The sequence below is a fragment of the Streptococcus hyovaginalis DSM 12219 genome, assembly GCF_000420785.1.
GTDB classification, from domain to species: domain Bacteria; phylum Bacillota; class Bacilli; order Lactobacillales; family Streptococcaceae; genus Streptococcus; species Streptococcus hyovaginalis.
In genome coordinates this window covers 115,344-173,014 of sequence record NZ_ATVP01000003.1, presented here as the reverse complement: position 1 = coordinate 173,014, position 57,671 = coordinate 115,344, and the positions used below count along the sequence as shown (strand labels likewise).

Below are 57,671 nucleotides of genomic sequence, written 5' to 3'. Positions count from 1 at the left end.
AGCAGACCAAGAGATACATCAATCTCTGAAAAGCCACTCTTGAAATATTCTCCAATTTGTGACAGAGAACGAAAAGCTAGTTTTGGTGTTTGGTCGCTCTTGCCAAATGAAAGAAACTTGACAGCTGAAAAGTTGTTCTCACCCGCCTCTAAGTTGGCATCCATCATACGATTCAATTCATCACGATAAGCATCAAACCCATCTTCCTGTAAGGGATAGAGAATACTCTTACGGAATTTTTCCAAATTAACTTTTTGATTGAAGATGGTCAGTTGGAAATTAGTCTTATCATCCAGTGAATTGATTAAATCGGAATATTTCTCCACGATAGCTCCCTTATCATCTAAGCCAACTGTTTGATAATTAACATCTCCTAAAAGATAGGTTTGTGAGAAATAGGTTGGACTGACCTGCATAAGGCCATTCTGAAAAAGCCCTTGATAGGCTAACGTATTTACGGTAGAAGGTCTGATCTCCTGCTTCTGTGTTTTCGTCTTTTGATTTTTGTCATTAGAAGAGGTCTTTGGTTTCATTGAGTGTTTTAATTTTTTCACGTTGGTCTCCTTTTCTTCCAGTAAATGTACGATCTGGTACTGTTAGTTCATAATGAAAACGGTACTTGAGGTAGGTTTCAAATGGTAAATCGTTGGGGCGATAGACCCCAAATAACATGAGTGGAATGGTAAAGCTAAAAACAAAACCATAGACAAACCAATCCCCAAATTGCCAGTAAAATAGGTTCAAGCCCAATACCAAAATGGTTAGGGCGACGGCTGGAAATACAAAAATAACCTGTCTAGTTGTAAATCCTAGCCATGCCCTGTGTTGAACCTTTGAGATGTCCTTAAAGACACGAGTGTTCATAAATGTTCTCCAATCTAAGTAAGCTATAAAAAGAGGAGGCGAGATAATGACTCCCTTCCTCCTACATCCCCAAAATACTTCGGGCGGTTCGTTGACTGCCAACTAAGGCAATGATTAACAATATGGCCTGTACCAAGCCACCAAACATAATGGCAAGTGATTCCATGACTCCAGCTCCATTTGATACGGCAATCTTTCCAGCCGATTCAAACAAGGGAACAAGAGATACAATTAGAAAAATCAAAATACCTTGAACGGCATAGACCATTATATTCTTAAGGTAGCCAATCCCTACACTTCTCCAGTCATCACTAAGAAAGGTTGGAATGGTAACAGGAGCAAAAGGTATCATCAGATAGAGTTGGATAAAGCGAATGGTAATCAAGATATTGACAACCATGATGCTGGCCATTCGTACCAACCAAATGAGAATCGCAAAAAAGCCAATAATCATTTTTCCTACAATTCCAGATCCCTTAATGCCTGATATGGTATCGTAATTAGCACCACCATTCGTGACAAGACTTGCCACTTGTTCAATAACATAAGAAGCAAGGGCAATAATGGCTTCCACAATAACCGTCGTATTGGTAATCACGACCGCAACCATGATGTAGCTGACAATCATAGGTGCTATGGCTTCAAAGGTCATTGCACCACCTGAGTTTGCGATTTTCTTGGCCATTTTTGAAAATTCGAGTACGAGAACAACCGCAAGAATAGCTACTCCCAAGGGCTGCATAATCCCCTTTGTAATGGCTGTCATGTAAGACCAAACCGTCGGATTAAAGTCCGCTAGTGACTTAACCAAGTTGGCGGTTGATTCTAAATCCACTTGAAACCCTTCAAAAAGGCTATCGCTAGATACTTTTTCAGAGGCTAGATATACAAAAGGTGACGTAAAATTCATCATCATGTCATGTGCTGTCCTCCCCTAAATGGTAATCTGAGTCACAAAAGCACCAGCGGCTCCCACCATGACCCCACCAACAATTTCTAGAATAGCATTTCGGACACCTGGTCCACCATCTTTAATGTTGGTTGAAAGGTTGATAATGCCCATGACAACAAGAAAGGCTCCTACTGCAATTAAGCCTTTTTGTAATAGAGACATGGCTTGAGAGAACATGGAGCTGGCGTCCACTCCGTAAACAAAGCCTGTTAGTTTTTGATTCATATAATTCCTCATTTCTATTAATGTAGTGTCGTTTCTGTGCTTAAATCCCTTATTTTATGGCCTGACAAATCTACCTCTTCCTCAGCGGTTAGGGGATTGATATGATAGTGCCACCAGCGTACATCGGTTTCCTTATCCGCAAGCCATTTCCAATTCTTATGTTTGAGCGGAAAATATTTCTTGGTTCGAAAAACAGGAACCCCTGCAATGCGTACAAGACACTCATCTCGTTTCATATTCCCTACTTCATCAGCCGTCATCAAGTCACGAGCAATTTTCTGGTGAGAGGTCGAACTTGAACCCGTCTGCCCAAAAGAGCGACTGGTACTTCTGACATCAATGGTTTGTTTACCTAGAAGACCACTCATAAATTTGAAAGTTTCCTCGTCATTTCCACCCAAATAGAGGAGGCTGTCACAGTTCCCCAGTATAGTTTTCCAAGCCTCTTTTTCCTTATAAAGTCCTTGGAGTTGAGCAATATTTTGCAAGATTGGAACTAGACTCATGTTCCTAGAGCGAACTGTTGAGGTTTGTTCGGCAAAGTCTGGGATTTCTCCGACATTCGCAAACTCATCCAGATAGCTTCTAACATGAATAGGCAGTTGCCCTTTAAAGTCAACATCAGCCTGTCTGGTCAAAGTGGAGAAAACCGTAGAGAAAAATAATGCAGATAGAAAACGAAAGGTAGTGTCATTATCTGGAATAACAAGATAGACCATGGTCTTTTGAGTGCCCCACGTTTTCAAATCCATAGTGTCTCTTTGCGTCAAATCAGTCACCGATTGAATATTAAAAAGGGCAAATTTAGCTGTTGTGACCGCAATGACCGAATCCAAGGTCTTGTCCTTGTAGTTCTGAAAATCCGCCCAGTTTCGCATGGTAAAGTTTTCGTGACCATATTTTTTAGCATAATCTTCAAACAGGACTTCAAGAACACTTTTGTCCTGATTGTCTCCCTTTGATAGGAGTTTGATGAGTTTCCCAATCTCAGAAAAGGCTGGATAACGGCCACGCTTACGTCTTGCTTCCTGCTCTTGCTTAGAACTTCCTGGAGGATTGTAAAAATCCACCAAATAAGAGGCAATAGCTCTCACCAATGTCATGGAAGCCTCATCCCAAAATGGATCACTGCGTGAACCAGACCCACGGGTATTGTTAAAATAGACCGTTAACATGCGGTTCAAATCATTCTCTGTTTCTACATAACGAAAGGGATTAAAACCGTCTGAATTGGTCATATTAACCAAGTCTAAAACCTTGACCTGATAACCGTTTTCTAAAAAGAGTTTACCTGTCTTCTCAGCCAAATGGTCTTTCGGATCTACGACAATATTGGAACAATTAAGTTGGATAAGGTTGGGTTTCACAAAGCGAAAGGTCTTACCTGCCCCAGAACCCCCAATGACAATCAAATTTTTATTTCGGTCAAACTGGGGTTTCTTCTTTTCCAACAAGGTTAGACGAACATCACGAGCCAAAATCGTGTCATTAAAAGGATTCTTACTGTAAAAGTTCCGCTTTTCCTTACTGGTTCCAAATCGTGCAGAACCGTATTCTTCCCCTTCTCGATAGACTTTCTGTCCTGTCGATACATAAAGATAGACTAGTGTCATCGTTAGAACCCCAAGGATAAAGGCAAGAAGAGATTTTTGAGTAAAGGAAAATAGCCATAAAGGATTGAAAACCTGATTTAACCCCTCTCCTAAGAGGTAGGCAAATCGTTCCATAGGTGGGGCATTGGTTAAACTATCATAGAGTAGAGTTAGACGATGGCAGAAATAGCCAAAGGCGAGACCCAAGAGACCAAAGACAAATGCTTTTTGCCTGGAATACATTACAAGGTCACCTCCTTGGTTTTGACTGCCGAAGGTTCTGTCACTCTAATTTTCTCTTTGGCCAGTTCTATCTCTTGGTCCAAGGTTTTATCAAAGGTTAAACCTTCTAGCTTCTCTGGATTAGACATCAGTTTCTTCAACAATTCATCCAAGTGATGATCGAGCAAGGTCTTATCCTTGGCATAAAAGTAGAGATAGTCTTTTTGCCAACTAATTGCGATTGGCAGTTTTTCTGACTCCATCAACTCCTTAAATTTCTCCACATCGATTGGCTTATCCAGTATGTCTTTACTAACATCAATCGCTTCAATGGCGTAAGGACTTTGAAGGAGTTCTTCCATTTTTTGAACCCCAATCTTATAAGCTGAATCTTGAGCTAAGGCTTGCCTAGCCGACCATTCTAAGAGTTTTAAGAGGGTTCTGACTGTCAATAAACTACTTCTTTCTACGTATTGCATCGCTTGACGTTCTTGTTGTTCAGATGACATAGTGGCCTCCTCTTTTTTCGATTCCCTATCAAACATAAGGTGCTTCCATAATACGGAAGCACTCTTGATTTTGGTATCACAAGAAAGTTACGACATAAGCCAAACTATTCCAAAGTAAATGTAAGGCGATTGCCGTCATACAATCAGTTTTCAATCGAACAACAGCCAAGGTCAAGCCAAGACAGCTATAGATGAGCCAACTCCCTAACTGATTAGGTCCATGGGATAGAACAAAGAGAAAACTGGTCACGCCTATTTGTTCAAAAGGGAATGTCAATTTTTCCCACAGCAATTGCCTATAAACAATCTCTTCAAGGATACTTGCATTGACCAGAAACAATAAAAAGATAATAGGAGGAACCTGTTTTCCTACTTGTACCAATACCGCTTGATTCCTAGTCTGACCTGGAAATAGGAAGCTGATGAAGACTGCAAAAGCAACCATACACACAAAACCAAGAAGCAACCAACTTAGACGATTGCTTAAGGTTATTTTTTTTGCTTGAACAGTTTTATGACGGGTAATCTCTAAGCAAGTCACACTTAATAGGACCAATTGTAGCAAGACTATACCCTCTATTGTCAGATACTCTTTCAGGTATAAACTCACCAGAAGACCGTTAAGCTGTATGGCTAGATAAAACAACACTATCCTTATCATTGTCACCTCTTAAATAAATCTTCATAATCAATTTCTAAGACTAGAACGATTCGCTCAACCCATCTAGTTTGTGGCATCAGACGATTAGATTTGTAATGCCGTAATTTTTGATAGAGGCGATTAAACTCACTTGTATAAACATATTGACCGTTGAATACTTTGCGAGCTAGTTCTGCCCAAGTGAGGTCTTTTTCTGCCAGAATGATTTCTAAATTGTCCCAAAATCGTTCATTCATCTTCACACCTACCCTGTCACTTGTTTCATCAGACTGGCCTGAAACAACTCTTCTTTTACCTGTCTGGGAAGAAAAGTACGTACTTCGTCTAGCCCAATAGCTGGATAGACGTGATTCTGACAGACAATGAGAGGCAGCCGAAGATTCTGGTCTGGCTTTTGGAGAATAAGCTGAACCATCTCATTCAAACTTATCGTATATTGACGCTTAAAGCGAAGAAATCGTGGCGACAGCAACTCAAAACAATTCGTGGTTTTGGCAAAGAGTGACAGTATGATTTCACGGTTTACCTCACATGCTTTTGTACAACGATAAGCCACTCCATAGGTCGTCAAAATGGTTAGTAAATCTTGATTTGTATTGGTATTATTTCCTAGATATACCTCAAGCATAGGCACCTCCTTATAGGGTTAGGCTATTTTCAACTGTTGGTTCAGGAGTTGAGAAATAGCGACTCATATCAATGGGCATCCGTCCTTCACCAAAGCACTTGACCGTCACTAGAGTCGTTAAAATGCCCTCCTTTCCCCTAGCAGAATAATTTTCACCAAAGGCACGAAAGGCCAGGTGATTGTCTTTCGTCAATAGTGTATCTACACCATTTTTAATATCCCTAGTTTCCATAAAATCCGAAATCTGATGAAGATTGGATTCGTAGAATAGGGGATCATTCATCTCTTTGTGGTAATCATCTTCAAAAGTTACCTCAAAGTCACAATCAAAATTGGGGAGCGACAGTATCTTTTGTAATAGCTGATTGGTTTCAGCTTGGTGAATACGTTCTTCTAATTCAGTACAATCTAGGATACTTTTCTTATGTAGTAAGTTCATGTTTTTCTTCCTCTTCCGTTCTTCTAAATTCTCTGGCAATGGCTTCAATAACTGTGACAGTCACGCTATTGCCGGCCTGTTTGTATAGTTGGCTCTTACTGGAAACACTTTCTGCTCTTTCATAAGCCCAATCAGGAAAGCCTTGAAGTCTGAAACACTCTCTTGGTGTCAGTCGTCTTATTCTCAGGCGATAAAGTTTCCCCTCTAAGACAATGCTTGTGACTTCATACCATTTTTCCTGTCGATATTCCAAAGCAGCAACCACCACTCCCATATTGTCTGAAGTCGTCAGGGTATTGGAAATTCCCTTTCCCACACGTCCCCTACGTTTGGTTGAGTCTGGATAAGCCAGATTGACAGAGTCTCCAAGAGTTGCCTTTGCGTACCCTGTTTTTGTGGCTTCCTTGATTTTCAGAAATGGCAGCTCCTCCCTCAGCAAAATCTTTGGCACCTTGTCTCCACCTTGCATGGTGGTCAAGGTCGGTGACAAGCCAGAAATGTCAAATACTCTACCGGTCTGGTCAAAGCTAGTCGGCAGATTTCCTGCGACAACAACTCCGTGTTTGTCTTGACTGGTCAAAGTAAACATAGGGTCTTGATTGTCCTTAAATCGACGACCATGTTGGCGTTTTTCTAGTCTATCTGGTGTTAAGACTGGAATGGCGATTTTTGCACCCTCTCCTTTACCTCTTGTTAGTGTAGGAGCAAGTGCATTCGTCAGATAGACTTCACCATTCAAACCACGTTTAGAAGGATTGATATTTCCTAGCCTCTCAAGATGAGCTGGGCTGTTTTCTCTTCTGAGAGGAAATATGAATCTGGAACGGTATCTTCTAGAATGTCCGATAATAAAGACCCGCTCTCTGTTTTGCGGGACTTGGAAGTCCTTACTGTTAAGCACCTGCCATTCGACATCATACCCCAATTCATCCATCGTGGAGAGGATAGTGGCGAACGTCCGTCCCTCGTCGTGATTGAGTAGGCCTTTGACGTTTTCCAAAAATAGAAAACGTGGTTGGATTTGTTTGGCCGCTCGAGCAATCTCAAAAAAGAGAGTCCCTCGAGTATCTTCAAATCCCAATCGTCTGCCTGCGAGTGAAAATGCTTGGCAAGGAAATCCCCCGCAGATGATGTCCACTTGCCCTCTAAATTGTCTAAAGTCATGGTCTGTGACCTCTTTAATGTCATGGTATTCTATTTCCCCTTCTGTGTTAAACATGGCTTTATAGGATGTTCTGGCGAATTTATCAATTTCACAAAAGCCCAGGCATTTATGACCCTGTGATTCCATCCCTAGCCTAAAACCGCCTATCCCAGCAAATAAATCTAAAAATTTCATTTTTCCTCTCTTTCCAACTAAAAAAGAGCCTTACACTTGTAAAACTCTTGCTTATATATGATCATCCATTTCTGGTGCACGGATGATTTCAAAAATCAAAATGACGATAGAAATCAGATAGATTCCACCTAGTATCCACCAAATCAACTTAATCACCTCCCTTTACTTCTTGTCGTCTCAGTTGCTTGGTCCACTCTGACAGCACACCATTAAATACGTATTCAGCTATTACTTCCGCTGATCGAGCAAATCGCATATGTTCCAATGCATACTGATAACGGTCACTAAAATAAATCATGGCATAGTCACTAGCTGACTGAGATAGACCCGTCAGTCTTAACTGGTCATGAACCAAACCCCAAATATAGTCTCGATCGTACTTGGTCACGCCATCGACTTTTGAAGTAAAGTTCTCTTCTTGTTTCTCATCTACTAGCTGCCTCTCCTCCTCGTCCTCAATAAGGAAATCACTCCCTTCAGTTTCACTATATTCAGTTTCACTTCCTTCAGTCTCACTAGGGGCTGAATTTAAGACCGGCCCCGTCTTTCTTTGAGCCCCCCCTAGTGTTTTTTTAACACTAGCCCCGTCTGTATGTAAGACTGGGGTAGGCATATGTTCTAATTCCCCCAAGTAAATTTTATTTGCCATTCGACCTCTTTCACTAGAGGACTGTTGGACTTCATCGATTAAGCCATATTCACGTAAGGTTTTCTTGATAGAGAGTAATTTTGACTTTGAACAGCCTAAAAGTGCCATCAGATTGGAATTGGAATAAATCAAATAAATAGCCCCATCCTCATCAATCCAACCTTTACTCAAAGACAACTCCAACCGATCCTTTAAAACCGCGTAGGCTACCTTAACTTCCAGCTTCATATCCTTATACCGTTCACTCTCAAACAAGACTTTTGGGAGTTTATAATAACGCTCTGATGTCTGATACTGATTAGCGGTAATTCGTTTCATGATTGTCCCTCCAAGACTAATATTCCAACATTTCCAAATTCATCAAATCGGATTAAACCTAGTTGTTCCATTTCATCAATTAGCTGTGTTGCTTTCACAATATCAACTCCTAAAATAGCCACGAGATGACACATCACGATTTGGCGTGATGATTGTTCCTTCTTTTTCATGAATTCCTCCTGAAAATAAAAAAACGAGAACACTTATTAAAATGTCCTCGCTGAACTATTATATTTTATGACGTATCTATTTTTTGTCTACGCAATCGACATCCAAACAGACATTCACATCAATGTACTTTTTTTGAACCTTTTTTATGTCAAAATCACTCTTTTCAATAAAGACAAAATGCTTGAAAAAGTGCTTAAAATAAAGGATTTTTACCCGTTGCTTCGTTGTAGCAACACTACGCACTCCACGTGATGCGTTTGTGGAAATAAATCCACTGGTTGTACTTTTTGGAGTTTATAGCCCAATTCTTCATACAGTTTGATATCACGCGCCATGGTGGCTGGGTTACAGGATATATAGGTGATTTTTTCAGGTGCCATGGCAACACTAGCTCGGATAAAACTCTCTGTCAGACCTTTGCGTGGTGGGTCAACTAAGATAACACTTGGTTTAATGCCCTCTTTAGACCATTTAGCCATAGCATTTTCAGCGCTGTCAGCAACATAATGGGCATTAGTAACGCCATTACGCTCTGCATTTTTCTTGGCATCTGCCACAGCGGTTTCGATAACTTCGACACCATAAACTGCCTTGACTTGCTTAGCAAATGACAGACCAATGGTTCCAATACCTGAATAAGCATCAATCACTACATCATCAGCGCTTAAATCTGAAAAATCAATAGCTGTCTGATAGAGCTTTTCAGCCATTTCTGTATTTACCTGGTAGAAAGATTGGGCAGAAATCTCATAATCATTGCCTAGCATGCTATCTGTGATAGTTTCCTTACCGTAAAGCGTACGAAATTCTGAACCCAAAATCGCATTAGTGCTCTGGTCGTTGATATTTTGTAAAATTGACACCACATCAGGAAAAGCTTCTGTGATTTTGTCAATCATTTGCTCAATACGAAAAAGCTTGGGACGTGTCGTGACCAGAACCAACATGATTTCCCCGCTATAGTGCCCACGACGAACTAAAAGATTACGAATCAAGCCCGTCTGCTCTTGTTCATCGTATGGTTTTATATCGAAACGGCGCAAGAGATCACGCACAAAAACAATCAGTTCATCAATTACCTTATCTTGAATGTAAAAATCCTCAATCGGCATTAAATCATGAGAATGCTTACGGAAAAAGCCCGTTTCTAATTGTCCATTAACGCGACGAACAGGGACCGCAGCTTTGTTGCGATAAGCTAATGGATTTTTCATACCTAGCGTCTCAGCTACTTCAACATTAGAAATTCCAGCCGTTTTATAAAGATTATTGACAACTTGTTGGCGCTTGAACTTGAGTTGCTCCTCATAAACTATGTGCCCAAAATCAGCAATACCTGAACGCAAATAAGCAGCATCAATAGTCTGATTGCGCTTGTTAGATAAAGCCAGATACTCTTCGACTTTCCCAAAACCAATTTTCTTTTTCAGTTTGAGGACGCGCATTTTGATGATTTCCCCTGGAAGGGCATTATCAACAAAAAAGACCAAACCATCAACTTTTGCAACCCCCTGTCCTTCGTGGGTTAAATCGATAATCTCTACTTCAACAATATCATTTTTTTGCATTTATTTGACTCATTTCTAGTTTTACAGCTCTGCTATTTTTCAAACGAAAAAGAGAGACCTTAGTCTCTCTATTATATCACATTTACCTAAAGCCTAATTTGACCAACTCGGCTTGATATTTTTCGAAATCAATTGCTAAACCTTGACCTCCGTAGATATCATATTCATCAATCCAATCACCTTGCTCCGGAATGGTATTTTGGTCGATTTTAAAGTCACCACTCGTTAAGCTTGAAAGGCCTGTCTGTAAGAGGTAAGGATAAGATACATTGGTGGACGTTAAGGCATAAATTTTGCCTAAGGCCTCTGAACCCGTAAACAGCTTCGTTGGGTTTTTAACCTGTTTGAGGATCTCACTCATAACTTGTTGCTGACGCTTAGTGCGACCAAAATCACCGTCATCATCCTTACGGAAACGCGCATAATTCAACAGGGTTCGACCATCCATCCGTTGCTTACCAACTTTAATGGTCTGCAGAGGCACGTTCCCTTGATCATCCATACGAAGATCATCAGGCACCTCCACCGAATCGACGGATTCACCATCAATCGTTGCAAATGAGGCATCAATGGCAACACCGCTTGGAAAGAGTGAATCAATAGCCTCTGCAAAAGTCTCAAAGTCCACCATCATGTAATAACTGATATTGATATCAAAGTTGGCCTTAAGCGTCTCCCGCATCAGCTCTGCACCCTGATTGTTATTCTGCTCACCCACATTAAAAGCAGTATTCAATTTTTGATCGGCCAAATAATCTGTTTCACTAACACCTGGAATATTGACTAAGGTATCCCTCATGAAGCTGACCATTTTGATATCCTTATCCTTATTCCCTACATTAACTACCATGATGGTATCAGTTCTCGCATCAGCATCTCCCTGAGTAATCCGACGATCGCTCCCCAGTATCAAAATATTGGTACCATCTGGAGCCTTCTGCCCATCAAACGGTTCTTCAATAGCCGGTTGAAAATTGCGGTTGGGATCTGAAGCCGTTGTCATTCCCTTAAAGAACATAATGAGGATACCACCAGTCATCACCAACAGTAACACTGCTAGTAATTTAAAAAAGGTAGCCCACCGTGATTTTTTAGGTTCTCTGGCAGTTTTTGATTGGGCTGCTTGTCGCCGTCTTTTTTCTTGACGCTTTTCTTGTCGTGATTGATGTCTAGTACGCTCTGGTGCCTCTTGCCGTATCTCGCCAGGAAAAATGGGTAACCCTTGATCTGTGAATTGTGGCTGAGAAGGCTCATAAGAGCTCCCCCACTCCTCTTCTGCGAAAGTGGCATCATCGTGATGAGGATATCCTATCTGTTCAGAAGAAGCATCGGTCTCAACATGACCATAGTCGTAATCATCATAATAGGGAGTTGTCGTCTGCCGCACATTTGGTATGGAAGATTCTGCTGTTTTTTTCGCATGAAGATACTGAAATTCAGCTTTTTCACGCTCACTCAAATAGTGCACATTCTTTAAAAGGTAATCATACCTCAACTGTTCGTGATGCGATAAGTTTTGTGCGTTGTTTTTTGCCATAACATATACTCATACTATTCTATATACCTTTGAGAAAATACGCTAAAACAAGTATATTTTACAAAAGGTAGCGTCTACTCTCTCATCTACTAAGCTCATTTATAGAGACAACCACTCATTAGACAAAAAGTGATTTCCTTAAAATCTTATAATTTATCCATAGGCTTGTCAAGAATTGACCAGAAGAACCTGAAAAACAGATCGACAAAAAACAATCTATCTTAACAGACAGATTGTTTCGATGGTTTTCAGCGTTTATAACTTCTCCAAAGCCTCAAATACACGATCTCTAATGAGCTTAGCAGAAGTCTGCAACTGTTGGTCTTCCTCTGACGATAAACGCAAATCAATAGATCCTATCCTTCCTTCACGTCCGATAATAGCCGGATAACCAACATAGGTACCTAGAGCATCGTGATAACTAGACACCACCAATTCTTCCTGGGCATCTGAAAGAATAACTTGAATGATTCTGATAGCTGTTGCAGCAATGCCATAGGACGTGTAACCCTTGCCATAAAAAACAGTATGACCGCCTTTCATTGAGGCATAGGCCAAGTCACACAACTCCTCTTTAGAAAGGACATCTGTGATCGCCTGTCCTTTTACCCTAACTTGACTCCATGCTGTAAATTGAGAGTTACCATGCTCCCCTAAATTGTAACCAGAAACACTTTTAGGATTGATACCCAGACGTTCACCAACCACACGCTTCATACGAGCCGTATCCAACAGCGTCCCTGTTCCAATCACACGATTTTTAGGAAATCCGGTTAGGGCTTGATAAAGCGCTGAAACAGCATCAACTGGATTCGAAATGACTAAAAGTATTCCTTTAAAACCTGATTGTTTTAAGGAAGCCGCAACTTGAGGCACTTCTTTTTGCATGAAGGAAAATTCCGCAAAACGGTCCTCACTAGCATTGTGCTGCAACTGGATATTTCCCAAGGCCGAAACTACAATATCCGCATCTGACAAGGCCGAGTAGTCATTAACTGTCAATTGGGCAAAATGGGAATGGTTGACCATCGCATCTTGAAAATCCAGCCGATCTGCGACCACCTTGTCTTCTCGTGGATCGATGAGAACATAATGATCACCAATTCCTTGCGCAATTAAACCGTGCGCTAGGGCCGCACCCACATTTCCCATGCCAATAATGCCAATTTTTCGAACCATCGCTTTCCTCTCCTTTCTAGCTATCTCTTGGAAAACCTTTTATTTTCCAGTTAATTCCTGTAGAGGTTTAAAGACGATACGTTCAATATCAGAAATATAAACAGAAAGTGCTTGTTGCGCATTTAAATAATCTCTAACAGTAGTATTAGCTTCCATCTTCTCTGTCATCGCTTGGATAGCTTTTTGATCCTCTTCGGTTGGCATTTGACCAGATTGCATTTTCTGGTAAAGATCCTCTTGAAAAGCAATAAAGTCATCAAACAAGGCTTTCGAAGCAGCATCTGCATCGATTTTCGCTTTGGCATCTGCAACTGTTTGATACTCTGGAAGGTGACGAATTGCACGCTCCAGTTCATTTGCTAAATCATAAATATTAGTCGTCATGGGTAATTCCTCCTTAAATAGCGCTTATTAACCGACCATTACACAATGAATGGCACCAATGTCATCGTTAATGATAAACAATGACCAACAATAGGTCTATTTTATCATATTTTTTCTTTTCTATCGGCAATTAATGATAACTCCTACTGGTTTCTTTCACAAGATTACCAAGAAGCCTGCATCGTGAAAACCAGCAATCCAGCCTCTTCCCTTTGCTATGACTTATAGGCTAAGATCATCTGACAGCTGCAAACTAAAAAGGCCTTCTCAGACCTTCTTGTTATTCATCACTTATGTTAGCAACCCCTAAAGAAATGGATTACTCTCTTTTCACAGAATCCCTTATCTCAAAATGCTCTATATTAGGATCAGCATTTAGCTGAGCCTAGTCTTCTTCTAAGACACTCATGACTTTTTTAAGATTGTTAAGACTGATCTGCCCTGTAGCACTAGCTGATTCTGCATCAAAACTAGCAAAACTCCACGAAGATCCTGTAACATCGCCTGAAATACGTGAGAGTTTTCCGAGTTTCCCCATTGAAACTGTGGCATAAATTTGCTCAGGATTTAAGGTTTTAAAGCCTCTCGTGTAGTTCATCAAATCTAGTACCTCTTGCTCATTGTGAGGCATTACTGAGATCCGAACAATACGCGGTGCTAAAGTGGTTAACTCTGAAAAAATCTCCATGAGATTTTCTGGGGTTTCTTGAAAATTATGGTAGCTAAGAGCTAGATTGGGGAAATTTAGAACCTGATCAAAATGAGGCTTATAGGTAAAATACTCAAAGTCAATATAATCTGGGTGATAAAGGGCATCTACATCCTTCAACAGAGCGATATAATCTTTAGCATCCAGTTCGGCATAACCACCCTCATTTACTGTACGTATGGTAAACAAGATCTCATGACCGGAAAACTTTTCAAAAATAGCCGGAGCAACCTTTAACACATCATCTTTTGATAAATAATCAGCTCGCCATTCAATGATATCGGCACCTTCATACTTTGAGCTATCTAATTCATTTACCTCATCGAGGCTTTTGGGGATTATCGGTACAACTATTTTCATTATCTAACCTTAAGGGTAAATACTTTCAAGTAGTTACTTCTTTCATCATTTTTATTTTGTTTAAAATCATCTGGTAGTTGGTCTAAAGACAAGATGTCATAAGACTTGCCAGCAAATCCTTTGTCAATTTCTTTTTGAAATTGGTCTACTGTCATCGTTGACGCATTCGTTGATAAGATCAGAATCCCATTTGGATTTAAAATATCTAAAGCTTCTTCAACTAGCCGGTGGTAATCTTTTAGGACCGAAAATGTCTTCTTTTTATGTCTGGCAAAACTTGGAGGATCAATGACGATCACATCATAAGTCAACTCATGCCGTTTAGCATAACGGTAATAATCAAAAACATCCATCACCATCAACTTATGGTTAGCCAAATCCAAACCGTTAGCCTCAAAGTGGGCTTGGGATAACTCTACAGATCGCTTAGCCAGATCCACAGATGTCGTCTGACTAGCTCCTCCCATAGCTGCTGCTACGGAAAAAGCAGCTGTGTAGGAAAATAAATTCAAAATACTTTTTCCACTAGCCAAACCATCAACAAGCCGTCCGCGAACCTCATGTTGATCCAAAAAGATACCAGTCATCAAACCATCATTTAGAAAAATGTGATACTGCACCCCATTTTCTAAGACGATGTAAGCTTCTGGAGATTCCTCACCATATAAGTGTGCAGACTGCTCCGCCGGACCCTGGAAACGGTACTTTTCATAAGCACCCCTTATCTCCGGGTAAACCTGACGAAAAGCGGCTACAAGCATATCTTTGATAGCATAAACAAAAGCATTATACCATGAAAATACAACAAAGTCACCATAGCGGTCAATGCTAATGCCACCAAAACCATCCCCTTCTTGATTAAAGAGGCGATAGGCTGTCGTGGTCACAGATGCCTCAAAGGCCCCACGGTTTTTCCTAGCTTTTTTAAACAGCTCTTCAAAGTAGGTCTGGTTTAAAGCCGATTGCTCTCGATCAATGACCCAACCAATCCCCTTATGCTGCTCTGACAAATAGGCCCTTACCAAAAAGCGGTCCGAAGAACTATAAAGGTAAACAAGTTCATCACTTATGCCTACCTCTGGCAAATCACCTTTTTCCAGCAATTTGACGCCCTTTGCAATCTTTTTTTCAACTGGCCTCTTTACACGAAGTCTTTCCATACCATCCATTATAACAAAATTATCCTATGATTAATAGTTAGAGAACATCACTTTCTTTTATCACTTTCTTTTGGGTCCTCTTTTAATTTATGATATAATACTATCTGAGATTCTTTATTTAGGAAAATAAACCAAGGAACGAAATTGTTGTGAAAAATAAACATCATACCATCCTTAAAGTAATGAGTACCCGTTTGGGATTTATCCTTACTTTATTGTTTTTTTATTGGTTGAAAAACCTTTGGGCTTACAATATCGACTTTGTGTTAAACACTGAAAATCTATATCAAATTTTTTTGACCATTATTAATCCCATTCCAGTTGGCTTACTCTTGATTGGATTGGCCCTTTATCTTAAAAATACAAAAGTCTTTTACACCATCTCCTGGATCATTTATAGTTTACTGACCCTCTTAATTATTGCTAATGCTTTTTATTTCCGTGAATTTTCGGATTTCATCACGGTCAGTACCATGCTTGGCAGTAGCAAGGCGGCTGCAGGTCTTGGTGACTCTGCCCTTAATTTGATCAGACCGACAGACCTCTTTTATGTCTTGGACTTCTTCTTGCTGGGCTATCTCTTTTTCAAAAAGAAAATTACTACAGATGATCGTCCCTTTAATAAACGTGCTAGTTTTGCTGTTACAGCACTCTCAGGACTTCTTTTCTCAGCTAACCTTTTCTTGGCTGAAATCGATCGTCCAGAACTATTAACGCGCGGCTTTTCGAACTTCTATCTTGTTCGCGCACTCGGTCTCCCATCTTTCTCTGTCTATAGCGGTAACCAAGCCTATCAAGCAGAAAAAGAGCGAAGCGGGGCAACTGCTGAAGAGTTGACAGAGGTGAAAGACTATGTCAAAGAGCATCGTGCTGCGCCAAACCCAGAGTATTATGGCATTGCTAAAGGCCGCAATGTGATCATGATCCATTTGGAAAGCTTCCAACAATTCTTAATCGACTATAAGCTAAACGTCGATGGCAAGGACTACGAAGTCACGCCTTTTATCAACTCTTTATACCATTCTAAAGAAACCTTTGCCTTCTCTAACTTCTTCCACCAGGTTAAGGCTGGGAAGACATCTGATGCTGAAACGCTCATGGAAAATTCACTCTTTGGGCTTAACAGCGGTTCTTTCATGGTTAACTATGGTGGGGACAACACCCAGTTTGCCGCACCAAACATTTTGCAGCAAAATGGTGACTACACCAGCGCTGTTTTCCACGGTAATGTCGGTACTTTCTGGAATCGTAATAATGCCTACAAACAATGGGGCTATGACTATTTCTTTGATGAGTCCTACTTCCAAGAGTTAAATAAGTCTAACTCCTTCCAGTACGGCTTGAATGATAAGCATATGCTAGCAGATTCTATTAAGTATTTGGAACACATGCAGCAACCCATCTACACCAAGTTCTTAACTGTCAGCCACCATTACCCTTACACTAGTCTGGCTGGAGAAGATGATGAGCAAGGCTTTCCACTAGCCCAGACAGATGATGAAACCATCAATGGTTACTTCGCGACAGCCAACTACCTGGATACTTCATTAAAAGCTCTCTTTGATTATCTCAAAGCTAGTGGTGTCTACGATAATTCTATTATTGTCTTATACGGGGATCACTATGGTATCTCCAATTCGCGCAATACTAGCCTTGCTCCACTTCTAGGTAAAAATCCTGAAACCTGGTCAGAGTATGATAATGCCATGTTACAACGTGTACCTTACATGATTCACATCCCAGGCATGGACAAGGGCTTCATCAGCAATACCTTCGGTGGCCAAGTAGATCACCTACCAACGCTACTCTCTCTTTTAGGGATTGATAATAGCCAATACGTTGAATTAGGACAAGATCTCTTGTCACCAGATAATCGACAAATAGTAGCTTTTAGAAGCTCAGGTACCTATGTCACGCCTAAATACACTAATTATGATGGTAAGCTGTACAACACCACTACAGGAGAATTGATCACAAACCCTGACGAAGCTACTCAAGAAGAAAATAAAGCTATTCGTGAAGCCGTTAGCCAGCAGCTCAAGATGAGCGATGCTGTCCAAACCGGAGATCTGCTGAGATTTGATACTGACAATGGTCTCAAACCTGTTGATAGCAGTAAGATTTCTTACATTGACTCCCTGAAGGCTCTGAAAGCAATCGAGAATAAAAAAGGCGATGCTTCGACAAGTATCTACAGCAAGCATGGCAAACAGTCGACACAAAAACTCTTCAATGCACCAAGTTATATGCAACTCAATCCTGAAGAGGAGACATCAACAGATGCGTCATCATCTTCATCAAGTTCAAGCTCTGAAGAGACAAAAGATTAAAATTATAATAAGCAAAACCCAGGACTACATGAAGCGTCCTGGGTTTCCTTTTATATCAAAGTCCCTCGCATAGTAAACGAGACTGCATAAGGTAGGGAATATGGTATTTGGCTGTCAGTGACTGCAGAAATACTAACATCTCTCGATGAGAGTTATCTAATGTGGCATCAAAATGCTTATAACATTCGCGTTCTTCAGAGGAAGCAATTTTCTTAAAATACCCCCAAACATGCTGATAAGCGGTTCGAAGAGTCTGCAAGGTTGGCTCGATTTGCTCTGCTTCAGCCAGTAAATGTTGAAAAGTCTCTGCTTTGTCTGATGACCACTCATTTCCCTTAAAAAGTTGACGCAAAGCGTTATAATGCTGTTGCGAATGTGCCATAACCCAATATTTTTGGTAAGCCCACTCTTTTTGAGCTTTTAGCAGCTGTCCTTTAACATCAACATCAGATGTCATAAGCTTCCTCCAGGGAAATATCATAAACCAAGTCTTCTCTAAGGATTTTTTTAACACGGCATTGCTGGTCGATATAGGTCAAAATCGCAACCTTCATTTCCTCATCCAGCTCGTGCGCAATACCAATCTTTAGATTAAAATTTCCCTTATCATAAGTTGAATCAACCAAACTGGATACAACTGTTTCTTGATGAAATCTAGCAAAATAACCTTGCACACACATAGTCACACAGGACGCTAAAGCAATATTAACCAAGCTCATGGGTGTTTCACCGTCTTTGGTAAAGCCAAACAACTCTACCGATTGGCCATAACCTTCAGAAATGGTATGATACAATTTATCGCCTTTTACCTTTGTTTGATACACGCTAACCTCTTTTCTAATATCTAAAAGCCCAAGTCAAAGACCTGAGCTAAAAAAGTTATCGAATCTCTGCTTCCAGTTTGTCAGCGAGTGATTTCGTAATTTTTTCCATGTACTTAGCCACTTCTTCATCCGTTAAGTTGTCATTAGGATTTTGGAAAGTCAGACTATAAGCCATGGATTTCTTACCTACTTCAATGTTGTCTCCTGCGTAGACATCAAAAAGTTTCACAGCTGTCAAACGTTTCACACCAGCAGCTTCAATGGCATCAAGTATAGCCTGATGACTGATTTCTTGGTTAAGGAGAAGAGCAATGTCACGAGAAACAGCTGGATATTTTGTGATTTCTGCAAAGACTAAATCACTTGTCAAAGCTGCTTCGATAGCTGATAAGTTAAGCTCGGCTACGTAAGTTTCTGGAATATCATAGTCCTTAGCTGTTTGTGGGTGAACTTGTCCAACAAAACCAACTGGCACATCGTTTAAAATAATAGCCGCTGTACGTCCTGGATGCATATTAGTCATCTCTTTTTCAGCAACAAACGTTACATCCAACCCAAGTTGATCAACTATCATATCAATAATACCTTTAGCATAGAAGAAATCAACTGGCGTTGCTGCTGTCTGGAAATCCTTTTCAGTTACCAAGCCAGTTAAGGCCATAGCAAAGGTATTGATCTCATTTGGAAGGTCTTCTTTGGGATTACCTGTCTGTTCAAAGACTTTTCCAATCTCATAAAGCGCTATATTTTTGTTCTTCCTAGCGACATTATAAGCCACAATATCCAAGAGACCCGCCGTCATATTCTGACGCAAAACTGAGCGCTCTTGAGTCATTGGCCACATCAGTTCAGTCAACTGACTAGGAGTGCTATTGAAGGCCACTGCCTTTTCAGGTGTGGTCAAGGCATAAGAGATCACTTCTGTTAAACCAGAACCCTCAGCAATGGTTCTTACTTTACGACAAAGTTTTTGTGTAGATGTCAACTCCCCTGCTGTACCCGCAGCTTCTGGAAGAGTAGTTGGTAAGTTATCATAACCATAAATACGTGCAATTTCTTCCACCAAGTCAGCCTGAATACTAATATCCCAACGTCGACGAGGAACAGCAACCGTGAAGCTTTCAGCAGAACCTGATAAACCAAAGCCAAGTTTAGCAAAGACATCTTCAATATCGCTATAGGTCAAGGCCGTTCCCAAACGCACATTGACATAGTCTAAGCTAGTTGATACCTCAACAGGTTCCGTAGGGAGACTACCTGCTTGAACACGACCTGCTAAGACAGTGCCCCCAGCTAATTCTTCCAACATAGCTGCCGCAAAATCAAGGGCTTCCGTCACCGTGTCAAAGTTGATTCCCTTTTCAAAACGTGAGGAACTCTCGGAACGTAGATTTAAACGACTAGACGTTTTACGGATAGACTTACCATCAAATACAGCAGCTTCAAGAACGACAGTCTTAGAGGCATTATCAATCTCAGTATCTTTTCCACCCATGACACCTGCAAGAGCAACAGGTTTATCAGCGACAGTAATAACCACATCATCAACGGTCAATTGACGTTCTTCGCCATCAAGCGTCACTAAGGTTTCTCCATCACGCGCATCACGTGCCATAATTTGGTTGCCCTCAAACTTGTCTAAATCAAAGGCATGCATGGGCTGACCAAAGTATAGCAAGATATAATTGGTCACATCGACCACATTGTTAATAGGACGAATACCTGCGTTCATGAGCAGGTTTTGCAACCACTGTGGACTTGGTGCCACTGTCACATTTTCCACGACACGGCTAGCATAAGTCAGCACTTTATCTGAAGCAATCGCTACATCAATCACTTGAGATGCTTTTTTAGCATCTTCTGTCACTGCCTTTTCTGGAAAATGAACTGATTTGCCATAAATAGCTGCCACTTCGTGAGCGACACCACGCATTGAGAGGGCATCCGCACGATTTGGGGTGATTGAAAGTTCGATGATCTCATCATCCAAATCAAGGTAGGGGAAAATGCTATCGCCTGGCACAGCATCTTCTGGAAGAATTTGAATACCATCCGAAAAAGCTTTTGGAATGATAGATTCAGGCAATCCCAACTCTTGGAGAGAGCAAATCATGCCAAGAGACTCCATACCACGGATTTTTCCTTTTTTGATTTTATAATTATCAGCGATGCGAGCACCAGGAAGAGCCACAATAACTTTAATACCTACTTTAACATTTGGGGCGCCGCAGACAATCTGACGAAGCTCTTCATCACCAGTATCGACTTGACAAAGGTGCAAATGTGTTTCTGGAACATCTTCGCATGAAATGACATGTCCAACCACCAATTTTGACAATCCTTCAGCAGGCGTTTCCACACCTTCTACCTCAATACCTGTTGTTGACATTTTTTCAGCTAATTCAGATGATGGGACATCAATGTCCACCAATTCTTTTAGCCATTTATAAGATACAAGCATACATTTAAGATACCAAACTCTGTAACAGTAAGATAAGAAGTAAGATATGAGACTTATTAAGCCCAGCAAATCCTATCCTTTATCTACAATATTAGAGCCAGGGTATTTCCTTTCAAAATCTTTTTTATTGTTTTTGTACTATTTGATGAGCACTAGTTTAAACGTTTTTTGAGCAACCAGTCAGTATCAATCTTGTCTTTCGAAACCACAAAGTCATGTTCTGCAAATTTTTCAAAACCGTACTTAGCATAGAAATTTTGAGCTTTAAAATTACGCTCCCAAACACCAAGCCAAACCCAGTCAAAGCCACTATTCTTAGCCATGTCAAGAGCTAACTCAAACAAACGTTTTCCTAAGCCATAGCCTTGAAAAGCTTTGAGAATGTAAATCCGTTGAATTTCAAAAGCATTTTCCAACTCGTGTTCCGTCTGTGCCGAACCCCAATTAACTTTGAGGTAGCCAGCTAAAGTATTATCCACATAAACAAAGCGGTGAGCGGATTCTGCTGAGGATAATTCAGCAGTCAGCACATCAATATGGTAGTCGCTATTGAAAAATGCTTCTAACTGGTCCTTTGTCGTATCATGCCCAAAGGTTTCCGTATAAGTTGTCATAGCCAGTTCACGCAGTTCTGCTGCTTGCTCAGGCCCAATCTCTTTAATCACAATTTTGGTCATAGGCAGACTTAAAATTGTTCTGAGAAACGCGCATCGCCTTGATAGAAACCACGGATATCATTGATACCATAACGAAGCATAGCTATACGCTCTTGCCCTAAACCAAAGGCAAAGCCAGAGTATTTCTCTGAATCAACTCCAGACATTTCAAGGACACTAGGGTGAACCATACCAGCACCAAGAATTTCAATCCAGCCGGTTTTCTTACACACGTTACAGCCCTTGCCACCACATTTAAAGCAAGAAACATCTACTTCAACCGACGGCTCTGTAAATGGGAAATAGGACGGACGCAGGCGAATCTTACGGTCAGCACCAAACATTTTTTGACTGATTAATTCAAGTGTTCCTTTAAGATCAGCCATAGAAATATTTTCTCCGACAACAAGTCCTTCAATTTGATGGAATTGGTGTGAGTGAGTGGCATCGTCCGTGTCACGACGGAACACACGCCCTGGTGAAATCATTTTAAGCGGACCTTGACTAAAATCATGTGCATCCATCGTACGTGCTTGAACAGGACTGGTGTGGGTACGCAGTAAAATCTCTTCTGTGATATAGAAAGTATCTTGCATATCACGTGCTGGATGGTCTTTAGGCAGGTTCATACGTTCAAAGTTATAATAGTCTTTTTCAACTTCAAAACCATCTACCACTTGATAGCCCATACCGATGAAAATGTCTTCAATTTCTTCGCTAGTTTGTGTTAAAACATGGCGTTTGCCCAGCTTCATTTGACGGCCTGGCAAGGTCACATCCAAACTCTCTGACTCAAGTTGAGCTTTGATCTTTGCTGCTTGAACAATTTCAGCTTGTTCTTCAAAGGCTTTTGTCAAGACATCACGAACTTCGTTGACTTGTTTTCCGACGACAGGTTTCAAGTCATTCGATAAATCCTTCAGCCCCTTGAGTAACTCTGTTAAAGAACCTTTCTTACCCAAAACTTGGACACGCAGATCTTGTAATTCCTTAGCGTGATCGCCATTTAACTCTTTTAATTTTGTTTGCGTTGAGGTTTTCAACTCTTCTAATTTTGCTTGTAAATCCATAAAAATGAGATATTATGAACCATGAAAATGCTAGTGGGATAGGGTTATACTAAAGCCATCATATCCACAAGCAGGCTTATTAGGCTGATGGTTAAATACTTTCGTAAAACCGACCACTAAACACCCTACGGCTCTTGTTTAATTGCAGTCAGCTAGTGACCGTAACCAAACCTTCCTTTCATCAATAATCAATAGTTTTGCTTGAATCCTTAAGGAATCTCATGATACAAAAAAACGTGTCACATCTCCAATCACGGAGCGTTGACACGCGGTACCATCCGATTTCATCTGCGACTAAACAGACCTTCATTCCATTGTCCTTAATATGAGTGAATTCCTCTTATTTCACTTTAGAAGAGTTCCAGTCAAGCTCTCCATTCCCTGTAAAGTTTCCTAAGGCTACTAGTCTCATAGACATATATTCAATTACTACTATTTTAACAAAAAACTGTAACATAAACAAGTTATAGTTTCACATCACCACTAATCATTCACTTGGATTTGCCCGTTAGCATAATTAATGGTCAACCCACTTTGTACGTTCGGCACAAAAACGTTAAATTCTAGACTACCATCACTCGATTTTGCTTCCAAGTGCGAGCCTGAGGCGATGATATTATCTCCATCGTAAATGAGGGTTACACGATAACGCACGCGTTTGTTATTATCCAAGGCCCGGCGAATTTGTGTTTCATAATAGTTTTGACCCGTAGAATAGCTGTCATTGGCTTGATTTGACCAAGCTGTTTGCACAGCGATATTTTGGGGATTACTGGCTGAAGGATCAAATCCTTTAATACTACCTGCAAGGGCATAACCAATCAGATGACCACGGTCAATGGCATGGTCGTATTCTCCTGGTAAATCGTGAATTTGATGCCACCCTGCTGGCTTCCAAGCAGTTGAACCATTACCAGTTGAATCACGATCACGATACTGACGACTCTGCTTAGACAAAAGCGCGTTAGCTACCGTCGGCACTACTGCTCCCTGTACCCGCTTAGTTTGGTTATCCACATATGGCATACTTGACACTTGGGCATCTAGTCCCGTCTTATTACCATTAATAATAAAAGCACCCGATCCATTCCATTGGATATCATTGCCCAATTGCTTCCTGACCTGATCGGTTAAAACCGACTCTGCCAACCTTTGGCTAGGTGTGTCTTCATGGCTAGTTGATCCATTGGAAACGATTTGATCAGCCTTATTATTAGTAATAACGCTAGCAATCTGTCTCAGGGGATTGGAATCAGAAAGATGATCACTACCTGCAATTAAGCCTACAGCGATAGGGATGATAACAGCAAGTGCCGATACTAATGATGTCGTTTTTCTTTTTGAATAATATTTTTTAGGCATAAAACCCCATCTCGTCAAAAAAGTAGGACTAGCCTACTTAACATTAAATTTGGAAAGCAACCCTTGCCATTTATCCAGCGATAAGATGGAGAAGGCATCTTTACCATCTCCTATGACACCGTAGCCAATAATTAAGCCAATCGCTAAAAAGAGTAAACTAAGAGCTGCAATAATGATAATGAACATATACTGTCCTAAAACGTATAAAATCCGTTGTTTCATATTAATCCTCTGAAATTCGTTGAATGTTAGCACCTAATTGAGCTAACTTTTCGTGGAAGCGATAGTAACCACGGTCTAAATGCGTTAATTTTCCAACGACAGTTTTTCCTTCTGAGATCAATCCTGTTAGAATCAAGGCCGCACTAGCACGTAGATCGGTTGACACCACTGGCGCACCTTGCAGAGGATTTCCACCATGAATCAGAGCAGTATCACGAAGAATTTCAGAATGCAAGCCCATACGTCGCATCTCTTCCAAATGTTGGAAACGATTTTCAAATACCGTTTCAATCATTGTTGACTCGCCATTAACCGCAGCCATCAAAGCTGTAAATTGTGCTTGCATATCCGTTGGAAATCCTGGATGTGGGAGGGTCTTTACTGTCACAGGTTTCAAAGTTGAAAGGTCTGACTTAATCCGAATACCTTCTGCTTCTTCTCGTGCTTCAACACCCATCTCAATCAACTTAGCTAGTAGCGGGCGATTATGTTCCCAAATAGCATCTTTGATAAGCACATCACCAGAAGTCATAGCTGCAGCAACCATAAAAGTACCAGCTTCAATACGGTCTTGAACAACTTGATGTTCAGCACCATGAAGTTTATCAACACCTGTAATCGTTAAAACTTCAGTACCAGCTCCTTTTATCTTAGCTCCCATTTTAGTCAATAAAATGGCTAGATCAACAATTTCAGGTTCTCGAGCAGCATTTTCAAGTACGGTCACACCATCTGCCAGTGTTGCTGCCATCATGAGATTTTGCGTAGCGCCTACAGACGGAAAATCCATATAAATGCGAGCTCCGTGTAGCCGCCCACTTGCGGTAATATCACCACCCAATTGCGTAATCTTAGCCCCCATAGCTTCCAAGCCTTTCAAGTGCAAGTCAATCGGGCGACTTCCAATAGTACAACCGCCCGGCATAGAGACTTTGGCATGCCCATTACGTGCCAGAATAGGACCCAGAACAACGATAGAAGCACGCATTTGACTAACATACTCATATGGCGCCTCATCAAGAATCTCTCCCTGAGCATCCACCACAATCGTATTAGTGGACTCTTGAAAATCGACAGCAACATCTAAGCCTCTAACGACATTGTTCATTGTAAAAACATCTGATAACATCGGAACATTCGTTAACGTTGTTGTCCCTTCAGTTGGTAGTATTGTCGCTGCTAAAAGTGGCAAAACAGCATTTTTAGCCCCTTCAATCGTAACAGTACCACTAAGACGTGTCTTACCGCCTTCAATAATTATTTTATCCATGATTTCTCCAAATTAAGCGTTATCACTTTATGATTTTAGATTAGACTTGCAAATGCTTGACTTAAGGCAATAATTTCCAATAAAAATTTACTGGCAAGATAACCACATACGACGCTAATCAGTAAAACCAGCAAGCGTATCTGTCCAGTATTATCCGGACGCACTTTTAAACATTTTTTCCAATCCACTAAATGCGTTAACAATTGAAAAAAAATACCTATAAAAGTCATATGACTCAGCAAGGCTAACGAATCAAAAATAGTTTGCATAGCCATATTATACCAGTTTTTTGCCAATAGCCCAAAAAAGAAACACCAAGCCGATCAGTCACCTATTTCAAAAGATATAGACCATGATAAACCCTTATAGCCTACCCACATTTACCGGACATGGTGGTGATTATACATAGAACGCTAGAAGCTGTTTATGACGGATCCTCTTGCTCAACTATCGCGCAATTAGGATAGTGATATCACTTTGACACAGTGCTCGACCTCTCTCCCACTCTCCAATTTCTAATTGACTAAGGAACACTGAATAGCTGTCACCATGCAATCACTAGCTTGTTTTGATTTCCATTAATGGCATAACAAAAGGCTGGACTTTACGCCCAACCTCTTCTTGATCATGTTATAAAATGCGAAACTATAATCAGGAAAGCTACTAGTACAAGAGTCATGGCTACTATGATCGATTGTATCCATAAGCAATTGATTTACCACATCTTTCCTTATTTGTTACCGACATTAATACGGTTGATCGCACGTTGTAGAGCCACCTGAGCACGACGTACTTGGTCAGCACTGTGTTGCGCATGTGCTTCTTCAAGATCACGTTCAGCACGCGCCTTGGCACGTTCGGCACGATCAAGATCAATGTCTCGCTTACGCTCCGCTGAGTTAGCAATAATAGTGATTTGATTATCTTTAACCTCAATAACCCCACCATTAACAGCAACCCAATTAACCGTATGTTCCTGATCAGCACGCTCAACTTTCATTTCATGAACGCTAAGTGGTGCAATCAGATCAACGTGATTTGGTAAAATCCCCATCTCGCCATCTGGTGTGCCAACAACAATCATACTAGCCCGATGATCGTATTTGATCCCATCTGGTGTGACAACTTGAACTGTCATTTCTGCCATGTGATCACCTCACTAGTAACCCATCTTTTTAGCTTTTTCGACAACATCTTCAATTGGACCTACGGAACGGAAGGCATCTTCAGGGAGATGGTCATATTTCCCTTCAAGGATTTCTTTAAAGCCACGAACTGTTTCAGCAACAGGAACATATGAACCTGGTAAACCAGTAAACTGTTCGGCAACATTAAAGTTTTGTGAAAGGAAGAATTGGATACGACGGGCACGCCCAACCAATGTTTTCTCATCTTCTGACAACTCATCCATCCCCAAGATAGCAATGATATCTTGCAATTCACGATAACGTTGGAGAACGCGTTGCACTTCAGTGGCAACAGCGTAATGCTCTTCTCCAACAATCTCAGGAGAAAGGGCACGTGAACTTGAGGCCAATGGGTCAACGGCTGGGTAAATCCCCATTTGGGTTAATTTACGTTCCAAGTTAGTTGTGGAATCCAAGTGAGCGAAGGCTGTTGCTGGCGCTGGGTCAGTGTAGTCGTCCGCTGGCACATAAATAGCTTGAATTGAGGTAACAGAACCTTTTTTAGTTGATGTGATACGCTCTTGTAGTTGTCCCATCTCAGTGGCCAAAGTTGGTTGGTAACCAACCGCAGATGGCATCCGTCCAAGAAGGGCTGAAACTTCTGATCCTGCTTGAGTGAAACGGAAGATGTTGTCAATGAAAAGAAGCACATCTTGCCCTTCGACATCACGGAAGTATTCTGCAATGGTCAAACCAGTAAGAGCAACTCGCATACGTGCTCCAGGTGGTTCATTCATTTGCCCAAAGACCATGGCTGTTTTTTCAATAACGCCAGACTCTTTCATCTCCCAGTAAAGATCATTTCCTTCACGAGTTCGTTCACCAACACCCGTAAAGACGGAAATACCGCCGTGTTCTTGAGCAATGTTGTGAATTAACTCTTGAATCAAAACGGTCTTACCAACACCGGCACCACCGAATAGACCAACTTTACCACCTTTTAGGTATGGGGCTAATAGGTCAATAACCTTAATCCCTGTTTCTAAAATCTCTGTTGACGTCGAAAGATCGTCAAATGTTGGTGCCTTTTTATGAATTGGATGACGCTCTACTGACTCTGCAAAAGGTTCTTCCAAGTCAATGGTATCACCCAAAACATTGAAAACACGTCCAAGCGTTTCTTTTCCAACGGGAACAGAGATCGCACGACCTGTGTCTAATACTTCCAATCCACGGGTCAAACCATCCGTCGACTCCATTGCAATGGTACGTACTAAACCTTCACCGAGTTCAAGAGCTACTTCAAGAACGACTTTTTGTTTTTGGTCATTGTCTTTATAAACAACAAGTGCATTATTTATCTCAGGAAGAGGTTCATTCGTGTTGAAGGCTACGTCAACAACTGGACCAATTACCTGAGCAATTTTGCCTGAGCTCATTTACTCACTCCTTATTTTTATTGATAACTGAATTGCAGCAAAACAGTCTCTATTTTCCACAGAAGTCATTGTAAAGCCGTGAGGCTCTCTAGTTATTCGAGAGCACTAGCACCAGCTACAATTTCTGTAATTTCTTGTGTAATCTCTGCCTGACGGGCACGATTATACTGAATTGTCAAATCATTGATAACATTTTTCGCATTATCAGTTGCTGTCTGCATGGCACTCATACCTGCTGCATGCTCTGCTGTTTTCGCATCAACAATCGCCCCGTAAATCAAACTTTCTGTATACTGGGGTAACAGTTGCTCTAAAATAGCTTCACGATTAGGTTCAAGTTCAAAGGAATGATACTCACTCGCTTCTGCAGCATCCAACTCTGTAATTGGCAACATTTGTTGAACGCGAACTTGACTCGTTAGACTATTAACATGATGTGTGTAACAGACGTATAGTTCATCAAAAAGTTCCGTCTTATACATCTCAACAGATTTAGCAATAATTTGCGCTACTTCTTCAAAACTTGGCTGATCTTCTAAACCGCGCAATTCAAAAGCAACATCAAACCCACGCGCTTTGAAAAAATCAGCCCCCATACCACCGATAGCAATGATCTCAAAATCACGATCATTGGAGTGGTATTCGTGTATGATGTCCATCATTGACTTTAGGATAGTGGAGTTATACCCCCCCACCAAGCCTTTATCAGAAGTAATGACAATGTAACCTGTCCGTTTAATGGGGCGCGAGATCAACAATGGATTAGAAGAACCCGTCAATAACTCTGATTTCATCAAATCTGTTGTGATCTGACGAACCTTGCTGGCATACACTTGAAAGTCTTTAGCCGCTTGCTCTGATTTCGTTAGCTTCGCTGCAGATACCATTTGCATCGCACCAGTAATTTGACTTGTCTTCTTAGTAGAAGCAATCTTACCTTTTATTTCGCTAAGAGATCCTGCCATCTCGCTTCCTCCCTTAGTTAAATTCTGATTGATCTTTAAATGCTTGAATACCTGCGTTTAACACAGATTCTTCAGGCAAATCTTTTGTCGTACGAATGGTTTCAAAAATGTCCGAATAATGTGCATCAAAGTAGGCGTATAGCTCTTCTTCAAATGTCAAGATATCTTCTACAGGAACATTATCTAAGTAACCATGTGTTAACGCATAAAGAATGAGAACTTGTTTTTCAACTGGAAGTGGTTTGTGAAGTGGTTGTTTCAAAACCTCAACTGTACGACGTCCACGGTTCAATTTAGCTTGTGTCGCTGCATCCAGGTCAGATCCAAATTGCGTAAAGGCTTCAAGTTCACGATAGGAAGCCAAGTCCAAACGAAGTGTACCCGCAACTTTTTTCATGGCTTTAATTTGTGCAGAACCACCGACACGTGATACTGATGAACCGGCATCAATAGCTGGACGAATCCCTGAATTAAAGAGGTTTTCCTGCAAGAAGATCTGTCCGTCAGTAATAGAAATAACGTTTGTCGCAATATAGGCTGAGATGTCCCCTGCTTGTGTTTCAATGAAAGGAAGGGCTGTGATGGAGCCACCACCGAGGGCATCTGAAACCTTCGCTGAGCGTTCTAGAAGACGTGAATGGAGATAGAAAACATCTCCTGGGTAGGCTTCACGTCCTGGTGGACGGCGAAGTAGGAGGGAAAGTTCACGATAGGCTACAGCTTGTTTTGAGAGATCATCGTAAACAATAAGAACGTGCTTACCGTTATACATGAACTCTTCGGCCATTGCAACACCCGCATAAGGAGCAATGTACAATAACGGAGAAGGTTGTGAAGCAGAGGCAGTCACAACAATAGTGTAGTCAAGCGCTCCATAACGACGAAGGGTTTCTACCTGTGTCCGAACAGTTGACTCTTTCTGACCGATCGCCACATAGATACAGATCATATCTTGACCTTTTTGGTTCAAAATGGCATCGATCGCTACAGAAGTTTTCCCTGTTTGACGGTCACCAATAATCAATTCACGTTGTCCACGACCAATTGGAACAAGCGCATCAATGGCTTTGATACCTGTTTGAAGAGGCTCAGAAACGGATTTACGCGCCATAACACCTGGTGCGGCCGCTTCTACCGGACGAGTTCTTGTTGTATTTATTTCCCCTAACCCATCAACAGGCAGCCCCAAAGGATTGACAACGCGTCCAATTAATTCTTCACCAACAGGAACTTCCATAATCTTTCCTGTGCGTTTGACAATGTCACCTTCACGAATGGTACTAAAATCACCCAAAACGATGATACCAATGTCGTTCGACTCTAAGTTTTGAGCCATCCCAAATGCGCCATTTGAAAATTCGAGAAGTTCACCACTCATGGCATTATCTAAACCACGAGCACGCGCGATACCATCACCAACATAGGTAACTGTACCAGTTTCTGTGACGTCAAAATTTGGCTGGAAGTTTTCAATTTGCTTTTTAATTAAAGCGCTAATTTCTTGTGCATTTATTGCCAAATGTCACACCACTTTCTATTTCAGATTCATTTTTAACTGCTGCAGTTGCGATTTGATACTTGTGTCAATGACCTTATTATTAGCTTTCAAAATAAAACCACCGATCACTTCAGGCTTCAGTACTTCGTTGACCTCTCCAATCGCAATCGCAAATTTTGTTTCCGCAGTTGCTTTTAAACGTTCTTTTTGCTGATCAGACAAGGGACTTGCCACTTCAATGTCCAACCGATACTCATTGCAACGATTCGATAACACTTCCCTTGACCAACGCAAAATATCTTCTAACAGAGCTTCACGTTCGTTATACTTGATCACTTCCAAAAAGTTTTGAAGAAAAGGATGGCTTCCCATTTTCAATGTGTCAACCAACTCTGCCTTTTCAGAGTGACCTAGATCTTCGCTTGCTAAGGTATCACCAAGTGGTGTCTCAGCAAAAATCTTTAGCAAACTAGAAATCTCCTCTTTAAAGATATCTACCAGATTGTGTTCAAAGGCAACATCAACTAAGCTTTTTGAGTAAGTCTCAATTAAAGTTAATGCTTTTTTATTCATCATGCATCTCCCAATTGATCAAGGTAGTTATCAATGAGATTGCTCTGTGCTGTTTTATCAAGTTCTTTCGCTAGGATTTTTTCCGCTAAAAGAACCGTTAACTCCGCAACTTCTTCTTTCACATCAGCCAAGGCTTCTGCTTTACTTTGGGCAATATCCGCTTCTGTTTTCTCTCTTAAACGACTAGCTGTTTCATGAGCCTCCGCTACGATTTGAGCTTCTTGTTGTTTTCCAGTCTCTTTAGCTGACTCTACAATACTAGAGGCTTCAGTACGAGCACCATTTAATTCCTCTTGACGTTTTTGAGCAAGTGTCTCTGCTTCTTGACGAGCATTTTCTGCCCCATCGATATCAGCAGCAATTTTCTTCTCACGTTCATCAAAAATACCGGTCAATTGTTCCCAAGCAAACACTTTAATCAGAACAATCAAGAGTATAAATGACCCAGTCACGATAATAAAATTACCGAGGCTTGTACTATTAATTAATGTAGACATGTCTACCTATCCTTTCTTATTCTTCGACTTGTGTATCTAGCTTGTTACCAATGTATTTCGTTGAAAGTAATACAAACACGTAGGCTTGAATTGATGAAATAAAGATTGAAAATCCAGTCCAAGCTAAGTTGAGGACAAAGGCAATTGGTGCTACAAAGATACTAAGGTTTGCAAATTGTAAGAGCAAAGTCATGACAACCTCACCAGCAAAAATGTTACCATACAAACGAAGGGCTAATGAAGCCACATTAGTAAGTTCTTCTAAAATATTCATTGGTAACATGGCAGGTGTTGGAGTAAGATAACCCTTCAAATAGCCACCTAGGCCATTTTTACGGACACCTTCAAAATGAACAATTGCTGCAACAATGAGTGACAAGGTGAAGTCCACCATAAAGTTTGAGGTTGGAGAGGTCCAGAAATTTAATTCTTCTGTCTCTAATTTAGTTACCAAACCAATATTGTTAGCAACTAAAACAAAGAGAAAGAGGGTAAAAGCCAAAAAAGTATAATTTTTTGTATAAACACCCACATTAGGTCGAATCAAATTCTGAACAAACTCATAGAGCCACTCAAGAACATTTTGTTTACCTTTAGGTTTCATCGTCATGTGACGACTAGCCCAAAAGACAAAAAGAAAGACAATTAAAACCGTCAAGAGAGTCATGGCAAGAATCGTTAAATCAAAATCAAGGCCCAAAAAGCTTGCTGTTGGATTTTGTGTTTCTCCCACTATTATCCCTCCTTTTTACATTTTACTCTTAATCGATTATTTTCCGACAAAGAAAGTGAATGCGAAAAGGACGAAGAAAGTACCTTCAATAAAGGCTACCCCTGTAAACATCAATGTTTGCAATTTACTAAACATTTCAGGTTGACGTGCTGCAGATTTTGCGATATTGGCAACGAGGATACCCTCACCGATACTTACACCCAAAACTGCGATACCGAGTGCCAAAATTTGTAAATTCATAATAGAATTCTCCTTTAAAATTTTTTACCTTGCTATTTTAGTCCTATTTTATAGTGATGTCAATGAAAACCAGTTTTCGTTAGCGCTTTCTTAAAGGAATATTAAACCATTTTTGACCAATATTTGATCGTAATGACAAGATATCTTCCTATTTATAGGAACATTACCTCAAGAGTGACTAGATTGCTAAAGAAAAAAGTCAGACTAATACTGACTTTTATTGCATATGTTCTTATACTAATTGATAATACAAGTCATTATAAGCTAGACTTGCTGTATCCCAAGAAAAATCACGAGACATGGCATTCTCTTGTAGGATGCGCCATGCGTCCTGGTTTTCGTAATAAAGATATAGTGCTTTTTCAATGGTCTTTGTCAACCAGTAACCTGAAAATTCAGCAAAGCCAAATCCCGTTCCCTGGCCTGTGTATTCATTATATGGCTCAACGGTGTCTTTCAATCCTCCTACTTGACTGACCAGAGGCAGGGTCCCATAGCGCATGGCCATCATTTGTGATAACCCACATGGTTCAAAGGCTGATGGCATGAGAAAGGCATCTGATCCCGCATAGATTTCTTGGGCTAAGCCTAAATCAAAGGTAATGTTGGCTGACAGCTTATCTGGATACTGGCTAGCAAACCACGAAAATGCTTGCTCGTAATCTGAATAGCCTGTTCCTAAAAGCACAATTTGCAGGTCCTTTTGGAGGATATGCTGTAGTTCATTAACCACTAAGTCAAATCCTTTTTGATCAGTCAGTCGTGAGACAATGCCAAAGAGAGGCACATCTGCTCTGACTGGTAAGCCTAATTTCTCTTGAAGAGCAGCTTTATCTTTAGCCTTTCCTGTCAAATCATCTTTTGAAAAATGGTAGGGAATAAAGCCGTCCGTCTCTGGATTGTAAAGATCAGTATCGATACCATTCACAATTCCAGAAAGTTTGCCTGACTCCATACGCATCAGATGATCTAACCCTTTTCCAAAAGCTGGGGTCTTGATCTCTTCGGCATAAGATGGTGAAACTGTCGTCACACGATCTGCATACAAGACAGCCGCCTTCATCCAGTTTAAGCAATCGTTCCAGCGTAATGTTCCATCTTCGTATCGCTCAGCACCGACGCCGAACAAATCACCAAGCATTTCTGGACCGAATTGCCCTTGAAATTCAATGTTATGAATTGTAAAGACTGTTTTAATCCCTTTATAAGCATTAATCCAGTGAAACTTTTCCTTCAACAAGTAAGGGATCATCCCTGTATGGTAATCATGGACATGAAGGACATCTGGAATAAAGTCGATTTTTTCCATTAACGCTAATGCTGCTAGTTGAAAAAAGGCAAAGCGCTCACCGTCATCCCAATAGCCATAAACAGAGCCACGGAAGAAATAATCCCGATTATCAATAAAGAAAAAGTGTACGCCATCTCGTTCGATATATTTCACACCTGCGTAACGTTGGCGCCAACCAACAGCTACACTGAAATGAAAACAATCTTCTAGTTGGTCTCCAAATTTAGCATCAATACTATCATAGTAAGGTAAAATGACAGCAACTTCGTGGCCTTGTTTCGCTAATGATTTGGGTAAGGCCCCAATCACATCCCCGAGTCCGCCTGTTTTGACAAAGGGAGCTCCTTCTGCCGCGACAAATAAGAGTTTCATTCTACAATATCTCCTGTGATCACTTGACCTTTTCCAATTACCAATGGTTTTTCTGGTGTTCCTTGTAAGGTAACGCCTGCTGGAACCGTCACATTTTTATCAATAATGGCATAGCTGACTATCGCCCCTTCTTCAATCGTCACTTTCGGGAAGATGATAGCATGGTCAACTCGACTGCCTTTTGCAATATGACATGAGCGCGACACAATGGAATGATCCACTTTTCCGCAAATCACCGATCCTGAAGCAAACTGTGAATTATTAACTTCCGACTCTTGATCATAGTAGGTAGCCTCTTCGTTTTTAACCTTTGTATAAACCTTTTGGTTAGAATACAAGAGGGAGTAGAATTTATGAGGCTCTAGCATATCCATATTGGCATCAAAGTAGGATTTTACAGAAGAAATATTTGCGAGGTAGCCCGTGTATTCAAAGGCTAGCGCATTTTCTGTTACAATCAATTCACGCAATAAGTAACGCATTTTGCGAGGTTGCTCTCGCTCAGCTTCTTCCTCTAATTTTTCAATCAACCAAGGGGTATTGACGACATAGATATCTGCTGACATAGGTATCGGTTCGACGGCTGTCTCGATATCACGCTTGCCAACAACATTATCTTTCTCATCAATATCTAGGACTTCATTGGCTGGTGAAAACACTGCCCTAGGCATCTTTTTGTAAACCACAGTGATGTTGCGTTTGTTAGCCGTGTGAAGGTGGATGACTTGCTCTAAATTAATATTACATAAAATATCGCAAGTCATATAGATCGTTTGATCTGAGCCAGAACGCTTGAGATAGGTCAAAATTTGATTGTAATAATCTTTGTCGTTCATGGTAGCATCATCATCTCCGTTGTAAAAACCAAGGAAATAGTGACTCAATAAAGTATTTAATCCCCATTCCCGACCACTACGAATATGGTCAAAAACGGATCGGATATTTTGCCCGCGAAAAATACCGTAGACACTACGAATACCAGCGTTAGCAAGACTCGATAATTGAAAGTCAATGAGACGGTATTTACCATCAAAAGGGAGGTTAGCTAGCGGACGGTTATCCGTCAAGCTCTCCATATCATGGTAGCCAACAGTATTATTTAAGATGGCTGTGTATTTATCAATCTTCATTTGGTACCCCCACTACTTCATTATAACCAACAACTTGAACTTCATCTGTGCCATCAATGACAACGCCATCCCCAATCTTAGATCCTTCACCGATAATGGCACGTTTGACAACCGCATTTTTACCAATCGTCACACCACTCATAATGAAACTATCTTCAACCACTGCCCCTTCTCTAACCTGTACGCTGGTTGATAAGATAGAGTGAGTAACCTTGCCGTCGACAAAACAACCATCCACAACTAGAGAATCCTTGACTTCTGCATTTTCTGAAATAAAGTTTGGTGGTGCAATTTCATTTTTAGAATAAATTTTCCAAGACCGGTCACGACTATCGAGAGCATTATCCACCGGGATGTACTCCATATTAGCTTCCCATAATGACTCGATCGTGCCAACGTCTTTCCAATAACCATCAAAATTATAGGTATAAACACGCTCTCCTGATTCGAGATAGGCTGGGATGACGTTTTGACCGAAATCAGACATGTCCACACCATTTTTTTCACCATTGACCAACATGTCACGAAGTGCCGCCCAGTTAAAAATGTAAATCCCCATGGAGGCTTTAGTTGATTTTGGATTTTCTGGTTTTTCTTCAAACTCTACGATACGATCGTTTGAGTCTGTATTCATAATCCCGAAACGACTGGCTTCTTTAAGGGGAACATCAATAACAGCAACTGTTAGACTAGCCATATTGTCTTTGTGAGTCTGAAGCATATCATCGTAATCCATTTTGTAAATATGGTCTCCAGATAGGATTAAGACATACTCAGGGTTAATGCTGTCGATATACTCAATGTTTTGATAAATAGCGTGGCTCGTCCCTTGGAACCAACGATTGCCTTCTGTTGCAGAATAAGGTTGTAAGATGGTCGCACCAGCATTAATACCATCAAATCCCCAAGACGAACCATTCCCAATATGTTGGTTGAGGCCAAGTGGTTGGTATTGCGTGATGATACCTACATTTTGAATACCGGAATTGGTACAATTTGATAGCGCAAAGTCAATGATCCGATAGCGACCACCGAATTGAACAGCCGGTTTGGCGATATTTTGTGTCAATTTTCCTAGCCGAGTTCCTTGTCCTCCGGCTAAGATTAGAGCTAGCATTTCTGTTTTCATAAAATTCCCTCGTTAAATATCCTATTACGCATAAACGCGTGATTCTACTTTTGGCGTTTGGCTATCCGTGATTACTTCAGTTTGCGTTTTACCCTCCAAATACAAGCTCCTTGGGCTGGAAGAACAAAAGTCAAGGTTTGGTCATAGTCTTTCCATGGCTGTTTGACTGTTTTTTGCATAGCATTGCCCTTTGTCCACGTACCACCATAGAGATCCAATTCTGTATTGATCACCTCTTCGTAAATACCAGCTACGGGAACGCCTATTGTAAAGTTAGATCGCTCAACTGGTGTCATGTTAAAGACACCGACTAGGAGTTCTCCTTTTTTTGATTTTCGAGCAAAGGTTAATACCGTTTCGTCTTTATTATCCGCATCAATGATATCAATTCCGTCATACGAATCATCAATTTGCCATAGGGCCTTGTGATCCTTATAAAATTGATTTAGCTGGCTTGTAAAAAATTGCATTTTAGCATTTAGTGGGTCTTCTAAATTATGCCATTCCAATTGCTCATGAGATTTCCATTCCAAAAACTGACCAAATTCAGAACCCATAAACAGCAACTTTTTCCCAGGATGAAAGATCTGATAGGTGTAAAGGTTGCGCAAACCTGCAAATTGCTTATAACGGTCGCCCCACATTTTATGCATCATGCTCTTTTTACCGTGGACAACCTCGTCATGTGAGAAAGGCAGGATATAGTTTTCCTTAAAACAATACATAAAGCTGAAGGTGACCAGGTTGAAATCATTTTTTCGATAAATCGGATCTTCCTCATAGAATCGTAAAATGTCATTCATCCAGCCCATATTCCACTTGTAGTCAAAACCAAGTCCGCCGTCTTCCACAGGCTTTGTAATAGGGAGTTCTGATGATGATTCTTCAGCAATTAGCATAACACTGGGGTGATACTCTTTTACGACTTGCGTTAATTTTTGAAGGAAGGCGATGCCCTCTAAATTGCGATTATCACCATAAATATTAGGGGTCCAGGGTCCCTCATCAAAATCACGATAAAGCATGTTTGTCACTGCATCGACGCGAATGCCATCAATATGGAAGTGCTCAATCCAATAGAGAATTGACGAGATCAGGAAAGACTGAACTTGATTTTTTCCCAGATCAAAATTTAAGGCTCCCCAACCGTAATTATTGGCGCGATCATGTTCTTGGTATTCAAAAGTCGGTGTGCCATCAAAGTAAGCTAGGGCATCATCATTTTTAGTGAAGTGACCTGGTACCCAATCAACTAGGACACCGATATTTTGCAAATGGCAGGCCTCTACAAAATCTTGAAACTCTTCCGGAGTACCATAGGTATGTTCAAAAGCAAAATACCCCATTAATTGGTAACCCCAGCTGACACCCAAAGGATGCGCCATAAGGGGTAAAAATTCTACATGAGTGTAGTTCATCTTGACGAGATAAGGAATCAATTCCTCCTTCAAGCGTTTAAATGTATAAGGATTCCCGGCCTCATCTATTTTCCAAGAACTGGCATGAACTTCGTAAATGTTAACCGGACGCGATTTGAAACCAAAGCGTTTTCGACGTCCCATCCACAAACCGTCTTTCCATTTACGCATTTGATTACCTTGTAAAATTGCACCGGTACTAGGACGTTGTTCCAAATACCTTGCCAAAGGATCTAACTTTTCAACAACTTGTCCTCCCTGACGTTGAACTAAGCATTTGTAGATTTGACCTTCTTTAGCATCAGATGTAAATCCTTCCCAAACGCCAGATTCATGACGATAGAGTTGTAAAGGAGCATCGTACCATCCTGTAAAATCACCAATAATGTGAACATTTTCAGCATTCGGTGCCCAGACTCTAAAAAAATAACCCTCCATCCCATTATATTGACCACTATGTGCTCCTAAAAAATCATGTAGATGATAATTTTCACCAATTCCAAATGTGTAAAGATGATCGTCTCTATCCATTCCATCACCCTTTCTATCGAAGCGCAACCCTCTAATAATCTGAATTGTCTGTCATTTTTTGATAAAAAATATATGTTCCTTTAACCTGTTTATTTTCAATCGCTAAATAAAAAAATAACCCTAGGTCAAACTAAGGTTATTTCGAAAACTCAAAGATCATAACGTTATGTTTTTCAAGCATTAAATCTTGATGGTGTAAACGCTTCATATTAGATATTATTCTATCATACTTTTCATTTTCTGTCATTGAAATTTTCAAATTTCTTTCACTTGCATTAAAAATAATACGGTAGTTCTTGTCACCCTCAACTGTATAGCTGATAATCCCTGAAGAAGGATCTGCGGATTCAATATAAACATGCTCCCGAATGGTCTCAAAATCCGAATATGAAAACCCTACATCTTGACGTTTCAAGCGAATCAATTGTTTGATGAACTCAACAGTTTCCTTATGGTAGGTTACCAGATCCCAATCAACCTGATTGACATAATCTGGGGCATTATAGGAATTCATGGCATAGTGTAGGTCTTCTGGAGTTAATTGACCGTTCTTCCCTGTCGCATAACGTTTCGTCCGCAAGAATTCTTGTCCTAATTGCATGAAACACATCCCTTGGGACAGTAGATTGATAGCTGTTGCCATTTCCAATCGTTTGATGTGAGTATTGGTATCATCTGCTGGATGCAAGGTCCATAAAAGATCATTCAAATTGTAATTGTCATGGGCTTCGACATAATTTAAAACCTGATTAGGCGCTAAGTAAGGCACCAGCTCATCGCTACCTAAGATGGATTTAGCCACAATGTCTTCACTAGCGGCACCCGATACAAAACCGTGGGTGAGCTCACCGTACACTTCTGCTCCTTTTACAGCGTCACGTTGATCATCATTGAAAAAACCGATACCGGGCATCTGATCAGCATTGGTCTTTTTAGCCTTATCTTCAGGCATGAGACCAACTCCCATGTCCCATCCTTCTCCATAGAGAATGATCCTCGGGTCAATCTCATCAAGCATCCTCCGAATAGCTGTCATCGTTTCAACATCATGAATACCCATGAGATCAAAGCGAAAACCATCTATGTTATACTCTTCAACCCAATAACGAATCGAATCCAGCATGTATTTACGGAACATTTCCTTTTCACTGGCTGTTTCGTTACCAACACCTGTTCCATTTTGAAAAGTACCATCTGGATTCATCCGATAATAATAATCAGGAACCGTTAATTGGAAGGCTGAATCGACATTTGAAAAGGTATGGTTATAAACAACGTCCATGATAATACCAATACCCGCATCGTGATAGGCTTGGATGAGCTGCTTCAACTCATGAATACGGGATAAAGGCTCATGAGGATTGCTTGCGAAACTAGCTTCAGGGACATTAAAGTTCTCCGGGTCGTATCCCCAGTTATAAGCGTAATCCCCTTTTTCATCAAAGGTTTGATGATGGTCAAATATGGGTTGTAGCTGTATATGGGAAATCCCCAAATCTTTGATGTAGTCAAAGCCAGTTTTATCACCGAAACGATTCCTGGTACCTGTTTCAAAGGCACCAAGAAATTTCCCACGATTTTCTTCACGAACCCCTGAAGTTGCTGATTTTGAAAAATCACGGATATGCATCTCAGTAATGACTGCCTGGTTGGGATTATCGAGGCGCCAATGCGCATCTCTGCCGTGACTCACACGAAAACCCTCTGGTGACATCAACTGAGGATCGATAACAATGGAACGTCGGCCATTAGCTGTGGTCGCAATAGCATAAGGATCTCTCGTATCTGCAAAGGTTCTTCTACGATAGTAAACACGGTAGGCGTATGCTTGATAATTCAAATCACCGCTCAAGGTCAATTCCCAAAGGCCATGAGTATTTTGCGTGTGGTCATTAGGCTCGTGCTGATCACCGCGATCCATACCGACAACACGACTGACACTAGCATCTTCTGCCGTTGAGGTATACAGAATCAGTTCCACTTTTTCAGCAGTTGGTGCCCAGAGTCTAAATTGTGTCTGATCAACCCGATAACGCGCTCCTAACCAGCCATCAAATCCCCACTTTTTGTCAAATGCTTCCGCGTTAATCGCCATGTCAAAGCCACGAACTTGACGTCTACCATAATAAGGACTTGCTACAGCTGCTTGTCGGGAATAATAAAGGGTGTCGTCTCCATCAACAACCCAAACTTCTGTTTTGGGATTCCCATCAGCTTTATTGATGCGGTAGTCACTTGTCTTGTATGTCCAATCCTTGTTTTTGACCATGACGTAGACATGACTGAGATAATGCAGCGCTTCAAAATTTAAGACCGCCACTGCACCAAAGCTATCATATCGCGAAAACAAGGTATCTTGACCGAGTTCATCATCTCTCCACTTCCAAACACTCAGGTCAAAATAATTTCCCTGTCGACGATGATAATGCACAACGACAGTATTGTTTACATGTAATTTACTCATCTCTATTTTCTAGTCCCTCAAAATCTTCAACTTCATGTGTAAATTTCTGAGCGATTGCTTCCAAGGCTAAATCTTCTGTTTCAAGCATCATGGCATCATCAGAAATTTCATCGGTGTTAGCGTAAAAGGTAATATGGTTTTTTAGGTTTTTTAAGGTGATCGGTGCGTCACCACCATATTCGCCATCAAGGTTAATCATCATGCGTTTATCCGTCTGTGGTTCGATACGCATCTCATTGGTTTTGATGTATTCAATCCAAGGATGATCAACATGCTTGCCTCCTTGAAGTACCAGACTAATCAAGTGCACAATCTCGAAAAGATTGGCTGTTTTAACAATAATTAAGGTGAATTTCCCATCATCTAGCTTGGCATCGGGTGCAATAGTCTCAAAACCACCTACAGAATTCGTAATAGCCGCAAAAATCATCGAAGCCTGTCCATCAAAAACGCCGTTATCATGGGTAATTTTAACATGGGCATTTCGCACACGCGGCAATAATTCCACCCCTTTGGCGAGGTAAGCCAAGTAACCAAACATGGTCTTGAGCTGACTTGGTACGCTATAGGTTAATTCCGTTAAAGAACCTGCTGCTGCAATGTTAATGAAATACTTATCCTGATCAGCTAGGCCGATATCCATTTTTAAGGTTTGATTTTTACCGATCAATTTGGCAGCCTCAACTGGATTTCCTCTTGGAATTTTTAAGGCACGAGCAAAATCATTTGTCGTTCCGGTTGGGATGATGGCCATCTTAGGGCGTTTGGCTAGGGGAGCAATTCCAGAAACCACTTCGTTAATGGTGCCATCGCCACCGGCCGCAATAATCAAATCAAAACCAGCCTGAGCTGCCCTACTAGCCTCGTCTCGAGCTGAATGGGGAGTTGGGGTTGTCCGAAAGGCCGATGTCTCAAAGCCATACCCCTCCAAAATATCCAAGACCTTGGCAACATTTTTTTTCATAATCTCTTGACCAGAAGTAGGATTATAAATGAGACGAGCTCTTTTTTGCTTTGCCATATTTCCTCCTTGTTCGTTTAATACTTTCTGTATTTGCTAAAGTGATTGGAGCCAGTCTTCTGTTTCCACATGAATACCCAAAGACTGAGCCTTTTCAAGTTTGCTACCGGCATCGGATCCTGCAACAACGAGATCTGTTTTCTTAGAAACGGATCCTGTCACCTTAGCACCAAGACTTTCCAGTTTCGCTTTAGCCTCATTTCGTGTAAGTTGCTCAAGTTTTCCTGTTAAAACAACCGTCAAACCAGATAACTGAGCATCTTTAGCTACTTTTTGACCAAGATAGTCAAGATTAACCCCAGCTTGTTCCAACTCGTTAAGCAAGATGCCAACTTCTTCTTTGGCAAAGTAAGAAGCGACAGAATCAGCGATAACACTACCTAAGCCGTCAATGGTCGCAATGGCTTCCTGACTCGCTGTAGCCAGAGCCTTGAGACTACCGAATTCCTCTAACATTAATCGGCTGGCTTTGGCACCAACATGACGAATACCTAGCCCAAACAAGAGTTTGTCAGCTGAGTTCGCTTTAGAATCCTGAATAGCCTCATAAAGTTTGTTGGCTGATCTTTCTTTAACATTTGGTAAGGTTAAGAGATCATCAACTGTCAGGTGATAAATATCTGCCACATCTTTGACCAAGTCTGCTTTGAAGACTTTTTCAACCACAGATGGACCTAAGCCTGCGATGTTCATAGCATTTCGGCTAGCAAAGTGCTCTAAACTGCGTTGAATCAAACTTGGACACAAGGGATTAATACACCGAAGGGCCACTTCTTCCTTGAGATGGACCAGCTCACTACCACATGAGGGGCAAGCTGTCGGGATAGCCATAGGGGACTGATCTTTTCGTTTATCCAAGTTGACTGCTAAAACTGCAGGAATAATATCGCCAGCCTTATAAACCGTGACCCAGTCTCCGATACGAATATCCTTTTCTTTGATGTAATCTACATTGTGAAGGGTGGCGCGACTAACAGTCGTTCCCGCTAGCTGCACTGGAGTCAAGTTAGCCGTAGGTGTCACGACTCCTGTACGACCCACTGTCCAATCTACCGATAAGAGTTGGGCTTCTTTTTCTTCTGCTGGAAATTTGTAAGCGATGGCCCATTTAGGCGCCTTGACGGTAAAGCCGATTTCATCTTGAACATGCAAATCATTGACCTTGATAACAATCCCGTCAATGTCATAAGGAAGCGTCTCGCGTTTGTTCTGAATACTTTGGATAAAGTCCCAGATTTCAGCCATTGACGATGTCACTAAACGTTCCTGGTTAACTGAAAAGCCTAGAGATTGCAAGTTCTCCAGAACAGCTTCTTGACTGTCTGCTTGGCTCGGACTAGCTTCTTGATATAAAAAGGTCGCTAGGTTACGCTTTGATACGATACTGGTATCCAGCTGACGCAGAGTGCCCGCAGCTGCATTTCTGGGATTGGCAAACTCTGTTTCCCCATTATCATGCCTTTCTTTATTGATAGCTGCGAAGGAGGCTTTAGGAAGGTAAGCTTCGCCACGAACCGTTATGGTCTGCATTTGATTTAGAGTTAAAGGAATGTCTTTGACACGCTTGAGGTTTTCAGTGATATTTTCGCCAACAGTACCGTCTCCACGCGTGGCACCAGTGATGAATTTTCCGTCCTCGTAGCTCAATGAAATAGAGAGGCCATCAATCTTTAGCTCAGCTACATAAGAAATATCAGGAAAGTCTGCTTTGACACGACGATCAAAGGTTTCTAGCTCTTCTTTTGAAAAAGCGTCCTGCAAACTATAAAGCTGATACTGATGTTGGTATTTTTCAAATCCAGACAAAATCAAACCACCTACACGATGGCTAGGGCTATTATCTAAAATGAATTCTGGGTATTTGTTTTCCAAGTCAATCAATTCTCGGTAAAGTTTGTCATACTGGGCATCACTTACCGAAGGTTGGTCTTGAGTGTAGTACTCCTTAGCGTACTGGTTGAGCAAATCAACCAATTCTTTCATACGATTTTCCATAAACTTATTTTAGCATATTTGCTCTCAGATACTCTATTACTTACTTTTGAAATCCCAAAAATAACTCACCTTATTCTAAAACGAACCCAATCAAAAAGGAATGAGGCTGCTACTCCTTTGAATAGCAACGTCATTCCAAATAAACAGCGTCTGTTTTCTATTGTTTAAAGTCAATCCGCTTAGCCAAGTGGCTGATAACCAGAGAACCTATCAAAAGTGAGGCTAATTCGCCGATTCCTGTTGTGAACCAGGTAAAGAAAAATGGTGCCTGAGCGATAACCTTCAATTCAAGAGCCACGGTAAACATAGAGGCAGCAAAAAAGAATGAAAAGTAGACGAAAGCTTTGTTAAATAGACCATTAAGAATGTTTTCATTTTGGTATTTTTGAAACAGATAAACACCTAAAGAAACAAAAATAAGGGTAGAGCCACCACCAACAAAAACATCAATCATGCCAAAACTATAGAAATTCGCGATCATACACCCTAATGTCACTGCAATGATATACTTAGGATTGTAAAATGCCAAAAAATTGAGCATTTCTGATACACGGAACTGATAGGCGCCATAAGATATGGCATTGAGGGGTGGGGTAATCGTCAAAACGACGTAAAGTGCTGCGACAAGTGCGATCTGCACATAGTCTCGAACAGTTAAATGTTTCATAAAGATCTCCTTTAACGGTTGTACCGTTTGTAATATGCTTGGCGAAAGGAAAGAAGCGCCAAGGGTTGCTAAAACAACTTTTCTAGTGTATCATATTTCTCCGTTAAAGGGTAGCTCATTTTGAAAAAAATGCGCAAAACACTTGTCAATAATCCTAAGATTTGATAGACTAGAGTGGTTAATAACTATGGCAAGCAAATTGCTATGGCAGAAAGGAAACATTAACACATGAAAAAAGATATCCATCCTGATTACCGTCCAGTTGTTTTCTTGGACACTACTACTGGTTACCAATTCCTTAGTGGTTCAACAAAACAATCTAACGAAACTGTTGAATTCGAAGGTGAAACTTACCCACTTATCCGTGTGGAAATCTCTTCTGACTCACACCCATTCTACACTGGACGTCAAAAATTCACACAAGCAGACGGACGTGTGGACCGTTTCAACAAAAAATACGGTCTCAAAGACGCAAACGCTGCGGAATAAACCCAATCTTATTAAAAACCACTGCCCAAAAATTAGCAGTGGTTTTTTGACGCCTATTTATCAACTAACCTATCAGAAAAAGCACCCCAATCGTTAGTTAAATCTAACCTTTGGGGTGTTTTTAATAAGCTACCGATTAACCAAACCAAGCAACAATAACTAGACTTCCTTACGACCTTTTAATAAGAAGGCTAAGGCAAGGATTAGTGTGCCAAGTGTCACTAGAATAAAACTAGCTTTACTTCCTGTGTTTGGTAGGAAATCTTCAGGCTTGGGTGACTCTTGTGGCTCTGGATCAGGAGTTGGTTCTGGATCGGGAGTCGGTTCTGAGTCTGGAATTGGGTCCGGATCCGGAGTTGGTTCTGGATCGAGAGTTGGGTCTGGATCTGGGGTTGGATCTGGATCGGGAATTGGGTCCGGGTCTGGAGTTGGATCCGGGTCTGGAGTTGGATCCGGGTCTGGGGTTGGTTCTGGGTCGGGAGTTGGTTCCGGGTCGGGAGTTGGTTCCGGATCCGGAGTTGGTTTCGGATCTGGGGTTGGTACTGGGTCGGGAGTTGGCTCTTTAGGTTCCTCGGGCTGGGTATCAGCATCGTAGATAGCTTCACCAGTTGTATTTTTCCAATAGGCGCCGTCCGTGTAGCCGTCCGGTATTTCCTCTGCTTTGAAAGTGGCTTGATTATAAATCTCGCTTGTTCCAAAAGGAATTAGGGTCATATAACTTAAGACAATAGTATCTTGACTAGGTGTCGCAAAGCTAGGGGCTACCTTAGTCAAATCCAAGGTGAATCCGTTTTCAGTCCATTCAATGACTGGTAAAATCTTATCCTGACCAGCTACTACCACATTGTTACGCACCAGGGAGAAGGATTGCATTAAGTAAGGCCCATTAAACAAGCTGGCATAATCAATCGAAGCATTTGATCCATTGCTAAAGCCAGAAAAATCTGTCACTAAAGCACCACCCATTTGGTCTGTAATAACCAAACTGGATAGATCTGCCTTGCTGGCATCACCATTGACTCGTATATGCCAACGTGTCAAATAATCTTTACCAGTGTTCATCCAGGGACCCCAATTGCCATTGAGTTTAAATTCTTTGCTGACAAGGCTTCCTGTTTCGTTGTATTTATTAATAACCGATTCAAAGGGAATAGGTCCAACGCCTGTTTTTGTGATGATGATAGACTCATTTCCCACCTTAACAAGGGCTTCCACCGTTTCACCTGCTGATGGCTGAGTTTTCAAGGTAGTATTGAAAGCCATGCTTCCCCTACCACTAGTATCACCAGTAACAGCATCGTTAAAGGTTACAATGACAGAATCGCCATTAGGAACGGCTTGTCCAATGACAAGGCCATTTTGAGTAACATCAAAAGCTAGCATATTAGCTGTTGCTAGCTCTGGTGGTAAGGTGATGGTAAAGGTATCACCTGGCTGAGCCGCAAGACCCTGCAAATCAAAATCAAAGGCTATGCGGTAAGTATTAGCAACCTGCTCCTGTGTCAAATTTGAGATAGATGGCTGAATCTCATCTGCAAAAATGCTTTTCACAAACACAGAAAGTAAGGTTACTAAAAACATGACAAAGATAAGGACGGACTGAGCCAGTCTTCTTTGTTGTAAACTGAGAGTTGTTTCCATAAACTCTTTCCTTTCATCATTCTCCAATACATATTTAGGCAATACATATCCTACCCATTGTAACCTGAAACAGATTTCCTATCAAAAGCAAAGATTAGAAAAATAAATAATTGTCGAACAGTACTTATAATATACTAACCGCTTCCCCAAAAACAAGCTTGAAAAGTCCAAAATCGACCAACGTCTTCTTGATCGACTAGACTTGATAGCGATGAGGTCTTATGTCTTTTGGGAGGATCATCTGATTGACCGTAACTGACCCAAAAGCGACAAAGGCCAAGTCAGAAAATTTAGCTCTAAAAGGCAATAAAAAACTATCGGAGAAATCATGGGACTCTCCAATAGTTTTGTTCTTATAACAATTAGCAAATGAAAAGTGAGATTTAATGTGCTAACATTTCCTGAGCAATTTCATGTCCGGAAAGTTTTGTTGGATAGTAAGTTGGCCAATTTTCTAACTCGTTATGCAAAGCTTCTTGGCTTTCTCCACCAAAATAAATATGGAAGTGATCTGCTTTTGTCGGATTGATGCTATGGTCGCTAAACTGAACATATTTAAATTGTCCGGCGTCTTTATCATCTGTTTCAAACATGAAACGGACCCCACGGTTACCTTTTTCATATGTTAAAATTTTGTAACCTGCAGATTTGTAGGTAAATGTCTGTGACTTACCATTTTGCACAAATGTCATCGTCTTTTTCTTACCATCGATAGTGATTTGCTCAACATCTGTCTTGTAGCCGGTAGTGTAGTACTCTTTGTACTCTTCAGCTGTCATGTCTTTGTTTTTCTTAGCTTTGTAATCAAATACCTCATCTAAGGTACCATCTTGAAGTAATGGGTAAACGGATTGCCACTTTCCTGACCAATCTGACAAGGGGCGATTTTTGACCTGACTATCTTTGAAATAACCATTGTAGACCGTTTTTTCAGCTGCCTTCTCTGGTTCAATAGTCTTACCAGCCTTGTCAGTAGTTTTTTGGAGAGATTTTAGGTTTTTCTCCATGATGGAAATATAGTCTTCGCCATTTTTTTCTTGTTTTGATGTGAGGCTTTCTAGAGGATTTAGGACCGCTGTTTTAACGCCAACTTCATCCGCTAAAGTTTGTGACACTTTTGAAGAAGCATTTTCTTCAAAGTAGATGTAATCAATATCGTATTTTTTAACGTATTTAGACAATTCTCCGAGTCGTTTGGCAGACGGTTCTGATTCCGCTGAGACACCTGTGATTGGAATCTGAGTCAACCCATAGTCTAGAGCTAGGTAAGAAAAGGCTGCATGTTGGGTCACAAAACTTTTCTGTTTTGCTTTTGACAAAGCTTCTTCATATTTCTTATCCAAGTCAGACAACTTTTGATTATAGGTTTCCGCGTTTTTCTTGAAAGCTTCTGCTTTTTCTGGGAATTTTTGTGACAAATCCTTAGCGATATTATCAACTAGCGTCTGAGAGCGCTCAGGAGAAAGCCAGACATGCGGATCAAATTCGTGGCTATGATCCTCATGGTCATGGTCATGATCATGTTCTTCTCCTGATCCAGCCATCAGTAACATGTCACCAGTTGCTTTAATAAAGTTGTCGCCTTTGTTATCAAGGGACTTTTTAACCTTAGGTACCCATGTTTCCATGTTGTCGTCATCATAGACAAAAGCATCGGCATTTTCTAATTTAGCTATGTCTTTTGTTGACGGCTCAAAATCATGGGGCTCAGTGCCAGCTTTCATTAATAAACTAATATTTCCCTCGTCACCAACCACTTGTTTGGTAAACTCATAAATAGGGTAAAAACTTGCAATTACCTCAATGTCTTTATCATCAGCTTGAACCTTTTGACTATGAGCAGCCAATCCAAGTGAAAACAAACTAACAAGTCCTAATGTCAGAACTGATTTCTTTTTCATGTCTTCCTCCTTTTACTTAACCAGTAAATGTTTTACCGGTTAAGTATACCACGCTCAATTAAAAAGTCAACCCTAAACCTTATTTTTTCTCAAAAAATACCCTACACACTCTTGGACGCTATTCTCAAGACTTGCCACAAGGTCAACCACTGTCATGACTAATAAACCATTCTTTAAAAAAGATTGTTCCATCAAAAAATCTCCCGGATATGCCGAGAGATAACTGTGTTATACCTATTTTTTGACCTTGTTCTTGTTATCAGGTCACAGTAGTGACAGTACTTCTTTTGAAAAGGTTACCCAAGTTGTAAAGCAAGTATTACCCTTTTCTATATCTTTCATTCCAACTATTGCTAGGACGATGAAAAGATTGCTAAAGGCATTGAAACGTTAAAAGCTACGGCTACCTTTTCCTTAGTAAAACCTCTCCACTTTCCAATATCTGTAATCCCAAAAAACTCAACAGGGGTGAAATCTTTTAAAGATCATCAGCAAATTTATTGATTTTGCGTAAGCGGTGATTAACGCCACTTTTTGTCAAGGGAAAATCAAGGCTATCTGCAATTTGCTGGATGGAAAAGTCAGGATGAGCAATGCGAATTTGCGCAATTTGCTGCAATTCTACTGGTAAAGCCTCCAAGCCAACCTGATCAATGATCTTACTGATGTTATTGATGGTCTTCATACTGGCAGTGATGGTTCGTGCAATATTAGCTGTTTCAGCATTATTGGCACGATTAAGGTCATTTCGCGTTTCACGGTAAATTTTAACTTCCTCGTAGATCGCTTTTGCCGAGTCAGCACCAATCACTAAGAGGAAATCCATGATATCTTCAGCCTTCTGCAGATAGGTGACTACCCCATTTTTATGCTCGATCAGCTTGGGGTCCAATAAAAACTTTCGCATCAAGGCCATCAGGTCCTCAGCATGATCTTGATAAACCGAAAAAATCTCCAATTGATAACGACCCGATTCTGGGTCTCTAATGGTACCACTAGCTAAGAAAGCACCTCTAAGGTAGGAGCGACCAAAATCATCGTTTTCCATAATTTTGGGATCAATACCAGTCTCAAATCCAAAAAAGGAATCCGCAAGATGTAAATCCGATAAGATATCATTGACCCGATCAGCAACAAAAACGGTATAGACGCGGTTTTTACGTAGATTGGTCTTCTGATGGTATTTAATCTCAGGATCAAGGTCATAATAGTTCTCACACAAGGCATAGATATGGCGCGCCATTTTAGCATTTTCACTAGTAATTGACAAGGTTAAACCTTGACTTGTTAGACCTAGACTCCCTGACATTTTGATAATGGCAGAAAGTTCTTCCTTGCTATTTGGAGCAACTGATAGGACTTCCTCTTTGACTTTAGTTGTAAAACTCATAGATACTTTGTCCTCACTAAGTCCATTAATTCTTCCACCACGAGCTCACCCTGATGAAAGGCTCCGCCGTTTTCTAAGCGTAAAAAATTCGATGAAATCACTCGTTGGGCATTGGCACGCAGGCCTTTAAAATCATGCTCTACCTGGACCAAATATTCGTCAAATTGATTGCTCTCCATATATTCATGCGGAACGGGTTCAATATTCACCAGGACGGTATCAATCGTTTCAACCCCTAGGTGACGGTTAAGGACGGCCAGATGGTCTGCGTCTGTAAAATATTCTGTCTCACCATGTTGTGTCATGATATTACAAATATAAGCAACCTCTGCTTTGGTTTCAACTAAAGCTTGACGAATCTCTGGAATAACTAGATTAGGAAGAATCGACGTGAATAAGGAGCCCGGACCTAGGACAATCATATCACTTTCCATAATCGCTTCGACTACCTTTGGACTCGCTTTAGGGATCTCATCATTGTAAGTATTCGTCACATAGACATGATCAATCATGCCTTTATACTCTGCGATATGACTTTCTCCGACAACCTCATGGCCGTCTTCAAAAACAGCGTGTAGGGTTAGAGGACTGTTACTAGAGGGGTAAATCTTGCCGGTTGTATGGAAAAATTTGGTCAGAGCCTGCATGGCATTATAGGTTGAACCTTCCATTTCCGAGACACCCGCAATGATCAAATTCCCTAGGGGATGACCCGCTAGAGGACCATCGTTATCGTTAAAGCGGTACTGGAAGAGCTCTTCGTAAAACTTCGGCATGTCACTCATGGCAACCAAGACGTTACGAAGATCACCAGGCGGTGTCAATTGCATGGCAGAGCGTAGCTCCCCAGAGGAGCCACCATCATCCGCGACAGTGACGACTGCCGTAATGTCAACTGGTTGATGCCTTAAAGATTTCAGGATAACAGGAATACCTGTACCACCACCGATGACAGTTATTTTAGGATTTTTCATGAGCGATTCACCGTTTCCTTACGGCGGTCCTTATCGCGGTGACTTTCATTAACCGACCACTGTGTTGATAAATCTTCTGAAAGACGATGGGCAAAGGCAACACTACGGTGTTGACCTCCTGTGCATCCGATAGCAATCGTCAAAACAGATTTTCCTTCTCGTTGATAGCCTGGTAATGATGGCTCTAACAAAGCCAATAAACTTTGATAAAAAGCTTCAGATTCTTGTTTAGACATGACATAGTCGTAAACAGGCTGATCTAGCCCAGTCTGTTCCCTAAGCTCTACCTGATAGTAAGGATTGGGTAAAAAACGAACATCAAAAACCAAGTCCGCATCCAAAGGTAGGCCATATTTGAAGCCAAAACTAATGATTTCAATTCTAAAACCAGGCTTATCGGTGTTATTAGCAAATTGAGTAGCAATTTCCTTGCGCAACTGACGAGGCGTTAGCTCCGTGGTGTCAACCACATTTTGACTAAAGTTTTTCAAAGGTGCCAACAATTCACGCTCCAAGGTAATCCCGTCTAACACACGGCCATCTGCAGCTAGCGGATGGCTACGGCGCGTCTCTTTATAGCGCGAAACTAATTCACCATCTGTGGCATCTAAGAAAAGAACTTTAAAATCAATCGTTTTATAGTCTTCTAATTTATCCAATATTCTTGTGATTTGATCAAAGAATAATCGGCTTCTCATATCGATCACAACAGCCACACGATTGTAATCACTTGTCTGTTCAATCAATTCAATAAATTTGGGTAATAAGGTTGGTGGCAGGTTATCCATAGTGAAATAACCAAGATCTTCAAAGGATTGAATAGCTACTGTTTTACCAGCGCCACTCATACCTGTTACGATAACCAGATCCATGTTAGCTTCTGTCATAATTTCCCTCCCATTAAGTCTCTTTTATTGTATCAAAAGTTTTGCCCTGTCAAAACTAATAGCCTTGGTCATCACCAACAACATAATATTCTAAGATCAGTCAACCAAGACGACCTCCAAACGCTCACCTCCAAACAAAATGAGGTAGGTTTCAATGGTTTTAATAGAATAAGCTTGTTTTAGGGCTTGTTCATACAGTGCCATTTGGTCGCGGTAGCGATCAACGATGACCTCTTTGTCCTGATACTTATCTGTTTTATAATCAAATAAAATAGCGCTATCTCCCAAGAGGAGGTAACCATCTATAATCCCACGAATCACAAAAGATTCACCACTAGCCACATCATCTGTTAACATCGCAAAAGGAGCTTCACGATGAAGTTGCTCGCGATGAGCCAGAAACTCTTGTCCCAAGTAGGTTTCAAAGAATGCCTCAATTTTGCGGACTGGCATTTTGTCTAAAATGTCACGCCTATCCGTCATCTGATGTAGCTCCTGTAAGATCCGATTAGCCGTTACTCTTTGGGTCAAGTCTAAGCGTTGCATGAGATGATGTAGGGCAGATCCTAGTTCCACAGAACTTAGTGGCCTATCAGCTGCAAAATCTGGCAGTTGAAAATCCGGTAAGACCTTTTCTGTCGAAGCCGAACTCACAGCAGCCAGTTCAACACTTTCCTGGTCGAACAACTTGGCTTTCTTAAGCTGACTAGGCGTTCTTAAGCTAGGCAATTCTATACCCGCAGCATGTAAATCGTTATAAGCTTGAACTTGTTTCAGATTGTCGAGAGCCTTGACAATGTCTTCAGATTGCCGATTAGACCGTAAGTCTTCTAAATCAAGAGTCGTTTCCTCTGACATCTGTGGAGCTGCCACCGTGTCATAAACAACGTCAATAACTTGTGAAAAAGCTTGAGGATAGGCTTTGTATAAGCTTAGAAGCCAGTCTTGGAAAGAACGTCCCTTCTCGCGTAACCCTAGAGGTAATACAGGCTCTTGGTAATCACTAGAACTAATGTGATCTGTTTTTTGAGCAGTCCCTACCAAGTACAATTGCTTAACTGCCCGAGTCATAGCAACATATAAGAGCCTCATTTCCTCTGAAAGACTAGCCCTCAAGATCAGATCTCTGTTCGTTTGAAAAGGCAATGTTTCGATACTCACCTTGAGAGGAAGTCCAGAGAACTGAGTCAAACGCTCATCATTAGTAAAATCAGCTTGGTAAAGTATACCTACTCCCTGCTTGGGATGAGCAATTGCCTTGGCATGAGAGATCTCTTTGAGATTAAATTTTTGGTCTAAGTTGAGAACAAAAACATAATCAAATTCCAAGCCCTTACTCTTGTGAATGGTCATCAAGCGCACAGCATTTTTAGGGAGGGCTACCACGACATCAGCCAAATCATGGTCGTGTTCTAAAATATGATCAATCTTGGCAATGAATCGCGTCAGACCACGATAACCATTTTGTTCATAATGATGAGCGCGCAGTGCCAAGCTGTAAAGATTCGCTTGCCTCTGCAAACCATTAGGCAAGGCGCCAACATAATCTAGATAGAAGCGCTCATTGTATATTTTCCAAATCAACTCATGGATCAAGTGTGTTCTAGCGTAGTCGCGCCAAGAATTGAGGCAATTTAAAAACTGGTCTAATTTTTGAAAAAGCCCCGCTGAAATAAGTTCAGGGTGGTCGCCAGTTTTTTGGTGAGCCTGCAAGGCTTTCTGGTAGAAATCACTCATCCGATTCTTTTGGTTTTGAACAGCGATCCGAGCTAGATCATCTTCATCAAAGGCAAACATAGGGGATTTTAGAAGCGAAACCAGCGCATAATCATTCAAAGGATTATTAATCGTGCGCAAGGTTTCTAGCATAATCATAACTTCTGTTGATTTCAGATAATTCATCACGCCATCATCAGCCACCAAGGGAATACCTGCTTCTGAAAAACGCTTCAAAATACTTGTATTTCGTGTTCGTGAGGGAACCAATAAGACTACACTAGAGAAATCAAAGTCCGCATCCGCAGCTTTCAAAGCCATTATTTCGTGAATAACCAGATCGATCTGACCTGCTGAAAGCTCCGTTTCAGGAGCGTCTTCTGAACTGGTGACATCCTCTTGTGCGTCCTGCGAAGAGTCATAAATTAAAAAGCGTGTTTTGTGTTCAGGAGATGCTACTTGTTTTTTAGGATCTCCTGCTACAAGTTCTTGACTGGCATCATAATGGATCTCACCGAGATCTGGATCCATCAGATGACTGAACACCATATTGACACTTGCTACAACCTCTTGATGGCTACGAAAGTTTTCTTTTAAAACAATCAATTTCCCAGCTTGAGGATCCGATTGGTAAAGGGTAAACTTATCCAAAAAGATCATGGGATCAGCCTGCCTAAAGCGATAAATTGATTGCTTCACATCACCCACCATAAAACGATTATGCCCATTGGCTAAGAGCTCCATCAAACGTTCTTGAATAGGACTATTGTCTTGATATTCGTCAACCATGACTTCAACATACTGTTCTTGAAAGGCTTGTCGGACAGTGTCACGCTCTTCTAAAATCCTAATCGCCACATGTGCAATGTCTGAAAATTCAAGATTAGCTTCCTGAACTTTCAAAGCAAAATATTGCTCACTAAAATCCCCTAGAAAGGCCACTAGCACCTCTAATAAGGGAATAGCTTTAGGCTGTTCATCATAGATAATGCTAATCATCGCATAAAGTCGCTGAAAGCTTTGAATGTTAGGAAACTGGCTTTCCCACTCTTTTTTCGTAAAGAAACGGTCAAAATGCTGATGGAAGGCCTCCTCTAATGATACAAATTGCGTTTCAAAATCTTCAGGAGATACCTGACTCACATCGTCTAACATCTCCTGTAAGCAAGTATCTATCTGACCAAATAAGGCATCTAATTGGCGCTCAATGACTGTGATATCACTGGGAATAATATCATCTTCTGTCAAATCTGAAAAACGGTAGTGGTTTAAAAAATGATCCAGTTGATAGGTTTTTAGATGTGTTGCTGCAAAACCAATTTGATCAAAAAGGTCAACGAATTTTGCCATCTCCCCTTGGTGTAACAACTTCAATAAGGAAACTTTTTGACCAGCCAAGGTCTGTACTTGATTTGAAACCTTGTCTAGTTTTCCTGCTTTGGTCAGACTAGGCGGACGATTGAGTAAAGCCTCTATATTAGCCTCTATTGCTAGTAGCGTATCAGCACTAACCTGTGATGGATCCACAGCAATATTTTTATAGCGCTCCAGCAGAGTCATCGCTTCAACATAGTCACTTTTAGCACCAAGTACAGTCGCCTTAAAAGCGATCTGTGTTAAACTTTCGTGTGCCAATCCCATCTGTCTTTGTCCCAAAGCCACTTTTAGCTGACTCAATACCGTTTGATAATAGAGTCGTGCTTGCTCAAGGTCGCCAGCAACAGTTTCCAAGGCATTCTTGGGATAGTAACTTCTAGCTTCATAAGCGGAGCGGTTAATAAAGACATCTCTTAACCATTTTTGAGGATCATCTGTGGCTTGCAAAAAGGCATAGAGCTGATAGACCACGTCACGAAAAGCACGGTTTGATTTAGCGCGTCCCGTCAGGTTTTTCACCAAGTCATTAAAGACCGTTTGATGATGAGAACTTGTCCGATACCTTTCAAATAAATCGTCAAAAACCTTATCCTTGAGCATCACTTGCTCCGTCTCATCTTGCAAGATTGAAAACCGTGGTGAAATTCCTAGTAAGTACCCATATCGCGTCACCAATTTTTGCGTAAAAGCATCCATCGTCCCAATATCTGCTGTCTGAATTTGAGACAATTGCAAGGTTAAATGAGCTTGTAGGGCCTGATCATCGGTGCTAGCCAGAACATTTTGCAGTTTGTTTTCAAGCCGCTCTTTTAACTCTGTCGCCGCCTTAACGGTAAATGTTGAGATGAAAAGTTGATCCACATTGACCCCTCGCATTATCATGTCAACAATGCGCTCAACCATAACAAAGGTCTTACCAGAACCAGCGGAAGCAGATACTAAGATATTTTGACCATGACTATAGATGGCTTCAATTTGCTCAGGTGTTCTGCGCTGAACACCCTGAGGAAGCTCCTGCTCCTTTTCTTGCAGAGCCAAGACATCTTCCGGTTTTAAATAGGGCTTAAACACGGAAATCACCTCCATTTTCATTCACTGTCTCTTGAATTTTGTTCATTATTAGCTGCCGCTTTTGAGAAGGATTTGCGGTCAGTGTCTCCAACCGTCGAGATTGTCCTAAATGCAGATCTGCTTCAAATCCCGTTAGGGCATTCAGCTGCTCTCCTGATACTGTCTTGCCATCTCTTGTGTAAGGATTTATAGCAAACTCCCCACGTAAAATGGCTTCTGCTGCTTGCTGGTACTGCCATTTGACATAAGCGATTAGAGTTGCTAATTCGGCTTCATCATAAACCACTGCTTGACGGTTCCGACTGTACTTATAATCTTGTTGTGGAAGAAAGTCTAAAAATTCTTCACGAAATAAACCATCATAACGCAACTCTTCCTTAATTTTTTGAGGAAGTTTACCAAATGCCGAAAGTTCTTTTAAGGTCACCGAAGGTTCTTGCATCTGCAAGTACATGGCTCCAAAATAATCCAAACGAGGAAACAAGGTGTTGCCTTGTCGGTCTTTACCTTCTTGTAAGGCGAGGAGATAGGTCATCAATTGTGGGCTCAAACCATTGTAAAAATCGTCTAATCTAAAGCGCTGATGACTCGATTTGTAATCAATGACGCCGTAGGCAACTGGCTGATCTCCTGTATAAAGTTGATCCACACGATCAATAATCCCTGTGACGACGATCTCACGATTCTTTAAGGGATGACTAGAACCCGCTAAGGACAATTGAAAAGGGGCTTCCTGTCTGCTCACACGGATATGATCATTGTGCCCAAACAGTGATCCTGTTGCACGAGCGATTCCTTCTAGAAGTTCCCGCGAATAGAGGCTGCCTTGATCTTTCGTATAAATGGCGTTAAAAGTAGGATCTTCCCGCGTCTCACTAAACGCTGCTTCTAATTTATCATCAAAAGAGCCCACTTCCTGGTTAGCCAGAGCGCGTTCGAACACCTTATGCAAAAAGTTACCATGACTTCTCGCATCTGGATGGATACTTTCTTGTTGTTGAAGCCCTAAGACCTTCTCAACAAAATAGAGGTACTGATTATTGTAAAAACGCGCCAAGCTAGATGCAGACAAGGAGACTGGCTTTTCACGAGGAAAGAGGACCTCTAAAACATCCTGTGACAAAGGTCGAGAGGACACCTCTTTCGAAATGGCAGTTCGCTTAATACTGTTAGTAGCAAGCTCTTTGCTAATCACGCGCCCGAGAACACTCCAGTAAGTCACCTCCTCAGGTGAGAGGCGATCTAACAATTGCGAACGATTAAGCACCACCAAGCGAGCGAGCACTTCCTTATAAGATCCGAGATCATCGGGCTCAATCGTTTGAAGAGACCTTTGTTTTTTTGTCAGAGGTAGTCCCAACTGTTCAACAAGACGCTTCAAATAAGGAGAAACAGTATCTTGACTCTCACCGATCAACTGAGGATAAGACAGAACCAAGCCTTTTTCAGCCGCATTGAGAAGAGAGATGGCAAC

At 41.1% G+C, this 57,671-nt stretch carries 53 protein-coding genes and 1 riboswitch (2 of these 54 cut by a window edge); of the genes, 2 read left to right on the top strand and 51 right to left on the bottom strand.

Annotation, left to right across the window (positions count from 1 at the left end; genetic code table 11):
* From G574_RS0103135 to G574_RS0103040, 19 genes are all read right to left on the bottom strand, one after another.
* A protein-coding gene (locus tag G574_RS0103135) for a VirB4-like conjugal transfer ATPase, CD1110 family (RefSeq protein ID WP_029690925.1) crosses the window boundary here: on the bottom strand, positions 1 to 554 show its start. It extends 1,798 nt beyond the left edge of the window; 554 of the gene's 2,352 nt are visible here — the first part of the coding sequence; its start codon is at positions 552 to 554; its stop codon lies off the left edge, out of view.
* Complete coding sequence (locus G574_RS0103130) at positions 511 to 864, bottom strand: PrgI family protein (RefSeq protein WP_001097579.1); 354 nt, start codon at positions 862 to 864, stop codon at positions 511 to 513. Before G574_RS0103130 ends, G574_RS0103135 begins: the two co-directional genes overlap by 44 nt.
* 61 nt (positions 865 to 925) lie before the next feature.
* Positions 926 to 1,780 (bottom strand): VirB6/TrbL-like conjugal transfer protein, CD1112 family, encoded by an 855-nt coding sequence (locus G574_RS0103125; RefSeq protein ID WP_029690924.1) that lies wholly within the window; start codon positions 1,778 to 1,780, stop codon positions 926 to 928.
* 18 nt (positions 1,781 to 1,798) lie between these two features.
* Positions 1,799 to 2,041 (bottom strand): hypothetical protein, encoded by a 243-nt coding sequence (locus G574_RS0103120; protein ID WP_001072182.1) that lies wholly within the window; start codon positions 2,039 to 2,041, stop codon positions 1,799 to 1,801.
* A 17-nt stretch (positions 2,042 to 2,058) separates the two neighbouring features.
* A complete protein-coding gene (locus G574_RS0103115) occupies positions 2,059 to 3,876 on the bottom strand; it encodes a VirD4-like conjugal transfer protein, CD1115 family (RefSeq protein ID WP_029690923.1) in 1,818 nt (605 codons plus the stop codon).
* Complete coding sequence (locus G574_RS0103110) at positions 3,876 to 4,364, bottom strand: hypothetical protein (RefSeq protein ID WP_029690922.1); 489 nt, start codon at positions 4,362 to 4,364, stop codon at positions 3,876 to 3,878. Before G574_RS0103110 ends, G574_RS0103115 begins: the two co-directional genes overlap by 1 nt.
* 76 nt (positions 4,365 to 4,440) lie before the next feature.
* Complete coding sequence (locus G574_RS0103105) at positions 4,441 to 5,025, bottom strand: CPBP family intramembrane glutamic endopeptidase (protein WP_029690921.1); 585 nt, start codon at positions 5,023 to 5,025, stop codon at positions 4,441 to 4,443.
* 2 nt (positions 5,026 to 5,027) lie between these two features.
* Positions 5,028 to 5,261, bottom strand: a complete 234-nt coding sequence (locus tag G574_RS0103100; protein WP_029690920.1) for a hypothetical protein — start codon at positions 5,259 to 5,261, stop codon at positions 5,028 to 5,030.
* A gap of 8 nt (positions 5,262 to 5,269) precedes the next feature.
* Positions 5,270 to 5,653 carry a thioredoxin domain-containing protein gene (locus tag G574_RS0103095; protein ID WP_029690919.1) on the bottom strand — a complete coding sequence of 128 codons (384 nt, stop codon included), beginning with the start codon at positions 5,651 to 5,653 and terminating at the stop codon, positions 5,270 to 5,272.
* A gap of 10 nt (positions 5,654 to 5,663) precedes the next feature.
* On the bottom strand, positions 5,664 to 6,092 hold the full coding sequence (locus G574_RS0103090; protein ID WP_001050386.1) for a hypothetical protein: 429 nt from the start codon (positions 6,090 to 6,092) through the stop codon (positions 5,664 to 5,666).
* On the bottom strand, positions 6,076 to 7,431 hold the full coding sequence (gene dcm / locus G574_RS0103085) for a DNA (cytosine-5-)-methyltransferase (protein WP_029690918.1): 1,356 nt from the start codon (positions 7,429 to 7,431) through the stop codon (positions 6,076 to 6,078). The genes G574_RS0103090 and dcm overlap by 17 nt, the downstream gene beginning before the upstream one ends.
* Before the next feature lie 148 nt (positions 7,432 to 7,579).
* Positions 7,580 to 8,398, bottom strand: coding sequence for a replication initiator protein A (locus G574_RS0103075; RefSeq protein WP_029690917.1), 819 nt, complete (start codon positions 8,396 to 8,398; stop codon positions 7,580 to 7,582).
* Entirely contained in the window at positions 8,395 to 8,568 is a 174-nt protein-coding gene (locus tag G574_RS11475) for a hypothetical protein (protein WP_044693422.1), read from the bottom strand. Before G574_RS11475 ends, G574_RS0103075 begins: the two co-directional genes overlap by 4 nt.
* A gap of 210 nt (positions 8,569 to 8,778) precedes the next feature.
* Positions 8,779 to 10,137, bottom strand: a complete 1,359-nt coding sequence (rlmD, locus tag G574_RS0103065; RefSeq protein ID WP_029690916.1) for a 23S rRNA (uracil(1939)-C(5))-methyltransferase RlmD — start codon at positions 10,135 to 10,137, stop codon at positions 8,779 to 8,781.
* 82 nt (positions 10,138 to 10,219) lie between these two features.
* A complete protein-coding gene (locus G574_RS0103060; protein WP_029690915.1) occupies positions 10,220 to 11,674 on the bottom strand; it encodes an LCP family protein in 1,455 nt (484 codons plus the stop codon).
* Between the two features lie 255 nt (positions 11,675 to 11,929).
* Positions 11,930 to 12,853: an L-lactate dehydrogenase gene (locus G574_RS0103055; protein ID WP_029690914.1), complete on the bottom strand. Its 924-nt coding sequence runs from the start codon at positions 12,851 to 12,853 to the stop codon at positions 11,930 to 11,932.
* Between the two features lie 39 nt (positions 12,854 to 12,892).
* Entirely contained in the window at positions 12,893 to 13,237 is a 345-nt protein-coding gene (locus G574_RS0103050) for a YlbF/YmcA family competence regulator (RefSeq protein ID WP_017768652.1), read from the bottom strand.
* 385 nt (positions 13,238 to 13,622) lie between these two features.
* Positions 13,623 to 14,306 (bottom strand): type I 3-dehydroquinate dehydratase, encoded by a 684-nt coding sequence (locus tag G574_RS0103045; protein ID WP_029690913.1) that lies wholly within the window; start codon positions 14,304 to 14,306, stop codon positions 13,623 to 13,625.
* Positions 14,306 to 15,466, bottom strand: coding sequence for a class I SAM-dependent rRNA methyltransferase (locus tag G574_RS0103040; protein WP_029690912.1), 1,161 nt, complete (start codon positions 15,464 to 15,466; stop codon positions 14,306 to 14,308). The genes G574_RS0103045 and G574_RS0103040 overlap by 1 nt, the downstream gene beginning before the upstream one ends.
* A gap of 182 nt (positions 15,467 to 15,648) precedes the next feature.
* On the opposite strand from G574_RS0103040, the gene G574_RS0103030 reads away from it, so the two are divergent.
* Complete coding sequence (locus tag G574_RS0103030; RefSeq protein ID WP_029690911.1) at positions 15,649 to 17,796, top strand: LTA synthase family protein; 2,148 nt, start codon at positions 15,649 to 15,651, stop codon at positions 17,794 to 17,796.
* Positions 17,797 to 17,851: 55 nt separating this feature from the next.
* On the opposite strand, the gene G574_RS0103025 is transcribed toward G574_RS0103030, so the two are convergent.
* The 25 genes from G574_RS0103025 to G574_RS0102905 all read right to left on the bottom strand — a co-directional run bounded on the left by G574_RS0103025 (position 17,852) and on the right by G574_RS0102905 (position 44,751).
* Entirely contained in the window at positions 17,852 to 18,253 is a 402-nt protein-coding gene (locus tag G574_RS0103025) for a YbgA family protein (protein ID WP_051130521.1), read from the bottom strand.
* Positions 18,243 to 18,620, bottom strand: coding sequence for an OsmC family protein (locus tag G574_RS0103020; protein ID WP_029690909.1), 378 nt, complete (start codon positions 18,618 to 18,620; stop codon positions 18,243 to 18,245). Before G574_RS0103020 ends, G574_RS0103025 begins: the two co-directional genes overlap by 11 nt.
* Before the next feature lie 55 nt (positions 18,621 to 18,675).
* Entirely contained in the window at positions 18,676 to 21,081 is a 2,406-nt protein-coding gene (pheT, locus tag G574_RS0103015) for a phenylalanine--tRNA ligase subunit beta (RefSeq protein ID WP_029690908.1), read from the bottom strand.
* Positions 21,082 to 21,233: 152 nt separating this feature from the next.
* Positions 21,234 to 21,758, bottom strand: coding sequence for a GNAT family N-acetyltransferase (locus tag G574_RS0103010; protein WP_029690907.1), 525 nt, complete (start codon positions 21,756 to 21,758; stop codon positions 21,234 to 21,236).
* Between the two features lie 8 nt (positions 21,759 to 21,766).
* Positions 21,767 to 22,807 (bottom strand): phenylalanine--tRNA ligase subunit alpha, encoded by a 1,041-nt coding sequence (gene pheS, locus G574_RS0103005; protein ID WP_029690906.1) that lies wholly within the window; start codon positions 22,805 to 22,807, stop codon positions 21,767 to 21,769.
* Positions 22,808 to 23,290: 483 nt separating this feature from the next.
* Entirely contained in the window at positions 23,291 to 24,169 is an 879-nt protein-coding gene (locus G574_RS0103000) for a DNA/RNA non-specific endonuclease (protein ID WP_029690905.1), read from the bottom strand.
* Between the two features lie 33 nt (positions 24,170 to 24,202).
* The gene (locus G574_RS0102995; RefSeq protein WP_029690904.1) at positions 24,203 to 24,391 is read right to left on the bottom strand and encodes a DNA-directed RNA polymerase subunit beta; all 189 of its coding nucleotides are present in this window, start codon (positions 24,389 to 24,391) and stop codon (positions 24,203 to 24,205) included.
* A 1-nt stretch (position 24,392) separates the two neighbouring features.
* Positions 24,393 to 25,661, bottom strand: coding sequence for a UDP-N-acetylglucosamine 1-carboxyvinyltransferase (gene murA / locus G574_RS0102990; RefSeq protein WP_029690903.1), 1,269 nt, complete (start codon positions 25,659 to 25,661; stop codon positions 24,393 to 24,395).
* A 35-nt stretch (positions 25,662 to 25,696) separates the two neighbouring features.
* On the bottom strand, positions 25,697 to 25,930 hold the full coding sequence (locus G574_RS0102985; RefSeq protein WP_029690902.1) for a DUF1146 family protein: 234 nt from the start codon (positions 25,928 to 25,930) through the stop codon (positions 25,697 to 25,699).
* 461 nt (positions 25,931 to 26,391) lie between these two features.
* Positions 26,392 to 26,808, bottom strand: a complete 417-nt coding sequence (locus G574_RS0102980; RefSeq protein WP_029690901.1) for a F0F1 ATP synthase subunit epsilon — start codon at positions 26,806 to 26,808, stop codon at positions 26,392 to 26,394.
* Positions 26,809 to 26,820: 12 nt separating this feature from the next.
* Complete coding sequence (gene atpD, locus G574_RS0102975; protein WP_029690900.1) at positions 26,821 to 28,227, bottom strand: F0F1 ATP synthase subunit beta; 1,407 nt, start codon at positions 28,225 to 28,227, stop codon at positions 26,821 to 26,823.
* A gap of 92 nt (positions 28,228 to 28,319) precedes the next feature.
* Positions 28,320 to 29,192, bottom strand: a complete 873-nt coding sequence (locus G574_RS0102970; RefSeq protein WP_017770516.1) for a F0F1 ATP synthase subunit gamma — start codon at positions 29,190 to 29,192, stop codon at positions 28,320 to 28,322.
* A 13-nt stretch (positions 29,193 to 29,205) separates the two neighbouring features.
* Complete coding sequence (gene atpA / locus G574_RS0102965) at positions 29,206 to 30,711, bottom strand: F0F1 ATP synthase subunit alpha (protein WP_029690899.1); 1,506 nt, start codon at positions 30,709 to 30,711, stop codon at positions 29,206 to 29,208.
* 15 nt (positions 30,712 to 30,726) lie between these two features.
* Entirely contained in the window at positions 30,727 to 31,263 is a 537-nt protein-coding gene (locus tag G574_RS0102960) for a F0F1 ATP synthase subunit delta (RefSeq protein WP_029690898.1), read from the bottom strand.
* Positions 31,263 to 31,760 carry a F0F1 ATP synthase subunit B gene (atpF, locus tag G574_RS0102955; protein ID WP_029690897.1) on the bottom strand — a complete coding sequence of 166 codons (498 nt, stop codon included), beginning with the start codon at positions 31,758 to 31,760 and terminating at the stop codon, positions 31,263 to 31,265. The genes G574_RS0102960 and atpF overlap by 1 nt, the downstream gene beginning before the upstream one ends.
* A gap of 16 nt (positions 31,761 to 31,776) precedes the next feature.
* Positions 31,777 to 32,493, bottom strand: coding sequence for a F0F1 ATP synthase subunit A (atpB, locus tag G574_RS0102950; protein WP_029690896.1), 717 nt, complete (start codon positions 32,491 to 32,493; stop codon positions 31,777 to 31,779).
* A gap of 36 nt (positions 32,494 to 32,529) precedes the next feature.
* Positions 32,530 to 32,736 (bottom strand): F0F1 ATP synthase subunit C, encoded by a 207-nt coding sequence (locus G574_RS0102945; RefSeq protein ID WP_170236859.1) that lies wholly within the window; start codon positions 32,734 to 32,736, stop codon positions 32,530 to 32,532.
* 229 nt (positions 32,737 to 32,965) lie between these two features.
* Positions 32,966 to 34,396 (bottom strand): glycogen synthase GlgA, encoded by a 1,431-nt coding sequence (gene glgA / locus G574_RS0102940; RefSeq protein ID WP_029690894.1) that lies wholly within the window; start codon positions 34,394 to 34,396, stop codon positions 32,966 to 32,968.
* Positions 34,393 to 35,526: a glucose-1-phosphate adenylyltransferase subunit GlgD gene (gene glgD / locus G574_RS0102935; RefSeq protein ID WP_029690893.1), complete on the bottom strand. Its 1,134-nt coding sequence runs from the start codon at positions 35,524 to 35,526 to the stop codon at positions 34,393 to 34,395. The genes glgA and glgD overlap by 4 nt, the downstream gene beginning before the upstream one ends.
* The gene (locus tag G574_RS0102930; RefSeq protein ID WP_029690892.1) at positions 35,516 to 36,655 is read right to left on the bottom strand and encodes a glucose-1-phosphate adenylyltransferase; all 1,140 of its coding nucleotides are present in this window, start codon (positions 36,653 to 36,655) and stop codon (positions 35,516 to 35,518) included. The genes glgD and G574_RS0102930 overlap by 11 nt, the downstream gene beginning before the upstream one ends.
* 71 nt (positions 36,656 to 36,726) lie before the next feature.
* The gene (gene glgB / locus G574_RS0102925) at positions 36,727 to 38,604 is read right to left on the bottom strand and encodes a 1,4-alpha-glucan branching protein GlgB (RefSeq protein WP_029690891.1); all 1,878 of its coding nucleotides are present in this window, start codon (positions 38,602 to 38,604) and stop codon (positions 36,727 to 36,729) included.
* Positions 38,605 to 38,740: 136 nt separating this feature from the next.
* A complete protein-coding gene (pulA, locus tag G574_RS0102920; protein WP_029690890.1) occupies positions 38,741 to 41,068 on the bottom strand; it encodes a type I pullulanase in 2,328 nt (775 codons plus the stop codon).
* Entirely contained in the window at positions 41,061 to 42,089 is a 1,029-nt protein-coding gene (locus G574_RS0102915) for a diacylglycerol kinase family lipid kinase (protein ID WP_029690889.1), read from the bottom strand. The genes pulA and G574_RS0102915 overlap by 8 nt, the downstream gene beginning before the upstream one ends.
* 36 nt (positions 42,090 to 42,125) lie before the next feature.
* On the bottom strand, positions 42,126 to 44,084 hold the full coding sequence (gene ligA, locus G574_RS0102910; RefSeq protein WP_029690888.1) for an NAD-dependent DNA ligase LigA: 1,959 nt from the start codon (positions 44,082 to 44,084) through the stop codon (positions 42,126 to 42,128).
* A gap of 157 nt (positions 44,085 to 44,241) precedes the next feature.
* A complete protein-coding gene (locus tag G574_RS0102905) occupies positions 44,242 to 44,751 on the bottom strand; it encodes a QueT transporter family protein (protein ID WP_029690887.1) in 510 nt (169 codons plus the stop codon).
* Positions 44,749 to 44,846, bottom strand: a riboswitch (PreQ1 riboswitch). It overlaps the preceding gene by 3 nt.
* A gap of 133 nt (positions 44,847 to 44,979) precedes the next feature.
* Between G574_RS0102905 and G574_RS0102900 the strand changes: the two genes are divergently transcribed.
* Positions 44,980 to 45,240, top strand: a complete 261-nt coding sequence (locus G574_RS0102900; RefSeq protein ID WP_017770530.1) for a type B 50S ribosomal protein L31 — start codon at positions 44,980 to 44,982, stop codon at positions 45,238 to 45,240.
* 159 nt (positions 45,241 to 45,399) lie between these two features.
* Here G574_RS0102900 and G574_RS11625 read toward each other — a convergent pair whose 3' ends face one another.
* From G574_RS11625 to rexB, 7 genes are all read right to left on the bottom strand, one after another.
* Positions 45,400 to 46,881, bottom strand: a complete 1,482-nt coding sequence (locus G574_RS11625; RefSeq protein WP_037590616.1) for an Ig-like domain-containing protein — start codon at positions 46,879 to 46,881, stop codon at positions 45,400 to 45,402.
* Positions 46,882 to 47,264: 383 nt separating this feature from the next.
* Positions 47,265 to 48,782: a metal ABC transporter substrate-binding protein gene (locus tag G574_RS0102890; RefSeq protein ID WP_029690886.1), complete on the bottom strand. Its 1,518-nt coding sequence runs from the start codon at positions 48,780 to 48,782 to the stop codon at positions 47,265 to 47,267.
* A gap of 478 nt (positions 48,783 to 49,260) precedes the next feature.
* Positions 49,261 to 50,172: a DNA-binding protein WhiA gene (whiA, locus tag G574_RS0102880; RefSeq protein ID WP_029690885.1), complete on the bottom strand. Its 912-nt coding sequence runs from the start codon at positions 50,170 to 50,172 to the stop codon at positions 49,261 to 49,263.
* Positions 50,169 to 51,146: a YvcK family protein gene (locus G574_RS0102875; protein ID WP_029690884.1), complete on the bottom strand. Its 978-nt coding sequence runs from the start codon at positions 51,144 to 51,146 to the stop codon at positions 50,169 to 50,171. The genes whiA and G574_RS0102875 overlap by 4 nt, the downstream gene beginning before the upstream one ends.
* The gene (gene rapZ / locus G574_RS0102870) at positions 51,143 to 52,033 is read right to left on the bottom strand and encodes an RNase adapter RapZ (RefSeq protein ID WP_029690883.1); all 891 of its coding nucleotides are present in this window, start codon (positions 52,031 to 52,033) and stop codon (positions 51,143 to 51,145) included. Before rapZ ends, G574_RS0102875 begins: the two co-directional genes overlap by 4 nt.
* Before the next feature lie 96 nt (positions 52,034 to 52,129).
* Entirely contained in the window at positions 52,130 to 56,218 is a 4,089-nt protein-coding gene (addA, locus tag G574_RS0102865; protein WP_029690882.1) for a helicase-exonuclease AddAB subunit AddA, read from the bottom strand.
* Positions 56,190 to 57,671 carry the 3' portion of an ATP-dependent nuclease subunit B gene (gene rexB, locus G574_RS0102860; RefSeq protein ID WP_029690881.1) on the bottom strand. The gene runs 1,884 nt beyond the window's last position, so only the last 1,482 of its 3,366 coding nucleotides appear in the window; its start codon lies beyond the right edge, outside the window — the gene reads right to left on this strand; it ends in the stop codon at positions 56,190 to 56,192. The genes addA and rexB overlap by 29 nt, the downstream gene beginning before the upstream one ends.

What these genes read in the sequence shown, in the direction of transcription:
- G574_RS11625 (WP_037590616.1), bottom strand. Translation starts at nt 46,881, where the DNA reads ATGGAAACAACTCTCAGTTTACAACAAAGAAGACTGGCTCAGTCCGTC.
- G574_RS0102875 (WP_029690884.1), bottom strand. Translation starts at nt 51,146, where the DNA reads ATGAAAAATCCTAAAATAACTGTCATCGGTGGTGGTACAGGTATTCCT.
- G574_RS0103130 (WP_001097579.1), bottom strand. Translation starts at nt 864, where the DNA reads ATGAACACTCGTGTCTTTAAGGACATCTCAAAGGTTCAACACAGGGCA.
- rlmD (WP_029690916.1), bottom strand. Translation starts at nt 10,137, where the DNA reads ATGCAAAAAAATGATATTGTTGAAGTAGAGATTATCGATTTAACCCAC.
- G574_RS0103115 (WP_029690923.1), bottom strand. Translation starts at nt 3,876, where the DNA reads ATGTATTCCAGGCAAAAAGCATTTGTCTTTGGTCTCTTGGGTCTCGCC.
- G574_RS0103075 (WP_029690917.1), bottom strand. Translation starts at nt 8,398, where the DNA reads ATGAAACGAATTACCGCTAATCAGTATCAGACATCAGAGCGTTATTAT.
- G574_RS0103125 (WP_029690924.1), bottom strand. Translation starts at nt 1,780, where the DNA reads ATGATGATGAATTTTACGTCACCTTTTGTATATCTAGCCTCTGAAAAA.
- glgA (WP_029690894.1), bottom strand. Translation starts at nt 34,396, where the DNA reads ATGAAACTCTTATTTGTCGCGGCAGAAGGAGCTCCCTTTGTCAAAACA.
- G574_RS0102985 (WP_029690902.1), bottom strand. Translation starts at nt 25,930, where the DNA reads ATGCAAACTATTTTTGATTCGTTAGCCTTGCTGAGTCATATGACTTTT.
- G574_RS0102905 (WP_029690887.1), bottom strand. Translation starts at nt 44,751, where the DNA reads ATGAAACATTTAACTGTTCGAGACTATGTGCAGATCGCACTTGTCGCA.
- glgD (WP_029690893.1), bottom strand. Translation starts at nt 35,526, where the DNA reads ATGAAGATTGATAAATACACAGCCATCTTAAATAATACTGTTGGCTAC.
- G574_RS0102960 (WP_029690898.1), bottom strand. Translation starts at nt 31,263, where the DNA reads ATGAATAAAAAAGCATTAACTTTAATTGAGACTTACTCAAAAAGCTTA.
- G574_RS0103000 (WP_029690905.1), bottom strand. Translation starts at nt 24,169, where the DNA reads ATGCCTAAAAAATATTATTCAAAAAGAAAAACGACATCATTAGTATCG.
- G574_RS0103090 (WP_001050386.1), bottom strand. Translation starts at nt 6,092, where the DNA reads ATGAACTTACTACATAAGAAAAGTATCCTAGATTGTACTGAATTAGAA.
- G574_RS11475 (WP_044693422.1), bottom strand. Translation starts at nt 8,568, where the DNA reads ATGAAAAAGAAGGAACAATCATCACGCCAAATCGTGATGTGTCATCTC.
- pulA (WP_029690890.1), bottom strand. Translation starts at nt 41,068, where the DNA reads ATGAGTAAATTACATGTAAACAATACTGTCGTTGTGCATTATCATCGT.
- G574_RS0103060 (WP_029690915.1), bottom strand. Translation starts at nt 11,674, where the DNA reads ATGGCAAAAAACAACGCACAAAACTTATCGCATCACGAACAGTTGAGG.
- G574_RS0102980 (WP_029690901.1), bottom strand. Translation starts at nt 26,808, where the DNA reads ATGGCAGAAATGACAGTTCAAGTTGTCACACCAGATGGGATCAAATAC.
- G574_RS0102930 (WP_029690892.1), bottom strand. Translation starts at nt 36,655, where the DNA reads ATGAAAACAGAAATGCTAGCTCTAATCTTAGCCGGAGGACAAGGAACT.
- addA (WP_029690882.1), bottom strand. Translation starts at nt 56,218, where the DNA reads ATGAAAATGGAGGTGATTTCCGTGTTTAAGCCCTATTTAAAACCGGAA.
- G574_RS0103110 (WP_029690922.1), bottom strand. Translation starts at nt 4,364, where the DNA reads ATGTCATCTGAACAACAAGAACGTCAAGCGATGCAATACGTAGAAAGA.
- atpF (WP_029690897.1), bottom strand. Translation starts at nt 31,760, where the DNA reads ATGTCTACATTAATTAATAGTACAAGCCTCGGTAATTTTATTATCGTG.
- glgB (WP_029690891.1), bottom strand. Translation starts at nt 38,604, where the DNA reads ATGGATAGAGACGATCATCTTTACACATTTGGAATTGGTGAAAATTAT.
- G574_RS0103100 (WP_029690920.1), bottom strand. Translation starts at nt 5,261, where the DNA reads ATGAATGAACGATTTTGGGACAATTTAGAAATCATTCTGGCAGAAAAA.
- G574_RS0103105 (WP_029690921.1), bottom strand. Translation starts at nt 5,025, where the DNA reads ATGATAAGGATAGTGTTGTTTTATCTAGCCATACAGCTTAACGGTCTT.
- G574_RS0103040 (WP_029690912.1), bottom strand. Translation starts at nt 15,466, where the DNA reads ATGGAAAGACTTCGTGTAAAGAGGCCAGTTGAAAAAAAGATTGCAAAG.
- G574_RS0103030 (WP_029690911.1), top strand. Translation starts at nt 15,649, where the DNA reads ATGAGTACCCGTTTGGGATTTATCCTTACTTTATTGTTTTTTTATTGG.
- G574_RS0103025 (WP_051130521.1), bottom strand. Translation starts at nt 18,253, where the DNA reads ATGACATCTGATGTTGATGTTAAAGGACAGCTGCTAAAAGCTCAAAAA.
- G574_RS0103095 (WP_029690919.1), bottom strand. Translation starts at nt 5,653, where the DNA reads ATGCTTGAGGTATATCTAGGAAATAATACCAATACAAATCAAGATTTA.
- dcm (WP_029690918.1), bottom strand. Translation starts at nt 7,431, where the DNA reads ATGAAATTTTTAGATTTATTTGCTGGGATAGGCGGTTTTAGGCTAGGG.
- murA (WP_029690903.1), bottom strand. Translation starts at nt 25,661, where the DNA reads ATGGATAAAATAATTATTGAAGGCGGTAAGACACGTCTTAGTGGTACT.
- G574_RS0102995 (WP_029690904.1), bottom strand. Translation starts at nt 24,391, where the DNA reads ATGAAACAACGGATTTTATACGTTTTAGGACAGTATATGTTCATTATC.
- whiA (WP_029690885.1), bottom strand. Translation starts at nt 50,172, where the DNA reads ATGAGTTTTACAACTAAAGTCAAAGAGGAAGTCCTATCAGTTGCTCCA.
- pheS (WP_029690906.1), bottom strand. Translation starts at nt 22,807, where the DNA reads ATGGATTTACAAGCAAAATTAGAAGAGTTGAAAACCTCAACGCAAACA.
- G574_RS0103010 (WP_029690907.1), bottom strand. Translation starts at nt 21,758, where the DNA reads ATGACCAAAATTGTGATTAAAGAGATTGGGCCTGAGCAAGCAGCAGAA.
- G574_RS0102890 (WP_029690886.1), bottom strand. Translation starts at nt 48,782, where the DNA reads ATGAAAAAGAAATCAGTTCTGACATTAGGACTTGTTAGTTTGTTTTCA.
- G574_RS0103055 (WP_029690914.1), bottom strand. Translation starts at nt 12,853, where the DNA reads ATGGTTCGAAAAATTGGCATTATTGGCATGGGAAATGTGGGTGCGGCC.
- G574_RS0102915 (WP_029690889.1), bottom strand. Translation starts at nt 42,089, where the DNA reads ATGGCAAAGCAAAAAAGAGCTCGTCTCATTTATAATCCTACTTCTGGT.
- ligA (WP_029690888.1), bottom strand. Translation starts at nt 44,084, where the DNA reads ATGGAAAATCGTATGAAAGAATTGGTTGATTTGCTCAACCAGTACGCT.
- G574_RS0103120 (WP_001072182.1), bottom strand. Translation starts at nt 2,041, where the DNA reads ATGAATCAAAAACTAACAGGCTTTGTTTACGGAGTGGACGCCAGCTCC.
- rapZ (WP_029690883.1), bottom strand. Translation starts at nt 52,033, where the DNA reads ATGACAGAAGCTAACATGGATCTGGTTATCGTAACAGGTATGAGTGGC.
- G574_RS0103050 (WP_017768652.1), bottom strand. Translation starts at nt 13,237, where the DNA reads ATGACGACTAATATTTATGATTTAGCAAATGAACTGGAGCGTGCAATT.
- G574_RS0103045 (WP_029690913.1), bottom strand. Translation starts at nt 14,306, where the DNA reads ATGAAAATAGTTGTACCGATAATCCCCAAAAGCCTCGATGAGGTAAAT.
- G574_RS0102970 (WP_017770516.1), bottom strand. Translation starts at nt 29,192, where the DNA reads ATGGCAGGATCTCTTAGCGAAATAAAAGGTAAGATTGCTTCTACTAAG.
- atpD (WP_029690900.1), bottom strand. Translation starts at nt 28,227, where the DNA reads ATGAGCTCAGGCAAAATTGCTCAGGTAATTGGTCCAGTTGTTGACGTA.
- G574_RS0102900 (WP_017770530.1), top strand. Translation starts at nt 44,980, where the DNA reads ATGAAAAAAGATATCCATCCTGATTACCGTCCAGTTGTTTTCTTGGAC.
- pheT (WP_029690908.1), bottom strand. Translation starts at nt 21,081, where the DNA reads ATGCTTGTATCTTATAAATGGCTAAAAGAATTGGTGGACATTGATGTC.